The sequence below is a fragment of the Streptomyces sp. NPDC004838 genome (assembly GCF_053600955.1).
Genome location: NZ_JBSGAW010000046.1, coordinates 1 through 43,187, shown reverse-complemented (window position 1 = coordinate 43,187; position 43,187 = coordinate 1). Strand labels below are relative to the sequence as shown.

The window sequence follows — 43,187 nt, the reverse complement described above, 5'->3', positions numbered from 1 at the left end:
CGTGAAGGGCGAGGTCATCAAGACCGTGCCGGAGTCGAAGATCGTGGAGACCCTGATCGAGGAGGCGATGAAGATCGCCGAACAGATGGAGAAGGCGGGAGTGGCATCGGGCCCGCCCGCCGTCACCGTCAGCTAGGAAAGGGGGACGACCGTGTCGATTCTGGAGAGCATCAAAGGCCCGCGCGATCTCACGGCGCTGACCGCTGCGGAAGTCGAAGAACTCGCCGGCGAGATCCGAGAGTTCCTGATCCACGCGGTGGCGAGGACCGGCGGGCATCTCGGCCCCAACCTCGGCGTGGTCGAGCTGACCATCGCCCTGCACCGGGTCTTCGAGTCCCCCAAGGACAAGGTCCTGTGGGACACCGGTCACCAGAGCTATGTGCACAAGCTGCTCACCGGCCGCCAGGACTTCTCCAAACTGCGCGGCAAGGGCGGCCTCTCCGGCTACCCCGCGCGCGCCGAGTCCGAGCACGATGTCATTGAGAACTCCCACGCCTCCACGGTCCTCGGCTGGGCCGACGGCCTCGCCAAGGCCAACGAGGTCCTCGGGAAGGACGACCACGTCGTCGCCGTCATCGGCGACGGCGCGCTGACCGGCGGCATGGCCTGGGAGGCGCTGAACAACATCGCCGCCGCCAAGGACCGCCCGCTGGTCATCGTCGTCAACGACAACGAGCGCTCGTACGCGCCCACCATCGGCGGCCTCGCCGACCACCTCGCCACCCTCCGTACCACCGACGGCTACGAACAGGTCCTCGCCTGGGGAAAGGACGTCCTCCACCGCACCCCCGTCGTCGGAAGGCCGCTGTACGAATCCCTCCACGGCGCGAAGAAGGGCTTCAAGGACGCCTTCGCCCCGCAGGGCATGTTCGAGGACCTCGGCCTCAAGTACGTCGGCCCCGTCGACGGCCACGACACGGCCGCCGTCGAGTCCGCGCTGCGCCGGGCGAAGAGGTTCCACGGCCCGGTGCTGGTCCACTGCCTGACCGAGAAGGGCCGCGGCTACCCGCCGGCCCTGGAGGACGACGCCGACCGCTTCCACGCCGTCGGAGCGATGGACCCCCTGACCTGCGCACCGCTCTCACCCCCCGGCGGCCCGTCCTGGACCGCCGTCTTCGGAGACGAGATCGCCGCCATCGGAGCCGAACGCCCCGACGTGGTGGCGATCACCGCCGCCATGCTCCACCCGGTCGGACTGACCCGGTTCGCCGAGCAGTTCCCGGACCGGGTGTGGGATGTCGGGATCGCCGAGCAGCACGCCGCCGTCTCCGCCGCGGGGCTCGCCACCGGAGGGCTCCACCCGGTCGTCGCCGTCTACGCCACCTTCCTCAACCGCGCCTTCGACCAGGTGCTCATGGATGTCGCCCTGCACGGATGCGGGGTGACGTTCGTCCTCGACCGGGCCGGCGTCACCGGCACCGACGGGCCCTCCCACAACGGCATGTGGGACATGTCGATCCTCCAGGTCGTACCCGGTCTGCGCATCGCCGCGCCGCGCGACGCCGAGCGGTTGCGCGAGGAGCTGCGGGAGGCCGTCGACGTGGACGACGCGCCGACCGTGCTCCGCTTCCCCAAGGAGGCCGTGGGGGAGCCGGTCCCGGCCGTCGCCCGCGTCGGCGGAATGGACGTACTGCACGCCACGGAAGAGCCGGACGTGCTGCTCGTGTCGGTCGGGGCCATGGCGGCCGTCTGCCTCCAGACCGCCGGACTGCTGGAAGGGCGGGGCATCCGCTGCACCGTCGTCGACCCGCGCTGGGTCAAACCCGTCGACGAACAGCTTCCCCCGCTCGCCGCGCACCACCGCATGGTGGCGGTCGTGGAGGACAACAGCCGCACCTCGGGCGTGGGGGCCGCCGTCGGGCAGGCGCTGCGCGACGCCGGTGTGGACGTGCCGCTGCGGACGTTCGGCATCCCCGAGCAGTTCCTCGCCCACGCCAAACGCGGCGAGGTGCTGGCCGACATCGGTCTCACCCCGGTGGAGATCGCGGGACGGATCAGTGCCGCCATGGCAGTCAAGGAGAGCTGAGCGATGACCGAGCCGACCGGGACCCCCTCGGGGGGCCCGTCCGGGACTCCGGAGCGACCGAAGGGTTTCGACCTGGCGAGACTGCTCGCCGAACGCGGAGCCGAGCGCTACGAACTGCACTCACGGCATCTGAACCACCAGCTGCCGCGGATGCTGCACACCATCGGCTTCGACAAGGTCTACGAGCGGGCCGAGGGCGCGTACTTCTGGGACGCCGACGGGAACGACTACCTCGACATGCTCGCCGGCTTCGGAGTGATGGGCCTCGGCCGGCACCATCCCGTCGTACGCAAGGCGCTCCACGACGTCCTCGACGCCTCGCCGGCCGATCTCACCCGTTTCGACTGCCAGCCGCTGCCCGGACTGCTCGCCGAGAAGCTCCTCGCCCACAGCCCCCATCTCGACCGGGTCTTCTTCGGCAACAGCGGCACAGAGGCGGTCGAGACCGCGCTGAAATTCGCCCGGTACGCCACCGGCAAGCCGAGGATCCTCTACTGCGACCACGCCTTCCACGGCCTGACCACCGGCTCGCTCTCGGTCAACGGGGAAGGGGGCTTCCGGGAAGGATTCGCGCCTCTGCTGCCCGACACCGCGATCACGCTCGGCGATCTGGGCGCGCTGGAGCGGGAGCTGAAGCGCGGCGATGTCGCCGCGCTGGTGGTGGAGCCGATCCAGGGCAAGGGCGTCCTCGCGGCGCCGCCCGGATTTCTCCGTGCCGCGCAGGAACTGCTCCACCGGCACAAGGCGCTCCTGATCGCCGACGAGGTGCAGACCGGCCTCGGACGGACGGGCGACTTCTACGCGTACCAGCACCAGGACGGCGCCGACGCCGTGGAGCCGGACCTGGTCTGTGTCGCGAAGGCCCTGTCCGGCGGATATGTGCCCGTGGGGGCGACCCTCGGCAAGGACTGGATCTTCAAGAAGGTCTACTCCTCGATGGACCGGGTCCTCGTCCACTCGGCGAGCTTCGGCTCCAACGCCCAGGCGATGGCCGCCGGACTGGCCGTGCTCAGTGTGATCGAGGATGAACGGATCGTCGCCAACGCACGCACGACCGGTGATCTTCTGCGCACCCGGCTGGCCGCTCTCGTCGACCGCTATGAGTTCCTGCACGAGGTACGCGGCCGGGGCCTCATGATCGGCATCGAGTTCGGGCGGCCCGACTCGCTCAGACTGCGCAGCCGCTGGAGCATGCTGCAAGCCGCCCGGAAGGGCCTGTTCGCGCAGATGGTCGTGGTGCCCCTGTTGCAGAAGCACCGGATCCTCACCCAGGTCTCCGGCGACCATCTGGAGGTGATCAAGCTGATCCCGCCGCTGACGATCGGCGAACCCGAGGTCGACCGGTTCGTCACGGCCTTCACCGCGGTGATGGACGACGCTCACACCGGCGGCGCACTGATGTGGGACTTCGGAAAGACCCTGGTCAAGCAGGCCGTCGCAACCCGCTGAACGGACGCTCGCACCGCCCGCGCCAGGGCCGTCGGGCGGGCCCGAAGGCCGAAATTTACCTCTGAGGCAAGAAACTTGCCTCGGAGGCATTTTCCTGGCGCAATGAAGGTATGCAGAGTCCTCCCGGGGGCCACCCCCCGGATCCCCGAACTCCTGCCGGCGAAACGCCCGTGGAGCTGCCCGACGTGGCGCCCCGGCTCCGCGATCTGCGCCGCCGCCGCGGTCTCACGCTGGAGGCCGCCGCCCAGCGCGCCGGTCTCTCGCCCGCGCATCTCTCCCGGCTGGAGACCGGCCGCAGACAGCCCTCGCTGCCGATGCTGCTCTCTCTCGCCAGGATCTACGGTACGACAGTCGCCGAGCTGCTCGGCGAGCTCGCGCCCGAGCACGACCCCGTCATCCGGGCCGGCCGCCGGGAACCCTCCGAGGCCGACGGCTGGACCTACCACCAGGTGGGCGGTCCCGGCCGGGCCATGCAGGCGCTGCGGCTGATCGTTCCGTACGGCGCCCAGGGCGATCTGGTGCGGGTCCACCCCGGAGAGGAGTGGCTGTACGTCCTCGACGGGCGGGTGCGGCTCAGTCTGGGGGACGCCGTGCACGAGCTGGGTCCCGGGGACAGCGCGCACTACGACTCGCTCACCCCGCACCGTATCGCCGCGGGCACCCGCGACGGCGCCGAGATGCTCTTCGTCCACACCCTGCTCCAGAGCCCCGAGATCCATCCGCACTTCTGAGACACCAGGCGCGACAAGCGCCGAGGCCCCGGGAGATCGTCCAGATCTGAAGAAACCCGAAGAATCCAGAAGAAAGAAGCCCACGAAATGTCCGAGACCCCCATCGTTCCCGAGGACGCCGCCGTGCCCCAGACGCCGGCCAAGCACGAGATGAAGGAAGAGGGGAAGTTCCCCAGGGGCCTGGTCGTCCGGCTCTTCGCGTATCTGATCGCGGGCCACCTGCTGGCCGGTTTCCTCTATCTCCTGTTCGAGGTCGGCGCCAAGTAGATCAGGTGGCCCGGACGGCTCACGCCGTCTCGGTCAGCCGCTCCCGCAGCCGCTCGCGCGTTCCGGGGCTCAGCTTCAGCCCGTCCGTGAGGTAGCGCTCGGTGGTGCCCCACGTCTCCTCGATCGCGTCGAAGGCCGTGTGCAGATACTCGGCGCGCGCGTCGAAGAGCGGGCTCAGCAGCTCCATCACCTCGGGTGACATCGCTGCGGGCGAGTCGTCCTTGCGGCGGATCAGGTAGCGGCGGTGCGGGTCGTTGGACTTGAGGTAGTCCGCCTCGATCGCGTCCCGCTCCACCCCGACCGCGAGCAGGGACACCGCGATGGAGAGACCGGCGCGGTCCTTGCCCGCCGCACAGTGCATCAGCGCCGGAACGCTGTCCTCGGCGAGCGCGTGGAGAATCCTGCTGTGATCGCCCGTGCGCTGCGTGATCATCATGCGGTACGACTCCGCCATCCGGCCGGCCGCCTTGCCGTCCGCCAGAATCGACCGCAGCTGGTTGATGCCGCCCTCGCGGACCATGCGCCAGAACTCGGCCCCGTCGGCCGGGTCGCTGAGGGGCAGATTCAGATTCCGCACACCGGGCAGCGGAACGTCCGGCCCCTCCAGTTGGATGTCGGCGTTGTTGCGGAAGTCGAAGATCGTGTGCAGCCCGAGGGTGGCCAGGAACGAGGCGTCGCTCTCGGTCGCGTGGGCGAGATGCCCGCTGCGGAAGAGCCGCCCGTACCGCACTGTCCCGCCGTCCACGGTCGGCAGTCCGCCCACGTCGCGGAAGTTGCGCACTCCGGTCAGCTCGGGCTCGTTCGAGGGGACCTGCGGCAACTGCTGCGTCACGAAGGCTCCAGGAGATCACAGCCGTCGGCATCGGTCGCCGACGGTGGCGTTTTATCGACGATACGACATCGGTACCTCGGGCAACCAGCGGAAACGGGCTGCCGCGTCCCGTCCGGCGCCATCACCCGGACGCCCGCGCGCTCTCGATGATGCGCGTACATATGGCGAGCCCGACCCGCACCGGGTTCCGCCATCACGGTTCGCGGCGAACCTCGCCCGGCGGGGTGTGCGGGCCTATGGGACAGCCTCTGTCTCCGTGAGTAGTCGGGCGCACTTCTGACCGGCGCTCCGATCGCATTTGCGGAAGGGGACCTCGACCGCTGTGTCATGGACGCGCCGATTCATGGACGCGGGTCTGTCCCGGTGGGGAGTATTCGCGGGAATGGCGGACCGGGCATGCCGACGTTGTTCTTCGGGCGCTGGTCGGCGTTCTTGAGGCACTGGTCGGCCGATTGCGGACCGTGCATCGGGAAGTGGCTTTCGAATCCTGTTTCCGGGAGCCCCGCCGTGTTGAGCGAGCAGGAACCCGGCCGAGACGCGGGGTCCGCGCCCGGGCGGGCTCGGGGCGAACCCGGGCGCCATGGTCATACGGCCGCGCCTTGTCGAGGTGGACGGGAATCGACGTACGGCTGTCGTTTCCGTGTGAAAGGTGAGGAGTTGGGAGCGGCAATCGCGGCGATCAACCCTTATGGGATCACATGTGCCTTATGTCCGAATCAGGAGGTTCGCCATAACGTGCCCTATAAGTGCGGGATATGGGATCCGCTCGTGAGCAGGATCATATCCGTGACGGTGTGTGGCCGCGCCCAGAAGTGGAATACGCCTGCGGGGCAGGAGTTTTGCGGACTTCGGTCCACGGAGTGTGACGGTGAATTCCCCCGGAGAATGACCCAGTTCACCGATCGGGATAATCCTCGGCTTGTTCCGCTCGGTACGGCCGGTCTACGGTCTCGGAATTCCGGGCGGCACGCCTCATCCTGCCGCCGCCCGAATTTCACCCACTCACATGTGGCAGGAGCGGGGGACCCAGGTAGTACGCCGATTCCGGGTATCCGGACGGCTTGGGGTGAAGTCGTGCTCATCGCGCGGCCGGGCATCTCCAGCCCGAACCCGACAGCTCACCTCGCAGGCGCCGGAGAGGAAAGCGTCATGCCCAAAAAGGGTAAGCATCGCCGTATCCAGGCAGGCCCCATCGCCCGCGGTTTCGTCGCCGCCGGTACCGGTGGCGCGGCCATCGCCATCCCGCTGATGGGCGCGACCGGCGCCCAGGCCGCGGAGCAGACCGCCCCCGCCGTACAGACGGTTCCCTCGGCCGTCGCCCCGGCGAAGGCGAGCGGCGCTCCGGCCGCCCCGGAGGTGCGGCAGCACGCCGCCGCCCCGGTCACCTACCGTGTCGTCGCGGGCGACTATCTCGCCAAGATCGCCGAGGAACAGCAGGTGAGGGGCGGCTGGCAGAAGCTCTACGCGGACAACCGCGAGGCCGTCGGCGAGAACCCCTCCCTGATCCACCCCGGCCTCAAGCTCACCATCGGCGCGAAGGCCGAGGGCAAGGCTCCGGCGAAGGCCGAGAAGCGCTCGGACGACCGCTCCTCCCGTGACCACTCCCGCGAGAGCGCTCCGGCCGCGCAGTCGCAGAAGTCCTCCGGCTCCTCGTCCGCCGAGTCTCCGTCGGCCAAGTCCTCGAACGCCAAGTCCTCAAACGCCAAGTCCTCGGCCTCCGGCTCCTCGGTCCGGGGATCGGCCCAGGCGTCCGACGACGCGCCGAGCACCACCCAGCGGAGCGGTGGCTACACCACCCCCACGCCGTCCGGCAACGTCAGCACCTCCTACCGTGCTTCGGGCTCCATGTGGTCCAGCGGGTACCACACCGGTGTCGACTTCACCGCCTCGACCGGCACCAGCATCAGGTCCGTCGGACCCGGCACCGTCGTCTCCGCCGGGTGGAGCGGCGCGTACGGCAACGAGGTCGTCATCAGGCACACCGACGGCAAGTACTCGCAGTACGCCCATCTCTCCTCCCTCTCCGTCTCGTCCGGCCAGAGTGTGAGCGGCGGCCAGCAGATCGGCCGCGCCGGCTCCACCGGCAACTCCACCGGTCCGCACCTGCACTTCGAGGTCCGCACCGGCCCCGGCTACGGCTCGGACGTCGACCCGGTGGCGTACCTGCGCCAGCACGGCGTCTCGCTCTGACGGATCCTGACGGATCCTGACGGATCCTGACGGATCCTGACGGATCCTGACGGATCCTGACGGATCCTGACGGATCCTGACGGCACCGGCGCGTTCCGGTCCCGTTGGTCCTCTGAACCTCTGAGCCCCGGCTCTTCCGGACTCCGGTTCCGCTGATCTCTTCGCCGAACGGCTCGCACCCGCGGGCCGAACGGCCCGGATCCCCTCGCACCGCCGCGGTGGCGCGAGGGGATCCGGCGTTTTCGCCCCCCTGGGCATCCCGGTGGGACCGATGCGCTCCCGTACCGCCGCCGCTATACGTCCCGTTCCTGGTCGGTGCCGGTGCCGGTGCCGTTGCCGAACGGCACCGGCACCGGAAACGGCAGGAGCACGGGCTCGGCGGCGGCGGTGGGTCCGGCGGCGGGGATCCGTTCCAGGACGCCGCCCGCGAACACGTCGTACAGCGGCAGCGACTCCAGATGCACATAGCCGATGTGACAGTCGCAGACGGGGAGCGGACACGCCCTCGGACGCAGCGCGCTCCGGTACGAGCCGTCGTAGAGGTTGCCCAGTTCCTCGCTGACGAAGTGACAGCGGCGGACCGTGCCGTCGCCGTCCACCGAGATGACCGACTCGCCCGTACGACAGGGGAGTCCGGCCGAGCGGTGCGGATGGCGGCTGTAGGGGAAGAGCGGATCGAGCCCCGTCCAGTCGGCGGCCTCCGCGTCCGTGTAACCGTGCCCCTCCGCCGCGTTCACCCAGAGGTAGACCCGCTCGGGCAGTTCGGCACGGAGACGGCGGGCCTGCTCCAGATGCTCGGGGAGACCGACGACGCCGACGCTGAAACGGACGCCCCGCGCCGCCAGGTCGCCGCATTTGGCGAGGAAGCGGTCGTAGGGGGTCTGCCCCGGATGGTAGGTGCACCAGAGCGCGAGCGTGTCGAGATCGGCTTCGGCGAGCCAGTCGGTGCGGCAGCTGAGATTGGTCTGGATCGCCACCCGTCGCACCTGCGGCAGCCGCGACAGTTCGACCAGGGTGCGGCGGTACCAGGAGCGCACCAGACCCTCGCCCCACGGGGTGAACAGAACCGAGAGCCGGTCGTCCGGCCGCGAGGACACCCAGGCGGCGAACCGTTCCAGCGCGGCCCGGTCCGCCCGCAGTCGCGCGGGGTTGTCGCGCCTTTTGGCGAAGGGGCAGTAAGGACAGTCGTAGTCGCAGGACGCGAGCGGTCCCCGGTAGAGGACGGTCAGATGATCCATGTCCGCCGTCTCACTTCGGCTCGTACGCGGCCATACGGGCCCGTACGACGGGGGAGAACAACTCCGGTCCCAGCCCGTCCGAGTACGCCAGCCCTTGGGCGCTCAGCCGCAGCAGTCCGGGCGGCGCGGACTCGTCCAGCCAGCCGAGCACGGTGAACCGTTCCAGCTCGGGACCGAAGTCGTCCTCGGGATCGCGGCCGAAGCGGTCGCGGTAGTCGCCTGTCTCCATGCCCTGGGCCTGGAGGAGCGACTGGAGGAGATGGCGTCGGCGGGCCTCGTCCTCGTCCATCTCGTATCCGACGCCGGCGCGGCCGAAGTCCTCGGCGCTCGTCTGCGTGTACGCGTCGATGATGCCGCGTATCTCCGTCATCCGGACCGCGTAGTCGAACGAGTAGTGCAGACGCGAGGTGTACGAGCGGGCTCCGCAGCCGAGGCCGATCATGCCGTCGGTCTGGCAGGCGTGGTCCGGGGAGTCCGAGGCCGGTGCGTCCGCCCGGCGGAACATCCGCATCGACACCTGCTCATAGCCGTGGGCCAGGAGATGATCACGACCCTGCCGGTACAGCCGCAGCCGCTGGGCGTCCCAGGAGTGATCACCGCCCGTCCCGAGCCTGCCGAGACCGGTCAGCGGCCTGACGTAGAGCGGGTAGAGATACAGTTCCTCGGGCCGCCAGGCCAGCGCGGAGTCCAGGGAGTATCGCCAGCTCCGCGAGGTCTGGCCGTCGATCCCGTAGATCAGATCGATGTTGAGGACGGGAACGCCCGCCTCCCGGATGCGGGCCAGTGCGGACTCGACCTCGGCACGCCGCTGCGGGCGTACGGCCGCCTTCGCCTCCTGGTCGACGAAGCTCTGGACACCGATGCTGAGGCGCGTGGCGCCGCGCTCGGCGAGTACGGCGAGCCGATCGGGGGTCGCCGTGGACGGTGAGGTCTCGACCGAGAGTGGGACGGAGGCGAGATCCGCGCCCATGCGCTTCTCGGCGATGTCGCAGAGCCGGTCCAGCTCATCGGCGGTGAGGAACGTCGGCGTGCCGCCGCCGAAGGCCGCGGCCGTGAAGCGCACCGGCCCGTCGTCGCCGAGCGCGTCCCGTACGGCGGTCGCCTGCCGGTCGAGCGCGTCGAGATAGCGGGTGGTCAGCTCGTCGGGAGCGCCGATCCGGGTGAAGAGATTGCAGAAGCCGCAGCGGACCTCGCAGAACGGTATGTGCAGATAGAGCGAGAGCGCGTCCTTGCGTTCCGCGGCCCACAGCTCGCCGAGGGAGTGCCGGTCGGCGAGCGGCCGGTACGCCGTCTTGTGGGGATAGGCGTAGACGTAACTTTGGTACGGGCGCGGATGGTCGGGCGGTGTGTTCGGTGGCGTGCTCATACGGCGGCCTCGGGTGGTTCGGATTGCGGAGGTGACACGGCCGGTTCAACCGGTTCGACCGGCTCAACTGGTTCGGCCGGCTCCGGCGGATCAATCGGCTGATCCGGCACGGTGGTTGGTTCGGTCGGCTCGGCCGCTTCGAGGAAGAAGTGCGCGTACGGCACGGTCCACACGGACTCATGGGCCAGCCGGTGACCCGTGTAGCCGTCGTCGCCGTACGCCGTGCCGTGGTCGGAGCAGACGATCGCGAAGCAGCGCCGACGGCTGCGCGTGGCGTCGAACAACCGGCCGATGTGCCGGTCGACGTACTCCAGCGCGGCGGCGTGCGTCTCACGGGAGTCGCCCGCTTCGCGGGTCGCGCCAGGACGATGGAACCAGTTCGGCTGATGCAGCGAGGGCACATTGACGAACAGGAAGAGCCGGCGGTCGTGGGGGAGTGCCGCGACGACCTCCTCGGCACGGGCGACCTGCGCCTCGAACGAGGTGGGCGAAGCGACGCCGAACTCGGGCTCCCAGTGGCTCTCCTGGAACATTCCCGGCAGTACGGATCCGAGCGGCCCCCGCTTGTTGAAGAAGCCGACTCCGCCGATGCAGACCGTGCGATACCCCGCCCGGGCGAGGCCCGTGACCAGATCGGGGGTGTCGAAGACGAAGGTCCGGCCGGCCGTCGTCTCACTGCCGTCGAAGCGCGCGGCGAACAGCCGGGGGTGAGGGCCCGGCGCGGCCGGAGTCGGCAGAAAGCCCGCGAACATCGCCTGGTGCGAGGCGTAGGTGAAACTGCCGGGCGCGTGCCGCTTCTGCCAGCGGCCCCCGGGAAGGCGGCGGGTGAGGTTCGGAATCCGCCCGGCCTCGGCGAGTTCGGCGGCGACATCGTGGCGGAGGGTGTCGAGCGTGACGAACAGCAGATCGTCGCGGCCGACGACCTCGTTCATGTCCGGGTTCATCTCCGGGTTCACGTCAGGATTCATGTCCGGGTTCATGGCGGGGTTCATGCCCAGGGCAGCGTGTTCCCGGCCGGGCCGGGTGACGGCGTCAGGCGTCGGCACGGTGGTTCCCCGTCCCTTCCGGTGCGCCCGCTCTCCCCGGCGCGAGGGCTTGGTGGGCCACGGGAGCGTGATGCGGTGCAGGGGTTCGGTGGGGTACGGGAGCCTGGTGGGGTACGGGGGTTCGGTGCGGGGCGACGGCTCCGCGCGGTGCACGGCCGTCGTCCCGTCGCGTCGCTCGTTCCCGTACGGCCGCGATCTGCGCCCCGTAGGTGTCCAGGCCCTCCACCCCGCTGCCCGGCAGGCCGGTGAGTCGCGGCAGCAGATCCCCGAAGGCGTTGACCTCGCCGACGGCGAAACGCCGCCATCCCGTGGTGGGCAGCAGATCGACGCCCACGCGCAAGGCCCCGGGGAAGCGGGCCGCCGCCCGCTCGCAGATCCCCAGCGCCTCGTCCCAGGCGGTGCCCGCGGCCTCGACGGCGGCGCGGGCCGCCGCCAGATCGCCGCGCGCCCCGCCGAGATGGAGATTGGTCATCGGTGACGAGCCCTTTCTGACGACCGCGTGGGTCGCCCGGCCGGCGGTGACGACGATCCGCAGATCCGCGGTCATCCCGTCCTGGGACGCCTTCGGCAGCCATCGCTCGATGTGGAGGCCGTCCGGCGCGAGGGCGTCCACGATCGCGGCGACCTCCCTCTCGACCGTGTACCGGCGGACCCGCAGCGAGTTGAAGAGCCGGCCGCGCCCGTCCCGCTCCACCGACGTGGTGGCCCGCACCCGCCCGCCGCTCGCCGTCTCGACGGCGAGGACCCCGGAACCGGACGACCCGTGGGCGAGCTTGACGAACATCCTGCGCAACCCCGTCGCCTCCCCGATGGCGCGGACGTCGTCCCAGCCGCGTACCGCCCGCGCCCCGGCACCGGACGTGGGCGAATCGGGCACCGGGACGCCGGCCCGGCGCAGCACACCGTGGCAGAGCCGCTTGTCGAACAGCACCGCCAGTTCGTCTGGATCATCCAGCGGTACGGCCCCGGCGGCGACCGCGGCCCCCGTCACCCGGCGCGCAGCCGCCGTGAACCGCTCGTACCAGAGCGCGGTCCCCTCGACGCGCGCGGGGTCGCCCTCGCCCCGCAACTCCCGGTCCACTTCAGGGTCCTCGCCGGGCGAGTCGATGCGGACGTACTCACCCGGACGGAACAGCGCCCGGTCCCGCAGCACGTCGATCCAGGGCACCACGCGCACGGCGGGCAGACCGGCGGCGAGCGCCGCGTCCTGGAACAGCGTCACGCGGCGGTTGGCCGGATTGCCGACGACCGCGAGAGCGGGGGCGGGCAGGGGGCGTGTCCCGGTCACGGCGTCACTCGGCCACAGAGGTGTAGCGGTGGTCCCACTCGTCGTCCGGGTCGAGTTCGCCGAGCTGCTCGTCGCCGAGGTCCACCACCACACCGGAGCCCTCGAACGCGGCCTCGAAACGCTTCACCATCGGCTCGCTGACGAAATGGTGGTTGAGGTCCAGCTTCGTCAGATGGGTCAGTGGCTGCCCGTGCAGCAGGGCCTCGGCCCCGTCGTCGCCGAGCGTGCCCATCGACAGGTCCAGGGTGTCGAGACGGCCGACCACGGGCGCACCGGCCACCGCGACGGCGATCTGGTCCTGGATGTCGCTGTTGCAGAGGCCCAGATACCGCAGGCTCGGCAGCCGGGTGCCGGCGAGGATCGGCTCCAGATCGGACACGGCGACATCCGCGCCGTACTCGGACGCGCCGATCCAGAGGTCCAGATGCTCCAGCGCGGGAAGATCGCTGGCCGCGACGGCGCGTACGACGTCCGCGCCCAGCCCTCCCGTCTCGATGACGAGGGCCCGCAGCTTCTCGTGCCGCAGGGCGTCGAAGCGCAGGCCCTGGCCGCCGCGCGCCCCGAACCGCTCCAGTTCGGGGAAGGCGTCGATGAGCGGTGACACCAGACCTTGATTGATCCAGGAGATCTCGCACTCCTCGTAGGTGATGTCACCGACGAAGAGCGCCCGCAGTCCGGGGAGCCGCTCGCGGGCGTCGACGATCGCGGAGACCACGGGTTCGGGGCCGGTGTCGTACACGTCGCTCCACGCCCCGACGATCAGCGCCCGCACCTCGGAGGTGTCCACGGCCGCGAGGAAGCGGGCGAACGCCTCCTCCCACGCCTCGTCGCTCTCGTACGAATCGACGGCGATCCGCCAGGCCACCGAGTCCGCGGACGGCAGTTCGACCTTCTTGTCGGCATCGGGGAATGCGAACACGGGCAGGCCGTGAAACTCCTGCAGATGGCTCGATACGCTCATGAGGGGCTCCAGAGATACCGGACGTGGTTGATCGGCTGATGGGCAGAAGTTCTACCAAGCCGCACTGACAACGCTGATCGCGGGGGCCCTGCGGTGCTTCCGCGGCCCGGCGCGGTTCGAGTCTCGGTCCCAGGTCACGGCCGGTTCCGGGCCGGTGGGCAGGCGAGCGGTGCCCGGCCGTGGACCCCGTTGTCACACCCGGCCGTTAGCGTCGTTCTCAGCTCGGCGCACTCGGTGCCGCGCATCGAGGGGAGAGCCATGTACCGGCAGGGAGATGTCCTGATCGTGCCCGTCGCGGAGGAGGCCGTGCCCGCGCACATCGAGAACGCGCAGGCCGAACCGAGGGACGCGCGGGGGCGGATGGTGCTGGCGCTCGGGGAGGTCACGGGCCACGCCCACGCGGTGCCCGGCGCCGGCCGTCTGGTGCGCGAGCCGGGCCCGTTCGGCCCGATGGTGCTCCATCTGCCGACCGGCGGCCGGGTGGTCCACGAGGAGCACGCGGCGATCACGCTCCCCAGGGGCTGGTACCGCGTGGTGCGCCAGCGCGAGTACCTGCCGGGGGCGGTACGCGTCGTCGCCGACTGACCCGGCGGCCTCGCGCACGGGCTCACCGTTCACGGGCTCAGCGGCTCACGTGGCTCGCGCGACGGGAACGGCACCGGCACATCACCGCACAGGGCACAGAGCAGTGCGGGCACGGAGCAGTGCGGACACAGAGCAGTACAGGCACTGGGACAGAGCAGTACAGACACCGGGCAGCACGGGCACCGGGCAGGACACGCAGAGAACGACACCGGCCGACGACCGGCCGACAGGGGACGGGGAATCACATGGGTGACATGGACATGGGTCATGTGGACAAGTGGCGGGCCGTCGCGACGGCGACCGGACCCGCGGACCGGGCCGCGGCCGAAGAAGGCGTACGCATCGCCTACCGCAGTGCCGGGCTCGCCGAGCCCGAACGGATCATCTGGGCCGACTCGCCCCGCGCGGGCGCGACCGCCGTCCTGGCTCTGGACGCCGGGCCGTCGGTCCGTGAGCAGGTCCGCACCCGCCCCTGGGCGGAGGAACGCCGGCGCGTGCACGACGAACTGGGGCCCGCGGGCTGGACGGAACTGTGGAGCGCCACCGGCGCCCAGCTCTGGGACACCACGCGCGCCCTCGCCGAGCGGATCCGGAGCGGGCTTCTGGAACAGGCGTCGACAGGGCGCGCGATGGCCCCCGACGGGTTGGGAACGCGGGGCGCGGACCCGGCGGACGGTTCGGCGGGCGGCCCGGCGGAGCCCGGAGCGGACGTCCAGGCCGCGGATCTCCGCCTGCTGCTCCTCGACGCGGTTCTCGGACAGCACGACGCGGCCTGGCTCGCGGCCTTCGAAGGCCGCAGTGAACGGCTGGAAGGGCTCGCGCAAGTGGCCGCCAACGCCGGCTGGTGGTGGCCGTACGAGAAGGCCGCGGTGGTCTGCGAGCGCCCGGTCGAGCTGCACCGCGACGAGGCGGGCCGCCTCGACAGCGGTGAAGGACCGGCCCTCGCCTTCGCCGACGGCTTCGGGCTCTACGCCTGGCGCGGTATGCCGGTGCCCGCCGAGTTCCTGAGCGAACTGACCTCCCTGACCACCGATCGCATACGCGACGAGGAGAACGCCGAGCTCCGCCGGGTGATGCTGGAGCACTACGGCTACGACCGGTACCTCGCCGAATCGGGCGCCCAGCCGGTGCACAAGGACGAGACCGGCACGCTGTGGCGGATCCCGCTCCGGGGCGACGAGGACGTGGTCATGGTGGAGGTGCTCAACTCCACGGCGGAGCCGGACGGCACCTTCCGCACGTACTGGCTGCGGGTGCCGCCGGAGACCAGGACGGCGAAGGAGGGTGTCGCCTGGACCTTCGGTCTGGAAGCGGAGGCGTACGAGCCGCTCCGTCAGACCTGAGCCGCCGGGATCCCCCCCCCGGCCGACGAGCACCGTACCGCCCTCGCCCGTACAGCCTCGGGCACCGCGGCCCGGCGTGCCCCACCGGCGCGCTCTCTCCTCCGGGCCGGGCCCGGACCGCCTGCCGTGGGGGAGCCCGTGGACATGGCGTCGGCCGTGCCGTGGGTGTCGGCCAGGGAGGGGAGGGTGGGCAGCGACCGGGGCCGGGCGCGGGCGTTGAGCGGATGCCCGTCCCGCCCGCCGGAAGGTCCGGTGACGCTCGACGGGGCCGTTCAGCGGGTCGCGGCGGTGAGGGCTTCGCGATCCAGGCCGAGTTCGCGGGCGAGCGCGTCGTCGGTCCACTCCAGCATCGCGGCCCGTGACAGCGAACCCGCGTACGAGGTCATCTGTACGGCGAGCCCGTCCAGGAACGCGGTGAGTCGCCAGGCCGTCGCGGCGGGGTCCTGGCAGGGGAACTCGCCCTCGGCCGCTCCCTGGGCGATGACCTCCGTCAGGGCGGCCTTCCACTGCTGGTCGAGATCGCGGGCGACCTCCCGCAGCGCGGGCTCGCGCAGCGCGGCGGCCCATCCCTCGATCCACAGCCGCCAGCCCTTGGCGGTCCCCGTCGGGGCGTACCAGCGGACCGCGGCCCGCAGTCTGCGCACGGCCGTGGTCCGGCGGTTGAGCAGCTTCCGCAACTGGGCGAGGTCTTCGTCGGCGGCGTGGGTGAACGCGGCGGCGACCAGCTTCTCCTTGGTGGAGAAGTGGTACAGGACAAGGGCGTTGCTCACACCGAGAGCGGCGGCGACATCGGCGATCCGAACCGCCGCGACACCGCGCCGCTCGATCTGCTCGACGGCGGCTCCGAGCAACTCCTCGCGCCGCTCTGCCACGCTCAACCGGACTCTGGCCACGGCCTCACCCTACACAGCCGATCTTGGCGCGCGGGATGAATCCGCGCTCCCTCCGACGCCCGGCGGCACCTCGCGGTCCTCCGTACGTCGTCGGCACACCGAACGCGTTGTGCGTGCTCGGTGTGCCGACGACGGGGACACGCGGGCTGCCGCGTCACCCGCGGTCCGGAGGATCCGGACTGCTGTGAAGCGGACCGCGGGACCCCACGGACAGAGCGGGCTCCACGGCCTACGACCGCCACCGCCGGCCTACCCCACTGCCCAGGAGAAGGAGGCGCGTACCGGGGTCACGGCACGGGTACGGGAACGATCGGAGCGAGCACCGCCGGAGGAGTACCGCCGGGCGCCGTGTCCGTGAGCGACCCGGGGCGCACGGAGCCGATACCGGCCTCGGTGACCCGCCCGCACGGGAACCACCGTGCCCCGTCCGCCCGGGGATACGGGGCACGCTCTGACCCGCTCCCTCCAGGCGCTGCACCGATCGATCAACTGAACAACCATTCAGTATCTGGACCGTTCGGTATCCATGTCGACGCAACCGTCGACCGGCCCCGCCCGGAGCCGCGGCCGAAGGCGCGTGCGTTCGCGGGCGACTCGGGTGGCGGGGTCAGGAACATCGGTAACAGGACCGGTGTTGGGATGTTGATGGCGGAATCCGCTGCGTGGAGAACCGGTCCGGAGGCCGGAATGAGGCTCGGGCCGCCCGGCCTCCGGGCCGGCGGTCGTGCCCCCGCGATCGCCATCACCGTGCCGGCCGTCCCGCCACGGCGTGCGACCGGACGGACGAGGCCAATCGGGTGAAGGGGGTGATCGGAGCGGCTTCCCATGCGGCCGATCCGCACCCGGCACTGTCGTACCGCGCGCACATAATGAGAAGACCCCGATACCAGGAGGTGCCGTGACCGGAGTTGGCTCCCCCCGCTCACTGAGATCCCGGCTGCGCTCGCTTCGTACCGCGCCGTTCGGCGCCGACCCCGCCGGAGCGCGGCTGGAGCGGATTCTGCGCTCGCCGAACTTCTCGGACGGGTCCTTCCAGAACCCTGTGGGGGCCAGTACCAGGCCGTCCGGTGCGTCCATGGTCGAATTCGCCAAGATCTACTTTCACAAGGAGGCGAGGGCCCGCAGATCGCCGATCGGCCGGGTACCGCTGCATCCGACCACGCTCCGTGACCTGGCGAAACCCCCGGCGTCCGGGCTGCGCGTCACCTGGATGGGCCATTCCAGCGTGCTCACCGAGATCGACGGGAGGCGAGTGCTGTTCGACCCCGTCTGGGGCGAGCGCTGCTCCCCTTTCCCCTTCGCGGGGCCGAAGCGGCTCCATCCCGTGCCCGTACCCCTCGCCGAACTCGGCGCGGTCGATGTGGTCGCGATCTCCCACGACCACTACGACCATCTCGATCTGCCCACCATCAAGGCCCTGGCCTCCACCGACACCGTCTTCGCCGTTCCTCTCGGGGTCGGCGCCCATCTCGAACGGTGGGGTGTGCCCGCCGACCGGCTGCGCGAACTGGACTGGAACGAGTCGACGAAGGTGGCCGGAATCCGGCTCACCGCGACCCCGGCACGGCACTTCTGCGGCCGGGGCCTGCGCAATCAGCAGAACACCCTCTGGGCGTCCTGGACCGTCGCGGGCCCTGAGCACCGCGTCTACCACAGCGGCGACACGGGCTACTTCCCCGGTTTCCGGGACATCGGCGCGGAGCACGGGCCCTTCGACGCCACGATGATCCAGATCGGGGCGTACAGCGAGTACTGGCCCAAGAATCACACGGATTCTACGCCGTTGCCGGGCGCGTGGCCGGACATTCACATGAATCCTTCGCAGGGGGTCCAGGCCCACCTTGACCTGCGGCAAGGCCAGCCGGGCGGTGTCATGCTGCCGATCCACTGGGGAACATTCAACCTCGCGTTGCATCCCTGGGCCGAGCCGGGGGAGTGGACGCTGGCCGCGGCCGAGGCGGTCGGCCAGGCGGTGGCCTTGCCGATTCCGGGCCAGCCGTTCGAGCCCGCTGGTGAGATTCCCTCGCGTCCGTGGTGGCGGGATGTATCGCAGTCGGTCACCCGCAAGTGGCCGGTGCCGGAGCTTGCTCTGAAGACGACACGTGATCTTGATCTGGTGGGCGAGGACTGATTGCCGGTGGACGTGGAGGAGCTGAGGCGCGTCACGGATATGCTGGCGGCCATGTCGGAAACCGAGCGGGAGCAGTTCCTTCGGGCGATCGACGGGCCGCCGCGTCAACGGCAGCGGGAGCAGCCGTCCGGGTATCGGCCACTGCCTCGTACACGTGGTTCGGGCGTGAGCGTGCGAGTGAAGGTGAACGCGACGCCGCGTTGAACCGTGCACGGGGTCAGGTTGGTTGCGGTGAGGCAGCCGTCGATCAGATGGGGCCGGAGCTGGATTCTGCGTAACTCTCGGCGGAGTGTGCGGTCAAGGTCGTCTGGTGAGGCTTCCCCGGAGGCATCAACGCCGGGGCCCCGGCAAGCGGTCCTGCCGCGCCCGCGCCCACCAGGGCAGCTGCGGCGCGGTGGCCGCGTTCACAGCTCGGCTGAACGTCTCCAGTGCGGCTTCCAGACGGGCGGTGTTCTCCACATCTCCCATGGCGTGCAGCAGCTGTTCGGTGGCGGTGACGACAGCCGGATCGGAGCAGCGCATCAAGGGTGCGGTTGCCGTGGCGGCCCGGGTGAGCGGTTCCCGTACGGCGGCTGCGGTCTGCTTGGTGGCGATGCGCTCCTAGGCGGTGTTTCAGGTGGGTCTTCTGGTTGTCGTCCTGCACCGGGGTGATCGGCCATGTGGGGCGTGGGGATCTTTCCGATGAGCAGTGGTCAGTGCTGGAGGCGTTGTTGCCTGCGGTGGGGGTGAGCCGCAGGTCGCCGGGCCGGCGGCGACTCGTGGACGGCGTGCGGTGGCGTGTGCGGACCGGTGTTCCGTGGCGTGATCTGCCGCGTGAGTACGGGCCCTGGCAAACGGTGTATGGGCTGTTCCGGCGCTGGCAGTGGCAGGGAGTGTGGGCCCGGCTGCTGACGTTGCTGCAGGCACGGGCCGATGCGGCCGGGCTGATCATCTGGGAGGTGAATGTCGACTCCGCGGTCTGTCGGGCCCATCAGCATGCGGCCGGTGCCCGTCGCGGCGGCGCGGAGCAGCAGGAGCCGCCTGGTGGGGTGGCGAGCGAGCCGGATGACCATGGGCTGGGTAGGTCGCGGGGCGGCTTATCCACCAAGATCCATCTGGCGTGCGAGCGGGGCCAGAAGCCGCTGTTGCTCCTGGTCACCGCCGGGCACCGGGGCGACAGTCCTCAGTTCGAGCCGGTACTGGATGCGATCCGGGTACCCAGGCCCGGTGGCGGCCGGCCAAGGACTCGCCCGCTGCGGGTGCGGGGAGACAGGGCGTATTCCTCTCGCGCGAACCGCGCTTACCTGCGCAGGCGCGGGATCAGGTGCACCATCCCCGAGCCGGCCGGCCAGGTGCGCAACCGCAAGGGTCGTGGCCGTGCGGGTGGCCGCCCACCTGCCGTCGACTGGCAGGACGACAAGGCCCGTCACGCGGTCGAGCGCGGGATCAGTCGTCTGAAGCAGCGTCGGGCGGTCGCCACTTGTCGGCGTACAAGCTCTCGGTTCGGTTCGAGGCCACCGTCCACGTCGCGGCGATCCACCAGTGGCTGTGATGCGGTTCCCGGGCCTCTCCTCGTCCGACGCTCAGGGGTGAGACGGCCCGGGTGACCCGTCGCAGGCGGAATTCTGGCCGGTTCGAGCTGCACAACCGTGTCGGCTGCTGCACACGTCCGCGACGGCCGCTCACTTGTGCGGAAGGAACGGCCGTGTGCCGACTCCCATCCCCCCAGCGGCAGGCGGCCCCGCTGTCCGGCTCGCATCGCGGCCGCACCGGCCCTCCCCGTTCGGGTCATGAACGTTCTCGATCTCAGCAGCCGCCCCTTCTCGACACCCCCGCTGAGCAGGCGAGACGAGCCCGCGTGAAGAGGCTGGCCAAGATCGCCCGGTTGCGCTTCACCACCACTAGGCCATCGCGTTCCGCTTGTGAATGAATACCCAGCGTTACATCTCTCTCATTCCCTCTTCTCGTGGGCCCCGATGAAAGGGCACAGCCATGCCTTCGGCCATGCGCAAGACGACCACTCCCAGGGCGCGGCGGCTGGCCGCCGCCACGATCGCGCTCGGCAGCTGCCTGGCCCTCACCGTCCCGGCGGGAACCGCCGCCGCGGCGCCCGCCGACCCGGTGCCAACCGTCTTCTTCGGCGACTCCTACACCGCCAACTTCGGCATCGCTCCCGTGAACAACCAAGACAGCGAGAGGGGCTGGTGCTTCCAGGCCACGGAGAACTATCCCGCCGTCGCCACCCGGCGCCTGGCAGACAAGGACATCACGCTCGACGTCCAGTCGGACGTCTCCTGCGGAGGCGCACTCATCCACCACTTCTGGGAGAAGCAGGAGCTGCCCTTCGGCGCCGGGACGCTCCCGGCGCAACAGGACGCGCTCAAGCAGGACACCCGGCTGATCGTGGGCGGCATGGGCGGCAACACGCTGGGCTTCACCAGCGTGATCAAGCAGTGCTCCGACGAACTCCGCAAGCACCCTCTGCTGCCCGGAGATCCGGCGGACCCGGAAAAGCCGGCCGGCGAATGCCGGGACTTCTTCGAGTCGGAAGACGGAAAGGCATGGCTGGACAACCGGTTCCAGCAGGTCGAAGGGGACCTGGAGCAGATCCTCCTGCGCATGGAGTACTTCTCCCCGGACGCCAAGCGCGTCCTGGTCGGCTACCCCCGGCTCGTGCCCGAGGACACCACCAAGTGCCTGACCCCAGCCCCCGGCCAGACGCAACTGCCGTTCGCCGACATCCCCAAGGACGCGCTACCGGTCCTGGACCAGGTCCAGAAGCGGCTCGACGACGTCATGAAGAAGGCCGCCGCGGATGAGGGTGCCGACTTCGTAGACCTCTACGATCACACCGGGAACAACACGGCGTGCGACGGCGCCAACCGCGGCATCGGCGGCCTGCTGGAGAACTCCAAGCTCGAACTCTTCGGCCAGCCGATCCCGTGGTACGCACACCCCAACGAGAAGGGCCGCGACATCCAGGCCCAGCGCGTGGCCACCAAGATCGAGGAAGTCCTCAACCGCTGACCGGCCACACAACCGCGTTCCCCGCATGAACGAAGCCCCAGGACCCGCCATCGGCCTGGGGCTTCGCAGCACACAGGATTCCAGGGCACTTGTCCCAACTGGCCCTCACCACCGCATGGTGCGCCTGGCAACGCTCACCTCGAGTAGCCCCGCTCAGCGCCGTCCAAGCCAGCGGACCACCAGATGAACCGTCCCCGTCCGCTTCGATCGTGCCGCGTCGGCCGACGAGCGCGATCCACGACCGTCCACGCCGGTGAAGAGGGCGGGCTGAGGCCGACGGAGCCAGGTGGAAGGCCATCTCGTAGGCGACGGCCCGGTGCCAGTGGGGGTCGGGCGGGTCGGCGCCGGAGTGAGCTGCTCGTCGGCGTCCCATCACGACAGGTCTGTTTCCTTGGGGAAGTTGTGGTGGGGATCGGCCACAGCCGTTGTGCGCTGAGGTGCTTCGGCGAGGGTCCGGACGAGTGCGGGAGCCATCCCGAACCGGGAAGTGTCGTTCTGCTGAAGGGCCCGGGTCGGCCGGGGGCTGGTTGGGCCCAGTTCGTCGAGACCGTGGAGCAGTCCCACCGGGTCCTCGGTCGAGAGAGCCTGGACGGGCATGTCCAGACACACCGCGCGGCCTAGGGAGACGCAGGGTAGAGCGGCCGATCCCGTACGGCTCGGCCAGTGCCCCAGGGGCGGGTTCGTGCGCGGATAGCCAGGGCGAGCCCACGCGGCCGGTGAAGACCGGCTCCTGCCTCGGCCGGCGCCCACTGCCCACACGCGCTGGCGGCCACGCGGTTCGTGCGGCTCCGCTTCACGCAGCGCGCACCATGGCTCGGCCGACCCCTCGATCACATCGCCGAGACGCCGGTGCGAGACGCCGGTGAGGGCGGGATGGGACAAGGCCGCACGGGCCCACTTCCCGGTCGCACTCGAAGAACCCGTGCGGCCGTCTGCATGTCATGGCCGGAACGCCATCAGCTATCGCCGCCCGAGTCGTTGGTGAGAGTGGCCCTCAGACCTGCTCGCGGGCCGCTCGACGAGGCGGCGGTGTAGCGACGGGCGAGCCGTGCGAACGCGTCATTGAGTTCGGCTGGTCCGACGACTTGGATGTCGGTCCAGCCATGCGCGGCAGGCAGACGAGCCCACCTGCTACCGCCCGGGCCCGTACGGCGGGATCCGGCCCGTACGCACGCGGTCAGGACTGTTCTTCATGGCGGTTCAGCGCGTTCGCGGCAGACAGCCGAAGCCCCGCACGGGGGACGGGGCCGGTTGGACCCCGCCGGTCCACGGCCCGCAGCAGGAGCGAGAAGGGCGGTCCAGGCACGCGGGCTCCGTCCGGCACGCACTTCCCCGCCCCCGCCCCGCTCGACGGCTCGCCCTGATCCTGTGGCTGGGGGACACCGTGGGCCGAAGGCTGGCGGGCGGGGGCGCTACGTGATCGGGTGGAACCGCAGCACGCTTCAGTCGTCGTGGTCGTCGTGGTCGTCGTGGTCGTCGTGTGGAGGCGGGTGTTGGGGGTGGTGGCCCAGGTGAGTGCGCACAGGCCGGGGAGAGTGACACAGTCGCTGTCGTGACCTTGATGAACGTGCTCGTCGATTTCGCCCGGACCGGCCGTGTCGGTCCGCTTCGCTGCGGTATGCCCCTGGCCGAGGCCGAGGGCCTCCTCGGCCCGGGGCGGCCGCACCCCGCGATCCGCATGAAGGGGCCCGACATCGACGGCTACCCGTACTCCTGGGGCGGGCTCAAGCTGGACGTCACCCAGCGGGCGGTCAGCGGCATCCGGATCGACCTCTGGCCCGGTTCGGCAGCGAAGCTCCCCGCTCTCGTCCTGCCCGGGTCGGAGTCGTTCGAGGCCACGGTGCTCCGCGAGGAACTGGTCGCGGCCCTGGACGCCGCAGGCTGTGAGCATCACGTCAACGACGCCCTCACCTTCGGCCGGCAGTCCAGCATCCTCGCCCGGCCCGCTGACGTCTACGCGGTCTTCAGCCTCCCGGGCCGGGACAACCACGTGCCTCACCGAGATCGTCACTACCTCGACGTGATGCACAAGCGCACGGCTTGACATCGCTGATCCCGCAGAATTCCACGTGCCGGACTGTCAGCCACAGAGCACTGGGGAGGGATCATTTTCAGGCAGCCTTCGGGGGGTCTGCCCGCCCGACGGACGTCACTCGGCGTGGTGATCCACGGAAAGTGAGCCGGAACCCGGGAAATGACGGCGCTCAGGGCGTCCGGGGCATGATCGGGGCAGGACGCGGATCTGTGAAGGCGAGGGGGCACCGCGATGGTGATCAGAGGGTTGCGTCCGGAGAGAGCTGCCCGACTCGAGGCGCTTGTGGATGAGTGCCGACCCCTGCTTGCCCGTGCTGGTGGGATGGCCGCCGTGCAGAGGCTGCTCAGCGAGCGCCGAGTCGAGGTACTCGACGCGGTGGTGATCACGCGCGAGCTGCTGGGGGCCGGCCCCACGGCACTCGGGGAGGCGAAGACCATCGTCCTGACGAGTCCGGGCAGAGGCCGCGAGCTTCACGTGCACGCGCAATTCGTGGACGACCTGGAGCGAAGCGGCGGTCTCGACCGGTGCTGAGCGTTCCCGTCCGGGGGTGCCGCCCGCTGGGCGGCCCCGGATGCGGGATTCGCTGAAGAAGGACGCGCATGCCCTGGTCCGCCGTCCCCGAACTCCCTCCCTTTGTGGCAGAACAGGCCAGGGTACGGGGCCCGGGGAGAGTACGAGGAAGAGTGTCACAAGCGCGATTTGCGGATAAGCAAGGTCGGCTTCGGCAAGATCGAGAATCTTCGCATCGCGCCATGCCGCAGGAGGGGGCGGCGGCATCCCGCCATGGTGCGAAACCGCCGCCCGCCCTCCGGTCCCGTTGCTTCACCTATCGAGATTCGATAGATTCCCATCGTAGCTCGATGGAAGGATGGGCATGGGAAAGCTGACCGTGCGCGCGCTGCGCGCCGTGCTCGTCGTGGTGCTCACCGGCACCGTGTTCGTACAGGCGCTGATGGTGTGGGCGTTGGTCAGCGGGAGCGACCCGGAGGACGGGTCGCTCCCGCTGACCCCGCTGCGCGTGATCACGATCCTGGGCATCGGGACGGCTCAGGTCGCCCTGGTCTGCGTATGGCGACTGGTAACGATGGTGCGACGCGGAACCGTGTTCTCCCACGCCGCCTTCCGGTACGTGGACGTCATCATCGGTGCGATCGTTGCGGCTGCTCTCGTGTGGTTCGCGGTCACGGCCCTGAATGCGCCCGGCCAGCGGGACGACCCGGGCGTCACCCTCATCATGGGCGGGATCGGCGTGGCCATCCTGGGAGTCGCGCTCGTCGTGCTCGTGCTGCGGACGCTGCTCGCCCAGGCCGTCGCCCGCGACGTCGAAGCGGCGCAGATGCAGGCCGAGTTGGACGAGGTGATCTGATGCCGATCGCCGTCGACATCGACGTGATGCTGGCCAGGCGGAAGATGTCCGTGGGCGAACTCGCAGACCGCGTAGGGATCACGCCCGCCAACCTGGCGGTACTCAAGAACGGCCGCGCCAAGGCGGTGCGCTTTGCGACGCTCGCCGCGCTCTGCGAGGTGCTCGAGTGCCAGCCAGGCGACCTGCTTCGCTGGGAGGCCGAGGACACCGCGGGCGAATGAACCGTGCCTGCCGACGCGTCATCGCCGACCCCTCCAGGCCGGTGATGGTCAAAACGCGCGAGACCAAGAAGTCGGCCGGCGGCGGTGTGAGCTGGAACGGGAAGATGGCGGCGGCCAAGGAGCACGCCACCGCCCTGAAGCTGCGCATTCCTGTCCAGGGCAAGCGCATCCTGCTCGTCGACGACGTCTTCACCACCGGAGCCACGTTCCACACCGTCGGGAAATACCTGATGCAGGAGGTCGGCGCCGCGGAGGTCCGTGGCCTGGACCTCGCTCGAGTTCCCCGCTGACAGATACCCGATTGTTCGTGAGCTGGCTCAGGGACGGTTGACGGGTTCTCGTCCGATCTTCTGAGCGGACGGGATTTCGTCGTTTCCGGGGGCTGTCCGAGGCGTTTCGTCACCGCGCTGTCATCCATCCCGCATCCATGGGCCCGCACGTGGGGCGGACGGACGATGTCATCGGAGCTGGACGGTGGCGCAGCAGAACGTCGTGTCCTGGAGCAGTGCCGGAGTGACGGCGATACCGGTCAGGTGCTCCGCCAGAGCGAACGCTGCCGGTGAGGACAGGTCCGTTTCCGGAGCCTCCTCCTTGAGGCGGAAGCCCCGGGCCTTGCCACGCCCCCGCGCTGGGCCAGCCGAGCGCCTCGCACAGCTCGCCGAGCGCCCGCCGCTTCTCCCGGTCCAGATGGGGAGAGAGCCCGACTCCGAAGTCGCAACTGCGTCGAGATCGCCACCAGCCGCACTGGCCCGGTAGGGGTGCGGGACAGCAAGCTGACCGGCGGGCCCGTCCTCCGGTTCTCCCGCCATCCGTTCGCCACGTACCTCGAATCCGTAGAGGCGGACTGAATGCAGCCATCCGCGTCACCAATCCTCGCCCGCCCCAGCCTGGACAAGCACACGGGCCTCGAGCCAGGCCGCGAAGGACCGTAAGGCGCGGCCACACAGTTCCGGTGGCCTTCCTGGACGACGCTGGATCAGCGAAGTGGGGATCTACGAAGTGGCGCGCGTCGAAGCGGTCGGTAAACGCTGGCGCGTACTGCCAGAAGACTTGATCGGCCACGAAGTCGCGGTCGAGATAGAGTGTCGTGGCCGTGATCCGGCCCTCGGGTTCCACTCCGCGGAGGGTGCGAGGAGCCGGCAGGATCACGTCGCCGACGTTGAGATACCGGTGCCCGAACTCCCCAAACAAGATCGCAGCACCCGAACGGATGACCGTGACCTCAGCGCAGTCGGACGCTCGCGGTTCTGTCGGCGTGTGAGCGGTGCTGGTGCGAGCAACTACCGCCGAGAAACCCTGATCGCCGGCCCCCGGCATCTCGACTGGCTCGATGGCCGGCCGTCACGTGGTGCACTACCCCGCACATCCGCGCGAGCTCGGGAAGGTCCGGCGTCAGCCAGGCAGTTCCCAGATGAATATGAGGTTGGTGCCCTTTGCCGCGGCCGTGGCCTGGAATGAGTGAAGAATCCACCCGTTCGCCGTCCCGCCGTCGAGGACGGGCTGAATCGTCTCCTCGATCTTGTCCTCGGCGTTGTCGATGAAGCCGTGCTTGATGTACTGGTTCTCCACCTTGTAGCTGGCCATGGCGTCTCCCTGGGCTGCGGGTGTATCACCTATCATGTCAAGTGTGCTTGACTCGATGGGCTTGAGTCAAGTGTGCTTGACTCGGCGATGAAGGGAGGCGGCCCGGTGCAACAAGACGATGAGACCGCGAGCTATCGGGACTGGAACAAGGCAACCGCTCAGCTTGCACTCTGGACCGCCGCCTGGGCGGCGACACTTGCCGTGGCCAGGTTCGGCCCCGAGTTCGTGTGGGACTGGCAGCAGACGGCGAGCCGGGCCGCCGTCGCCGTCAACGTCCTCGCCGGCGTCGCCTGGATCATCGCCTTCATCCGCTTTGTCCGAGCGCTGGACGACCTTTGGCGCAAGATCATCCAGGATGCACTCGGGGTGGCCCTCGGAGTGGGCTGGGTTGTCGGGTTCGGCTACCTCGTCGCGGACGCCGCCGGGCTCGTCGCCTACGACCTCAACATCGCACTGTTCCCCGCGCTCCTGGGAGTCGCCTACCTGATCGCTCTCGTCGTCGGCTGGATCAGGTACCGATGAGAAACCGCATTGCGACTCTCCGGGCCGAACGCGCCTGGACGCAAGCCGACCTGGCTCAGCGCATCGGTGTGTCACGACAGTCGATCAACGCGATCGAGACGGGGAAGTTCGACCCGAGCCTGCCCGTCGCGTTCCGTCTCGCCAGGCTGTTCGACATGACGATCGAGGACATCTTCACCGACGACGAATGACGCCGGAGGCCGCCTCGGCTCTGCGGGTAGCGATGAGCACCCTCGATGCCGCTGCTCGACGGGGCATCTCACTGTCAGCGGCAGGCAGTCCTGGGCGGTCGCCGGGCCGTTGACGACCCCGAGTTGCAGCGGGTCGGTGAAGGTGCCGCTGCCTGGGAGAGTGCCGCAGTCCAGGGTCCCGGAACCCGTTGACCGGTCGGTGTCGCCGGTCGAGCCGCTCTCCAGGTCACCCCGGTCTTCACACCTTCGAGACCATCGATCCTCTTGAGGTGGCCGGTAGAAGAAGTGCCGAATACGGACGGTTGAAAGAGCTGGTGGATCGGGTCATTCCCACCGCCCGTCCGCAAGGGTGAAGGGTCTTGCTCGCCATCGCCGCCCGGTCCGCACCTTCGGTCCCGGGAAGTCCTCGAACTTCTCAATTCCCATGGAAATCGCGTGAGAGCCTCGGTGTTTCTCTGCGGAACGACTTGTCAGGTCTCTGAAGATCTCCTGTATGTGGCCACAACCCTTCTTGACCACCCCGCGGACGACACTTCAGATCTCTCCTCCGACAGGTGTTCTCCGCCCGGCGCGGCACCCCGGGCACGCACCGGCGGAACCGTCCGCCCGCGGGCCTCTCGGGCCGGGCCCCGTGGGTGGGGGACCGGCCGGGCGGAAGGCGGTTCAGGTGACCGGGACCACCATCGGTGTCCCGGTCACCGGGTCGGGGACGACGATGCTGGGCAGGCCCAGCACCGATTCGATCAGGGGCGCGTCGACGATCTCGCCGGGCGGGCCCTCCGCGTACACCCGGCCGTCCTTCATGGCCACGAGGTGGTCGGCGAACCGGCAGGCATGGTTGATGTCGTGGAGCACTGCGACGACGGTCCGCCCGCCGTCTCTCAACCGGGCGAGCAGGGAGAGAAGTTGGTACTGGTGGGCCAGGTCCAGGAAGGTGGTCGGCTCGTCCAGCAGCAGGTACGGGGTCTCCTGGGCCAGCACCATCGCGATCCACACCCGCTGCCGCTGGCCGCCGGAGAGCTGGGCGACCGGTCGCTGTGCCAGGTCCGCGATCCCGGCCGCCGCCATCGCCTCCCCGATCGCGTGTTCGTCGGCCGCCGTGGTGACGGAGAGGGCGGAGCGGTGCGGGAAGCGCCCCCGGGCGACGAGCTGGCGCACCAGCAGGTTATCCGGGGTGGAGAGCTCCTGCGGCAGGAAGCCGATGTGGCGGGCGATCGCCTTGGGCCGGTACGCGTCCACCGGCCGGCCGTCGAGGACCACGGAGCCCGCCGCCGGCTTGAGCAGCCGGACGAAGGCCCGCAGCAGGGTCGACTTCCCGGAGGCGTTGGCGCCGACGATCGCGGTGAAGGCGCCGTCGGGCACGCCGAGCGAGAGAGAGACGGCGATGGTCCGTTCGCCGTAGGCGAGGGTGATGTCCCGGGCGGCCAGGCGCACGGCTGCCCCCTCGCGGGCGGCGCCCGAGTCGGCACCGGTCGTGGCGGGGTCCGTCGTACGGGGGGCGATGTCGGTCACGGTCGGTTGACTTCCTTGATGAGCAGCCGGATCAGATACAGACCGCCGATCGCGGTCGTCACCGCGCCGACCGGCAGCGCGATGGGGGCCGCCAAGGTCTGCGCGAGAAGATCGGCGGCAAGCAGCAGGACCGCGCCCGTCAGCGCGGCGGGCAGCAGCGGCACGCCGGGTGCCGCCGTGACCCGGCGGCCGATCTGCGGCGCGGCCAGCGCGATGAACGCGATCGGCCCGGTGACGGCGGTGACCGTGGCCGTGCAGCCGACACCGGCCCCGACCATCAGCAGCCGGTGGCGGGTCAGGCCCACGCCCGAGGCGACCGCGATCTCGTCGCCGAGCGCGCTCTGGTGCATCGCGCGCGCCAAGAGCGCGAGCAGTACGGCGAGACCCGAGGCTACGGCCAGCGGCAGTGCGAGATCGTCCCAGCCGATGCCGTTGAGGGAGCCCGCGCTCCAGCCCGACGCGGCGAACGCCACGTCCAGATCGGCCCGCAGCACGATCCACGAGTTCAGGGCGATCAGCATGGCGTTGACGGCGATGCCGACGACGATCAGCCGCATCCCGTCGAGCCCGGCCCGTACCGAGAGGAGGAAGACGGCGCCCGCGGCCAGCAGTCCGCCCGCGATCGAGCCCAGGGCGAGCTGCGTCGCCGTTCCGCCGAGGACGGTGATGGAGAACAACGCTCCGGTGTAGGCGCCCGCGTCCAGCCCGATGACGTCGGGGCTGCCGAGCGCGTTGCGGGTGAGGTTCTGGAAGACCGCGCCGGCGCCGCCGAGCAGCGCGCCGAAGACCACCGCGCCGGCGACCCGGGGCAGCCGCCACTCCCGTACGACGACCGCCTCGTCGCCCCGGCCCGCCAGGGCGCTCAGCACCTGGCCCGGGGTGCTCCAGTCGTCGCCCCGGGCGAGGCCGGTGACGGCGAGGAGCAGCAGCAGGGCGAGGAGTACGGCGCAGCCGGCGGCGGTGCGCGGTTCGAGTCCGAGCGCCGTGAGCGCCCGGCGTGCGCGGCGTGTCCCGGAGCGCGGCGGGCGGGCCCGGCCGTCCGGGGGAGTGGACGCGCCGTCCGGGATTCCGGGGGGTGTGTCGGCCGAAGTGCCGGCGAGGGCGGTCATGGGCCGGCCTCCTTCACAGGGTCGAGGCACCGTAGCGGTGGATGGTCCAGATGAGCACCGGCGCTCCGGTGAAGGCCGTCACTACGGCGACCGGCACCTCCCCGGTCGTCAGCAGGAGCCGTGCCGCGATGTCGGAGACCAGCAGCAGCACCGGGCCCAGCACCATGGAGTACGCCAGCAGCCAGGGCACCGAGCCGCCGGCGGCCCGGCGGACCAGATGGGGAACCATCAGGCCCAGGAAGGCGATCGGCCCGGCGACGGCCGTCGCGGTGCCCGCGAGCAGGGTGATGACGGCGAGTACGGCGAGCCGGGACCGTACGACATGGATGCCGAGGGCGTGGGCGACGTCCTCGCCGAGCGCCAGCGCGTTCAGCACGCCCGCCAGCGCCAGCGCGCAGACCAGGGCGGCGGCGATGGCGAGCAGCGGCAGGGTGAGCGGGAGTTGTTCACGGCCCGCCAGGGAGCCGACCGACCAGAAGCGGAAGCGGTCGAAGGTGTCTGGCAGCGTGAGCCGCAGCCCGAGCGAGACTCCGCCGACCACCGCGCTGAAGGCGACGCCCGCCAGGACCAGCCGCAGCGGTGAGGTCCGCCCGACGGCGTGGACCAGGACGGCCGCGAGGAACGCGCCGAGCAGGGCGAGGACGAGCGTCGCCGCCTGGGAGCCCGCGAGGCCGAGGACCGTGCCGAGCGTGACGGCGAAACCCGCGCCCGAGGTGACGCCGAGCAGGCCGGGCTCGGCCAGCGGATTGCGGGTCAGCGTCTGCATCAGCGCGCCCGCGACGGCGAGTGCCGCGCCCGCGCAGACGCCGAGCACGGTCCGGGGCACCCGGATATCGCGCACGATGGTCTGGGCGTCGGTGCCGCCGTAGGAGGTGACGGCGCGCCAGACCTCGGCGGGCGCGATCATCCGGGAGCCGATACCGAGGCTCGCGACCACGACGGCCAGCAGCAGGACGGCGGCGGCGAGCAGCGGCGCGGCCCGCGACCGGCCGCCACGCGGACCGGGCGCGCGGTCGCCGGGAGCGTGCGCTGAACCGGCAGCCGGTTCAGTCGTCAAGGTCGGCGACCCCGCGCTTCCAGTACCCGGTGAACAGCGCGTCGGCCCGGCCCCGGGACCAGGCGCGCAGCGGCCGGATGTCGTCGGCCTCGCCCGCCGCGAAGAGGAACACCCCCGTCGCCGGGAGGTCGAGCGCCTGAACCGTTGCCGCCAGCAGGGAGCCGCGATCCTTGTCGCGCACCAGGCGGACGATCTGCACGCCCTCGCGTCCGGCCAGCGGGTAGCCGTGCTCTTCGGCGTGCCCGGTCTCGATCACCAGATGGGCGCGGACGTCGGGCGGCGACTCCTCCAGCCAGCGCGCGGCGGCCGGCAGGGCGGTCGCGTCGACCGCGAAGACGTAGTGGTCGTAGGTGAGGGCGAAAGCCTTGGCGCCGGGTGGTCCGGCGATGGCGACCGGATCGCCGGGGCGGGCCGTCAGGATCCATGCGGAGGCTGCCCCGCCCGGGTGAACCACGAAGTCGAGGTCGAGTTCCCGGGCCGCCGCGTCGAACCGGCGGACGGTGTACTTCCGCGACGTCGGCAGCGGTCGATGCCAGTCGAGGGTCAGCTCCGCGTTGGGGGTCGGCAGCACCATGGCGCCGTCCGGGCCGGGGAGGATGATCCTGACGTGGTCGTCCGCCTGGTAGGTGTGGAAGCCGTCGAGACCGGGGCCGCCGACGGTGAGGCGGATCATGCGCGCGGTCACGTACTCCTTGCGGAGCACCTCGACGGTGCGGATGCCGATCGGGTAGCCGATGCGTGCGACGCCGGTGCCGGTGCGGTGGTGGTCCGCGACCAGGCGTGGTGCGGCGAGCCGTTCGGCGGCCCGGTCGCTGTGCCCGGTGCGCGCGCCGCGTCGCCCGGCGGCGGTGTCCCCGCTCATCGGGCGAGCAGCGGCGCGAGCGCCTTGTCGACGGCGTCCAGCGTGAGCAGGGCCGAGGAGTACGTGGCCGCCTCCGTGTACCGGAGGGGGAAGACCTTGCCCGCCTTGACCGCGGGCAGCTTCTTCCACAGTGCGGAGTCGAGGACGTACTGGACCATGTCGCTCACCGTGCCGTCGTCCTCGACGGTGTAGGTGATGGCGTCCGCCTCGCCGAGGCTCGCGGGCAGTTGCTCGATGGAGGGGTACTCCTGGACGGCGAGCGCGCCCTTGCCCTTCTCCTTCACCTCGCCGTAGTAGTCCACGCCGATGTCCTGGGCGATGTTGGTGCCCCAGGAGGAGGCGAACTCGCGCTGGAAGTTGCCCTTGGAGGCTTCGCCGTAGGCGCCGACGTGACCGAAGTCGACTCCCTTGAGGGCGTCGGCGTACTTGGCGCGCAGCTCGCCCGCCTTCTTCTCGTATGTCTGGCGGGCCTTCTCGAAGTCGCCGAGCCGGCCGGCCGCGTCCGCCTGCTTGCGGGAGAGTTCGCGCCAGGCGGAGGGGACGGTCGGGCCGACGGCTACGACGGGGGCGATGGACTCAAGCCGCTTGAGGTCGATGTCGGCGAGTACGGGCTTCGGTACGCCGATGACGATCAGATCCGGCTTGGCGGAAGCGATGGCCTCGTAGTTGGTCTCCGCGGCCATGGCGCCGGCGACCTTCTTCAGTCCCTTGTAGGTGGCGAGGTCGTCCTTGTCCATCATGGCCAGACCGCGCTCCCAGGTGGAGATGCCGACGAGCGGGGCGCCGGCCTCGATCAGGACGGGGACGGCGTACCCGGTGGCGACGACCCGCTCGGGCGCGACCGGGATCCTCACCTCGCCGTTGTCGGCGGCGAACACCCGGGTCCCGCTCCCGCCGCCGGACTTCCCGGAACCCGAAGCCGAACCGGAACCGGGGGACTGTTCGGACGTGCCGCAGCCTGTGAGCAGGGCGAGGGCGAAGGTCAGCGCGGCAGCGGCCGATCTGCGGGAAGGCCGGGGACCGTGGGACGCACGGGAAACCCGGGAAGTACGAGGGGACATGGGGGATTTCCTTAGGGTGCACAAGGGTGGGCGCCCGAAGCGGCGGGCGACTTGATTAGGTTAGCCTTACTTCACTTCCCTGTGATGTCGATGAGAGGTCACTTCATGTCGTTCAGCGGACACCCCTCACCGGATCGTCGGCCGCCGGAGCCCCGTTCGCCCGGTACCCGCACCCGAGGCCGGCGGTGAACGGCCTCCCGCCGCCGGGGCGGACGGGAGGCGCCCCGACCGCGCCGGTTCCGCCGGTGGCCGGCTCCTCGGTCAGCGCACCCGGCGGCGCGGACCCGGTCCGGTGCGACGAATACGGCTACGGCCTCGGCCACCCGTCCGGAATCCTGGTCCTGCGCTACCGCTCGGCCGCCCCGCTGGACTTCGGCGCGATCCGCCAGGACTTCGTCCACCAGCTCTACTGGTCCCCCGACGGGGTGATGTCGACCGTGTACGGCGGCCGGAGTGCTTTCGTCGGCCCGCAGGAGGCGTTCTGGTCGGAGCGCGCCGTGCACCACGAGGTCCGCGTCGGCGACCGGCAGACCGTCTACCGCATCTGCCTGCGCCAGGTGCCGCGGAACCTGGCGGAGCTGCGGATCGGCCCGGTGTCCGTCGGCGCGGAGGCCGCCCGGCTCATCCGGGCCGTCGCCGCGCCCGGGTACCCGGAGGACGACGCGCTGCTCGCTCGGGAGGAGATCCTGCGGGACCTGCGTCCTTCTCCCGAGGAGCCCACCGCCCCGGGGACGCCGGGACGGGGGTACGCGCTGAGCGTGGCGCGGCTGATGGCGCACGATCCCGGCTCCGCCACCCGGCTCGACGAGTGGGCCGCACGGCTGCACATCGGCCCCAAGACCCTCCAGCGCGATTTCCGGCGCGAATTCGGGATGCCGTACACCCGCTGGCGCACGCGGCTGCGGCTGCGGGCCGCCCGAGTACTGCTGGGGACCGAGCCGGTGACCACGGTCGCCCACCGGGTCGGGTACGCGAGCCCCTCCGCCTTCGTGATGGCGTTCGCCAAGGAGTACGGCATGACCCCCGGCCGGTACATCCGGGCACCGCACAGCGAGAAGGGCCGGGTCGGCGACCTGACCCCGGATTCCCCCGCAGTGGTTCAGCCGGAGGCGCGCTCACCCGCGAACACCGCGAAGCCGCTCCCTGACGCGGTCGGCACAACGAGGGCGGGACCCCTCTCGTCCTAGGAGTCGTCGATGCCGACTCCGTGCGCCAGCGCGGCGACCTCGACACAGCTGTTTCCGGGCCTTCGCATGCCGCCCGAGCGGTGGCCAACGCACCACTCCGTCCCGTCGAGCGGTACAGACCGAGCTGGTAGGGGCGAGACGCTCCCACGCGTCGACACTGGCACCGCGAAGGCGGGCGGAGCAGGCACGCACCGTGCGTAAGCCTGGGCTGCTCATCCGGGCCGGCGCCCGGGCCGAGGCCGTAGGGAGTCTGGCGCGGGCCGAGCACCCTACGACAGCACCTCGACCTCGGCGGCGACGTCACCCGGAGCGGCGGCCGCCGCGCGCCCCAGGCTCCCGGGCTCGCCCGTCACCGCGGCTGCGGTGAGCAGGATGAACGTCCCGCCGCAGGCAGGAAGGGTGAGGACGTCGGGGAGCCGTTGCACGGCGAGGTCGATCAGCGCCAGTGCGACCCCGCAGGCGGCCACGCAGTACTGAGCGGCGGCGAACCAGCCACCCGCCCCGCCCACCGCGACGGCGGCGAACGCGAACGCGGCCGCCGCCTCCGGCACGAGCGGGCTCGGACCGATCGCCTCTGAGCACGCCGGACAGCGCCCGGAGTAGGGCAGGACCGGCACTGACGGCCAGGGAAAAGCCACTGCGAGCTCCTGCTGCTGGCGTAGGGCAGGTGCTGACGGGACTGGATGTAGGCCCGCATCAGATCGGCGACGGGCTCCGGCAGCGGGGACGGCGGGTCTCCCAACTGGACGGTGAAAGACCCAAAGCCTGACCAACTCGGCCGTCTTCAACCGCATCAAACACGGCAACCGGGCGCCCGATGGCGGGCAGGCAGTGAATGTTGCGCGACTGTGGGTGGAGGGTGCGCCCGGCCTGGCACCGGGAGAAAGCGCTGCGGTCCGTTTGGCACCCCTCAGCCCCGAACGGTGTCGCCATGTCCAGCCTGGCGACGTGATCACCATGTACGAGGGCAGGCCGGTTGTCGGCACGGCCGTGATCATCGAGGTCGGCCCGCTGACATCGGTACTTCCTATGGCCTTGACTCGACGGGTGGGGTCGACGGGTACGACCTTGCGGGATCGAGCGAAGCGGAAGTACTGCCGCAGCACGGTCGGCCGGCGCTTGCGGGTTTTGGGTATGGCCGCCAGGAATGCCTCGATGTTGTGGACATCGGTCAGAGACCGGTCCTGCTTCTCGCGGGTGCTGGTCAGGAAGCGGGCGGGGGCGCGGACGATGGCCAGGGCCGCGTCGATGGTGCTGTCGATGCGAGGCAGCGTGCCGGCCCTCCGGGCCCGCTCATGTGCTCGCAGCAGGGACTCGGCGAACGCCTGTACTCGGGGTCGAAGTCCGGGCACGTCTCGTGCGCCCGGACACCGCCCGCTGCCTTCTTCCGTGGATTACCCGGCAGGCTTGACCGGTGTGATGGTCTTGACGGCCTGCTCGTAGGTGACCGGCTTCTTGATCAGCTTGTTCTCCAGCATGAAGGCGGAGAGGGCGTCGAAGCCGGACTTCTCGATCCCCAGGCCGAACTGGCCGATCTGATTGCCCTGGTCCGGCGCGAAGATCTGGCTGACGATCTTCGCCGTGTCCTTGTCCTTGAATCCGAACGCCTTGGCGACGTCGGCCGCGAACGCCTGCTGGTTGGCGGGGTCCTTGGACCAGGCGATGGCCTCCTCGATCGCCCCCAGGTACTTCGCGAGGTCGGCCCGCTTCTCGTCCGAGAGGCCGCGCTTGGTCACGTAGACGGCCTCCGGGAAGTTCTTGATGGAGGGGACGTCCCGGGTCCTCACCAGGAGTTCGGCCTTGCCGGAGTTGACCAGGGAGGTGGTGACGATGGGGTTGGCGATGGTGACGTCGACCTGGCCCGAGGACAGGGCACCCATCTGGGTCTGCCCCCCGCCGACGCCGATGAACTTGACCTTGGCGGGGTCGACCCCGGCCTCGCGGTACATCTGCTCGGTCAGGATCTGGAAGTATCCGCCGATCGCCGCCACGCCGACCTTGGCGCCCGCCATGCCCGCCAGGTTCTGCGGATACGGCTTCTCGGCGGCGGCGTCCTCGTACCCCTTGCGTCGGACCAGCTCACTGCCGATGTTCTTCGCCTGGCCCGCCACGATCTCGACGCGGTCGATGGCCGGCAGAACGGTCGAGGTGACGGTCGGGGTGATGTCGACGTCTCCTGCGATCAGCAGGGTCGTGGCCTCCGGTCCGCTTTTGATGTTCACGGTCTCGACCTTGAGGCCGGCCTTTTTGAACATGCCCTGCGACTCGGCGATGATCTCCGTGATGGCCTGGCTGCTGCCCGGGAGCATGGCGACGCGGATCGTCGTCCGGCCGTCCGACGAGCCCGAGTCCGAGCTGCAAGCGGTGGTCAGGAGCAGGGTGGCCGCGGCGGCGGCTCCCGCCCAGCTGCGAATGGCTTTCATGAGTGTGCCCTTTGCGTGGTGGTCGAGCAGGTCGAGATGATGCCCTGCGGATCGGTCCCGGCCGGGAACCCCGGCCCCGGGGACGGAGGCTTCCGCGGTCGCGAGAACGGTGTTCGCGGTGCAGCGCCGGATTCAGCCGTTGCCCTGCTGCTGCCAGGCGAGGAGGCGGCGCTCCGCGAAGTTCATGATCATGGTGAGGACGGTCGCGAGCGAGGCGAGGATGATCAGCGCGCCGAAGACCCCGGGCAGGTCGAAGGTGTTGCTGTGGAAGACGATGAGCTGGCCGAGACCGTCCTCGGAGGCGACCATCTCGCCGACGACGACGCCGAGGAGCGCGTACACGGCGGCGAGCTTGAGCCCGGCGAAGATGGCGGGGACCGCCGCGGGGAAGGAGACCTTCCAGAACGCCTGCCGGGCCGGGACCCGCAGCAGCTTGGCGAGTTTGACGAGGTCGGCGTCGACGGCGCGGAGTCCGGCGAGGGTGTTGAGGAGAAGGACGAAGAAGATGATGCTGACACCGACGGCGACCCGCGACCAGATGGAGATGCCGAGGTAGAGCACGAACAGCGGGGCGAGGGCGACGCGCGGGATCGCGTTCAGGAACAGCACCAGCGGGCTGACCAGGGCGGAGAGCTTCTCGTACCGGCCGAAGAGTCCGCCGACCACAATGCCCGCGCCCGAGCCGATGACGAAGGCGATCGCCATGGCGAGGCTCGTGGAGGCCAGATGCGGCCAGATCGAGCCGTCGCCGAAGACATCCCCCAGCCAGGAGGCGATGTCGGTGGGGGCCGGCAGGAAGTCCGGGTCCACGAGCTTGGTCTTGGAGGCCGTCTGCCACAGTCCGAGCACCACCGCCACCAGGAGGGTCTGGTACGCCAGCATGCGGGGGCCGCTCCAGGGCGCCTGCCGCTTCCTGCCGGCGGTGCGGGTCTTGGTGCGGGCGGGGGAGGTCGTGCCGGGCGTCTCTTTCACGGGTGCGGGCGCGGTGGTCTGCTTCATCGGGCTTCCCTATTGCTGCGAGGGGGCTGGGCGGTTGAGGGCGGGTGAGAGTTCTGCGGGGTCGGGCGGTGATACGGGGTGCCCTCGGGCGTGGGTGACCGTGCCGTGCCGTTCGCAGTGCCGGGTGAGGCACGTCCGGCGGGGCGGTGCCGTTCCGCTTGCCCCGGGGGTGCCCGGGGCGCGAGCGGATCAGTTGGTGGTGAGGCTCTGGAGCTCGTCGCGGATCGAGCTCCACAGCTGGGCGTGGATGGCCTGGAACTCCGGGGTGGTCTGGAGTTCCTCGACGTCGCGGGGGCGTTCGAAGGGGACGGTGATGTCCTCCTTGATGCGGCCGGGCCGCGCGGACATCACGACGACGCGGTCGGAGAGCGTGATGCCCTCCACCAGGTCGTGGGTGACCATGACGACCGTGGAGCCGGTCTTCTCCCACAGGCTCAGGAACTGCTCGTGCACCAGTACCCGGGTCTGGGCGTCCAGCGCCGCGAACGGCTCGTCCATCAGGATCAACTGCGGCTCGGCCACCAGCGTCCGCGCGATCGCGACCCGCTGCCGCATGCCCTGGGACAACTGGGACGGATAGTGGTCCTCGAATCCCGACAGTCCCACCCGGGCCAGCGCGTCCCGCGACCTGGAGGCGCGCTCGGCACGCGAGGACACCTTGGTCTCCAGAGCGAATGCGACGTTGCCCTGCGCCGTCCGCCACGGCAGCAGGGCGTCGCGGGCCATCATGAATCCCAGTCCCTCGGGAACCTCGGTCACGTCTGTTCCTTCGAGACGAACCGTTCCGTCCGAGGGCTGGACGAGCCCCGCCACCATGTTGAGCAGCGTGGTCTTGCCGCACCCGGAAGGGCCGACCAGGGCCACGAACTCACCGGGCCTGATGCTCAGATGGACGTCGTCCGTGGCCAGCACATCGCTGTTCCCGCCGTAACGGTGGGACACGGCGTCGAAGGAGATCTTGGGCTGCACAGTCATGGAACTCTCCGGAAACTCATGTGCTGGAGGGAAGCGGCCCGCCGTCCGGCCGGTGTGCCGAAGGCCGGCGCTCGAAAGGTCACCCAGACCGGTCCGCGACCTTGAGCCGCAGGTGAAGTGAAGCACTCCAGATCCTCGGATACAAGCCTTAAGTAAATATTCTCTTCCTTATTGGAAAGAATGTGATGTCCATTGACTCTTTCCGGGGAGTGGCGGCCGGTATCCGGCCCGGATGGCGCGGTGTGTCGCCGGACGGAGAAGGTCGCTCCGTCAGGTGCCTGACGTTGCCTCATAGGCACAGGTCAATGGCGTCTCGATGAGGTGCGGTCGACGGGAGCCCGGCCCTGCCCCGGTGGTGTGAGCCTGCGGGAAAGCCGATCTGCGGGCGGCTCTGCCCGTCATCGCCTTGTGTAGATTTCACTTCCTGAAGGACTGTCAGGAAGCCTGTGCGGCCGGGCGGGACCAGCGCCCGGCCGTGACGGTCGCCGCACCGGGTCGGCGGTCAGGGGGTCGCGGCGGGCCCGGCGGCGCCCGGAAGCAGCGCCCCGAGGGCCAGTTCCACCGTGGTCACCGTATGGACGGCCCGCCTCCCCCGGGGGACCAGGGTCAGGTTTCTGATCAGAGTGAACGCGGACAGGACGGTGACGCGGGCGTCCACGTCCTTCAGGTCGGGCCGGGCCGCCTTGAGCAGGGTGGTCCACTCGGCCACGTACTCCTGCTGGGCCCGGCGCAGTTCGTGCGCCTGCTCGCCCGCGAGTTCGGAGGAGCCGGTCACCGAGAGCCCCATGGACCCGCGGAGCATCCCGAGGACGGTGACGAACGTCCGCACCAGCCGCTCCAGGGCCTCCTCCGGGGTGGAACTGTGAATGATGGACCAGGTCAGCGCCAAGTGCAGCACTTCGCTCTCACGGTGCAGCACGGCGGCCAGCAGATCCGACTTCCGGGCGAAGTGCTTGTAGATGCTGGGGCCCGCGATGCCCGCGGCGGCGCCGATCTGCTCCATGTTCACGGACTGGTAGCCGCGTTCGGAGAACAGCCGGGCGCCCGCCATGAGCAGAGCCTCCCGGCGTGAGAGCGGCGTCATCCCGTGGCCGTCCGGCAGCGGGATGCCGCTGTCCGGCAGCAGGAGGGCGGCGCCGTCCGGGCCCTGTGTGACGGGCGTCCGGCACACCGACAGACCCTGTTCGTACAGCAGGGCCTCCATCCGCGGCCGGGGCAGCCTGGTGTGGTGGTACGACGGACTGGCCAGGACGGACAGGGCCGCCCGCGCCACGACGCGGCTGTCCCGTTCGGACAGCTCCGGACGGGACAGCCGCAGCCGGGCCGCCACCATGCAGGTCACCGCGCGCGCCTGTTCCCGTACGAGGTCCTGCTGTTCCTCCGGTAGCAGTGAGATCTCCCGGTCCCACAGCAGGGGGAGGCCCTCGTGGTCGAGGAAGAAGCCCCCCGAGGCACGCAGCGCCCCCTCAAGACCCTCGGAGCGTTCCACGACGTGCCCGAGTTGCTCCAGTCCCTTCAGCAGCGCCCTGAGCAGCAGTTCGTTCTTGTTGCGGAAGTGCCGGTACAGGGCTCCGGGTGTGATGCCCACGGCCCGGGCGATGTCCTCCATGCTCGTCGCGCCGTATCCGAACTCGTGGAACCGGGTGACGGCCGCGGCCAGGATCTGCGCTTTGCGATCGGCCGGACGGCGGGCCGGGCGGGCGCTCTTCGTGGTCATCCGCGCCATCCTACGGGCCTTGTGCCCGGCACCGCTCCCGCTCCGCGGCCCCGCTCAGGACCGCACTGCATCGAGCACCTCGAAGGCGAGGTCCGCGTCGGGCTCGTACGGCAGAACGACGTTGACCCGGCTCAGCAGTCCCGTGTACCGCTTCCTGATCTCGCGTCCGGCCGCGGCCGGGTCCTCGGACACCACGCTGAAGGCGTTGAGCACGTCGTCGTCGATCAGGTTCCCCATCTCCTTCCAGCGTCCCTGCTTGGACAGGGCGTTCAGCTCGGGCTGGAGGCCGCCCCAGCCGTGCTGCTCCAGCACCCCCGCATAGGCGGGGGTCGAGCCGTAGAAGGCGAGGCGCTCACGCATCGCGGCCAGCGCCTTCGCGTACTCCTCCTCGGTGCGCCCCGTGGCGACCATGGCCGTCCCCGACAACGTGAAGGGGGTGTCCGTCCACCGCTCGCCGGCGGCCTCGGCCCTGGCCCGCCCCTCGCGCACCGCGGGCAGGGTGACCTCGCGGAGGTAGTCGGGCGAGGACATCGGGTGGCAGATCATCCCGTCGGCCACCTCTCCCGCGGTCGCGGTCATCAGGGGTCCGACACCCGCGATCCACACCGGAGGCGCTCCCTTCGGGAGCGGACCGGGATCGAAGATGGGCGTCATCAGGTCGTGGGTGTAGAAGTCGCCGGAGAACGCGAGTGCGTCTCCCGTCTGCCAGCTGTGCCAGATGGCCCGCGTGGCCAGCACGAACTCCCGCATCCGGGCCGCCGGAGCGGACCACGGCATGCTGTAGCGGCGGGTGATGTGCGGCTTGATCTGCGAGCCCAGGCCGATGGCCGCGCGGCCCTCCGACAGTCGCTGGATGTCGAACGCGCTCTGCGCCAGAGTCATCGGTGTGCGGGCGAAGGCGATCGCCACGGAGGTCCCGAGAGTGACACGGGTGGTCGCGCCGGCGGCCAGCGCGAGGCCGATGAAGACGTCGTGGGCGGTCTCGGTGAAGAACACTCCGTCCGCACCACCCTTCTCCGCCCGCGCGGCCGCCGCGGCCGCGCCCTCGGGAGGTCCGCTGTAGACGATGTCGGTCCTCAGTTCCGTCGGCTGGACGGACGGTGCGGGTGTCATGAGGAGAACCTTCCTGTGGATGAAGCCCACGGGTCGCGGCGGGGCGCGAGGGGCGGGCCCCCGCGACCCGGCTCAGCCGGGTCGCACCCGAGGTGAAGTGAATATTTCCTTGCCTGAATCTGGACTGCAAGCCTTGGATCATATGCTCTGCAACATGACAGTGAACAGAAGCTAGCTTCATATGGCTCCTCTGTTCGTCATCGCAAGGACGTGGACGGCCCGCGCCCCCTGGAGATTCAAGCCCGTGGTCAGGGGCGGTCGCGCCGGTGGCGGATTGAGGCCCTCGCCCGCGGTCTGCGCCACGCGGCGGACACCGCCGTGCTCAGCACCGCGTTCACCTCCGTCGGGCTCTCCGGCGGTCTCGGGCCGACCGGTCCACCGGCCGGGCGTCCTCGCGCCGCGGCAGGACCATCGCGGTGCGCCGGCCTTCTCCCGCGACCGGTGACGGCCGGGAAGGAGGCCGGCAGGACCGCGAGGACGGCCCCCGTCCTCGCGGCTTGAGCCGGTGAGGCCCGCCGGGACGGGACGGGCCGCCGGTCCGCGCGGGACCGGCCGCCTTCTCCCCTCGGGCCGCGGATCCGCGCCGGGGTCACCCTCGCCGTGTCCCGTCAGTCCCGGAGTTCGGCCAGGACCTGGGCGGTGTGCTCCCCCGCGGCGGGGATGCGGCCGGAGGCGGCGCCCCGGTCCCAGGTTTCGCTGCGGAACGGCAGCGCCGGGACCTGGAAGGCTTCGCCGGTTTCGGTGACGGCCTCGGCGAAGAGGGCGTTCGCCGTCACGTCGGCTGCGGCGACGACCTGCTCGTAGCCGCGGATGGCTCCCGCGACGAGCCCGGCGGCGACCAGTTCGGCGACGCATTCCTCGGTGCTCTTGCCCGAGAGGGCGTCGGAGAGTTCCTTGAGCAGGGCGGAGCGGTTGGCGACCCGGGCCGTGTTGTCGGCGAAGCGGGGGTCGGTGGCGAGGTCGGGGCGGCCGATGAGGTCGCACAGGCGGGTGAAGTGGTCGGGCTGGTAGGCGGAGAGCACGATGGAGCCGTCGGCGGTGGTGATGACCTCGGCCGCGGGGCAGACCATGGGCTGGCCGTTGCCCTTGCGGACGGGGGGCACGCCGGAGACGCCGTACTCGGTCCAGCTGGAACTCTGGAGGTGGACGGCTACGGCGAGGAGGGAGACGTCGATGCGGTCGCCCTCGCCTGTGCGTTCGCGGCGGAACAGAGCGGCGAGGATGGCCTGGGCGACAAAGGTGGCGGTGGCGTGGTCGACGACGGGAAAGCCGACGCGCTGGGGTTCGCCGTCGGCCTCGCCGGTCACGGACATCATCCCGCTCTCGGCCTGTGCGGCGATGTCGAGTCCGGCCCTGCGGGCGGAGGGACCGCGATCGCCGAAGCCGGTGACGGATGCGTAGATCACACGGGGGTTGGCGCGTCGGATGTCGTCGGGGCCGAGGCCGAGTCCCTCCATCGCGCCGGGGCGGGAGTTCTGGCAGACGACGTCGGCGCTCAGCGCGAGCCTGCGGGCCGCTTCCGCGCCCTCGGGGGTCTTCAGGTCGAGGACGACCGAGCGCTTGCCCCGGTTGTAGGCGCGGAGGATGGCGGCGCCGTAGCTGCCGCCCGCCGCGCGGGACTTCTCACCCTGCGGCGGTTCGACCTTGATCACGTCGGCGCCGAGTTCGGCGAGCTGCTGGGTGGCGCCGGGGATGGCGATGAGCTGTCCGAAGTCGACGATCCGGATGCCCGTCAGCGGGAGCTGGCTCTGCATGTCGATCACTCTTTCGCGAAGGTGCGCGCCACGGGTGGGGAAGAGCGCCGCCGTCGACGGGCGCCGCGTCACCGGCGACGAAGACCCTGCCCTTGCGGTACCACCTGGCGAGACCGGTTCTGTTGCTGAAGCGGGAAAGCCAGGTGG

Annotated in this window: 41 protein-coding genes, 2 pseudogenes and 1 riboswitch; of the genes and pseudogenes, 20 read left to right on the top strand and 23 right to left on the bottom strand. The window is 70.4% G+C overall.

Annotation, left to right across the window (positions count from 1 at the left end):
- The 5 genes and pseudogenes from ACWEFL_RS34220 to ACWEFL_RS34200 form a co-directional block, all read left to right on the top strand.
- Positions 1-136: pseudogene (locus ACWEFL_RS34220) on the top strand (flavodoxin-dependent (E)-4-hydroxy-3-methylbut-2-enyl-diphosphate synthase); the annotation flags it as partial.
- A gap of 15 nt (positions 137-151) precedes the next feature.
- Positions 152-2,026, top strand: a complete 1,875-nt coding sequence (gene dxs, locus ACWEFL_RS34215) for a 1-deoxy-D-xylulose-5-phosphate synthase (protein WP_451720601.1) — start codon at positions 152-154, stop codon at positions 2,024-2,026.
- A gap of 3 nt (positions 2,027-2,029) precedes the next feature.
- Complete coding sequence (locus ACWEFL_RS34210; RefSeq protein ID WP_451720598.1) at positions 2,030-3,475, top strand: aspartate aminotransferase family protein; 1,446 nt, start codon at positions 2,030-2,032, stop codon at positions 3,473-3,475.
- Between the two features lie 110 nt (positions 3,476-3,585).
- Positions 3,586-4,206, top strand: a complete 621-nt coding sequence (locus tag ACWEFL_RS34205) for an XRE family transcriptional regulator (RefSeq protein ID WP_451720595.1) — start codon at positions 3,586-3,588, stop codon at positions 4,204-4,206.
- An 87-nt stretch (positions 4,207-4,293) separates the two neighbouring features.
- Entirely contained in the window at positions 4,294-4,473 is a 180-nt protein-coding gene (locus tag ACWEFL_RS34200) for a DUF6126 family protein (RefSeq protein WP_451720592.1), read from the top strand.
- Between the two features lie 19 nt (positions 4,474-4,492).
- Here ACWEFL_RS34200 and ACWEFL_RS34195 read toward each other — a convergent pair whose 3' ends face one another.
- Positions 4,493-5,305: a tyrosine-protein phosphatase gene (locus ACWEFL_RS34195; protein WP_451720589.1), complete on the bottom strand. Its 813-nt coding sequence runs from the start codon at positions 5,303-5,305 to the stop codon at positions 4,493-4,495.
- A gap of 985 nt (positions 5,306-6,290) precedes the next feature.
- Positions 6,291-6,452: riboswitch (cyclic di-AMP (ydaO/yuaA leader) on the top strand.
- A gap of 2 nt (positions 6,453-6,454) precedes the next feature.
- Here ACWEFL_RS34195 and ACWEFL_RS34190 point away from each other — a divergent pair.
- Positions 6,455-7,495, top strand: a complete 1,041-nt coding sequence (locus tag ACWEFL_RS34190) for a M23 family metallopeptidase (RefSeq protein ID WP_451720586.1) — start codon at positions 6,455-6,457, stop codon at positions 7,493-7,495.
- 293 nt (positions 7,496-7,788) lie between these two features.
- On the opposite strand, the gene ACWEFL_RS34185 is transcribed toward ACWEFL_RS34190, so the two are convergent.
- The 5 genes from ACWEFL_RS34185 to ACWEFL_RS34165 form a co-directional block, all read right to left on the bottom strand.
- A complete protein-coding gene (locus ACWEFL_RS34185; protein WP_451720583.1) occupies positions 7,789-8,733 on the bottom strand; it encodes an STM4011 family radical SAM protein in 945 nt (314 codons plus the stop codon).
- A 10-nt stretch (positions 8,734-8,743) separates the two neighbouring features.
- The gene (locus tag ACWEFL_RS34180) at positions 8,744-10,099 is read right to left on the bottom strand and encodes an STM4012 family radical SAM protein (RefSeq protein ID WP_451720580.1); all 1,356 of its coding nucleotides are present in this window, start codon (positions 10,097-10,099) and stop codon (positions 8,744-8,746) included.
- Positions 10,096-11,031, bottom strand: a complete 936-nt coding sequence (locus ACWEFL_RS34175) for an STM4013/SEN3800 family hydrolase (protein WP_451720616.1) — start codon at positions 11,029-11,031, stop codon at positions 10,096-10,098. The genes ACWEFL_RS34180 and ACWEFL_RS34175 overlap by 4 nt, the downstream gene beginning before the upstream one ends.
- A gap of 100 nt (positions 11,032-11,131) precedes the next feature.
- The gene (locus tag ACWEFL_RS34170) at positions 11,132-12,433 is read right to left on the bottom strand and encodes an STM4014 family protein (RefSeq protein WP_451720578.1); all 1,302 of its coding nucleotides are present in this window, start codon (positions 12,431-12,433) and stop codon (positions 11,132-11,134) included.
- A gap of 4 nt (positions 12,434-12,437) precedes the next feature.
- Positions 12,438-13,394, bottom strand: coding sequence for an STM4015 family protein (locus ACWEFL_RS34165; RefSeq protein ID WP_451720575.1), 957 nt, complete (start codon positions 13,392-13,394; stop codon positions 12,438-12,440).
- 258 nt (positions 13,395-13,652) lie between these two features.
- Between ACWEFL_RS34165 and ACWEFL_RS34160 the strand changes: the two genes are divergently transcribed.
- Positions 13,653-13,979: a hypothetical protein gene (locus ACWEFL_RS34160; RefSeq protein ID WP_451720572.1), complete on the top strand. Its 327-nt coding sequence runs from the start codon at positions 13,653-13,655 to the stop codon at positions 13,977-13,979.
- A gap of 260 nt (positions 13,980-14,239) precedes the next feature.
- Positions 14,240-15,322, top strand: coding sequence for a DUF6745 domain-containing protein (locus ACWEFL_RS34155; RefSeq protein ID WP_451720613.1), 1,083 nt, complete (start codon positions 14,240-14,242; stop codon positions 15,320-15,322).
- A gap of 272 nt (positions 15,323-15,594) precedes the next feature.
- Here the strand turns inward: ACWEFL_RS34155 and ACWEFL_RS34150 are convergent, their stop codons facing one another.
- Entirely contained in the window at positions 15,595-16,215 is a 621-nt protein-coding gene (locus ACWEFL_RS34150; protein ID WP_451720569.1) for a TetR/AcrR family transcriptional regulator, read from the bottom strand.
- A gap of 898 nt (positions 16,216-17,113) precedes the next feature.
- On the opposite strand from ACWEFL_RS34150, the gene ACWEFL_RS34145 reads away from it, so the two are divergent.
- On the top strand, positions 17,114-18,346 hold the full coding sequence (locus tag ACWEFL_RS34145; RefSeq protein WP_451720566.1) for an MBL fold metallo-hydrolase: 1,233 nt from the start codon (positions 17,114-17,116) through the stop codon (positions 18,344-18,346).
- A gap of 330 nt (positions 18,347-18,676) precedes the next feature.
- On the opposite strand, the gene ACWEFL_RS34140 is transcribed toward ACWEFL_RS34145, so the two are convergent.
- Positions 18,677-18,868 (bottom strand): hypothetical protein, encoded by a 192-nt coding sequence (locus ACWEFL_RS34140; RefSeq protein WP_451720563.1) that lies wholly within the window; start codon positions 18,866-18,868, stop codon positions 18,677-18,679.
- Between the two features lie 137 nt (positions 18,869-19,005).
- Between ACWEFL_RS34140 and ACWEFL_RS34135 the strand changes: the two genes are divergently transcribed.
- A protein-coding gene (locus tag ACWEFL_RS34135; RefSeq protein ID WP_451720610.1) for an IS5 family transposase occupies positions 19,006-19,877 on the top strand; the annotation gives its coding sequence in 2 pieces (ribosomal slippage) (positions 19,006-19,806 and positions 19,809-19,877; 870 coding nt in all).
- Between the two features lie 440 nt (positions 19,878-20,317).
- Positions 20,318-21,352: an SGNH/GDSL hydrolase family protein gene (locus ACWEFL_RS34130; protein WP_451720561.1), complete on the top strand. Its 1,035-nt coding sequence runs from the start codon at positions 20,318-20,320 to the stop codon at positions 21,350-21,352.
- Positions 21,353-21,724: 372 nt separating this feature from the next.
- On the opposite strand, the gene ACWEFL_RS34125 is transcribed toward ACWEFL_RS34130, so the two are convergent.
- A complete protein-coding gene (locus ACWEFL_RS34125; protein WP_451720558.1) occupies positions 21,725-21,949 on the bottom strand; it encodes a hypothetical protein in 225 nt (74 codons plus the stop codon).
- Between the two features lie 955 nt (positions 21,950-22,904).
- Between ACWEFL_RS34125 and ACWEFL_RS34120 the strand changes: the two genes are divergently transcribed.
- The 5 genes from ACWEFL_RS34120 (at position 22,905) to ACWEFL_RS34100 (ending at position 25,264) form a co-directional block, all read left to right on the top strand.
- Positions 22,905-23,396: a hypothetical protein gene (locus ACWEFL_RS34120; protein WP_451720555.1), complete on the top strand. Its 492-nt coding sequence runs from the start codon at positions 22,905-22,907 to the stop codon at positions 23,394-23,396.
- 312 nt (positions 23,397-23,708) lie between these two features.
- Positions 23,709-23,918 carry a hypothetical protein gene (locus ACWEFL_RS34115; RefSeq protein WP_451720552.1) on the top strand — a complete coding sequence of 70 codons (210 nt, stop codon included), beginning with the start codon at positions 23,709-23,711 and terminating at the stop codon, positions 23,916-23,918.
- Positions 23,919-24,261: 343 nt separating this feature from the next.
- On the top strand, positions 24,262-24,753 hold the full coding sequence (locus tag ACWEFL_RS34110) for a DUF2975 domain-containing protein (RefSeq protein WP_451720550.1): 492 nt from the start codon (positions 24,262-24,264) through the stop codon (positions 24,751-24,753).
- The gene (locus ACWEFL_RS34105) at positions 24,753-24,974 is read left to right on the top strand and encodes a helix-turn-helix domain-containing protein (protein WP_133024831.1); all 222 of its coding nucleotides are present in this window, start codon (positions 24,753-24,755) and stop codon (positions 24,972-24,974) included. The genes ACWEFL_RS34110 and ACWEFL_RS34105 overlap by 1 nt, the downstream gene beginning before the upstream one ends.
- Entirely contained in the window at positions 24,971-25,264 is a 294-nt protein-coding gene (locus ACWEFL_RS34100; protein WP_451720547.1) for a ComF family protein, read from the top strand. The genes ACWEFL_RS34105 and ACWEFL_RS34100 overlap by 4 nt, the downstream gene beginning before the upstream one ends.
- A 168-nt stretch (positions 25,265-25,432) precedes the next feature.
- On the opposite strand, the gene ACWEFL_RS34095 is transcribed toward ACWEFL_RS34100, so the two are convergent.
- Entirely contained in the window at positions 25,433-25,663 is a 231-nt protein-coding gene (locus tag ACWEFL_RS34095; RefSeq protein ID WP_451720607.1) for a DUF6461 domain-containing protein, read from the bottom strand.
- 36 nt (positions 25,664-25,699) lie between these two features.
- On the opposite strand from ACWEFL_RS34095, the pseudogene ACWEFL_RS34090 reads away from it, so the two are divergent.
- Positions 25,700-25,822, top strand: a pseudogene (locus tag ACWEFL_RS34090) (DUF397 domain-containing protein); the annotation flags it as partial.
- Between the two features lie 544 nt (positions 25,823-26,366).
- Here the strand turns inward: ACWEFL_RS34090 and ACWEFL_RS34085 are convergent.
- Positions 26,367-26,558, bottom strand: a complete 192-nt coding sequence (locus ACWEFL_RS34085) for a hypothetical protein (RefSeq protein ID WP_451720544.1) — start codon at positions 26,556-26,558, stop codon at positions 26,367-26,369.
- A gap of 105 nt (positions 26,559-26,663) precedes the next feature.
- Here ACWEFL_RS34085 and ACWEFL_RS34080 point away from each other — a divergent pair, with 105 nt between their 5' ends.
- Both ACWEFL_RS34080 and ACWEFL_RS34075 read left to right on the top strand, forming a co-directional pair.
- Positions 26,664-27,080: a hypothetical protein gene (locus ACWEFL_RS34080; protein ID WP_451720541.1), complete on the top strand. Its 417-nt coding sequence runs from the start codon at positions 26,664-26,666 to the stop codon at positions 27,078-27,080.
- Positions 27,077-27,271: a helix-turn-helix transcriptional regulator gene (locus ACWEFL_RS34075; RefSeq protein ID WP_451720538.1), complete on the top strand. Its 195-nt coding sequence runs from the start codon at positions 27,077-27,079 to the stop codon at positions 27,269-27,271. The genes ACWEFL_RS34080 and ACWEFL_RS34075 overlap by 4 nt, the downstream gene beginning before the upstream one ends.
- A 663-nt stretch (positions 27,272-27,934) precedes the next feature.
- Here ACWEFL_RS34075 and ACWEFL_RS34070 read toward each other — a convergent pair.
- From ACWEFL_RS34070 to ACWEFL_RS34050, 5 genes are all read right to left on the bottom strand, one after another.
- Positions 27,935-28,705 (bottom strand): ABC transporter ATP-binding protein, encoded by a 771-nt coding sequence (locus ACWEFL_RS34070; RefSeq protein ID WP_451720604.1) that lies wholly within the window; start codon positions 28,703-28,705, stop codon positions 27,935-27,937.
- 74 nt (positions 28,706-28,779) lie between these two features.
- Positions 28,780-29,892: a FecCD family ABC transporter permease gene (locus ACWEFL_RS34065; protein ID WP_451720535.1), complete on the bottom strand. Its 1,113-nt coding sequence runs from the start codon at positions 29,890-29,892 to the stop codon at positions 28,780-28,782.
- Positions 29,893-29,905: 13 nt separating this feature from the next.
- Positions 29,906-30,949, bottom strand: coding sequence for a FecCD family ABC transporter permease (locus ACWEFL_RS34060; RefSeq protein WP_451720532.1), 1,044 nt, complete (start codon positions 30,947-30,949; stop codon positions 29,906-29,908).
- Positions 30,939-31,811, bottom strand: a complete 873-nt coding sequence (locus ACWEFL_RS34055) for a siderophore-interacting protein (protein WP_451720529.1) — start codon at positions 31,809-31,811, stop codon at positions 30,939-30,941. Before ACWEFL_RS34055 ends, ACWEFL_RS34060 begins: the two co-directional genes overlap by 11 nt.
- Entirely contained in the window at positions 31,808-32,872 is a 1,065-nt protein-coding gene (locus ACWEFL_RS34050) for an ABC transporter substrate-binding protein (protein ID WP_451720526.1), read from the bottom strand. Before ACWEFL_RS34050 ends, ACWEFL_RS34055 begins: the two co-directional genes overlap by 4 nt.
- A gap of 245 nt (positions 32,873-33,117) precedes the next feature.
- Between ACWEFL_RS34050 and ACWEFL_RS34045 the strand changes: the two genes are divergently transcribed.
- Positions 33,118-34,059: a helix-turn-helix domain-containing protein gene (locus tag ACWEFL_RS34045; RefSeq protein ID WP_451720523.1), complete on the top strand. Its 942-nt coding sequence runs from the start codon at positions 33,118-33,120 to the stop codon at positions 34,057-34,059.
- Between the two features lie 269 nt (positions 34,060-34,328).
- Here the strand turns inward: ACWEFL_RS34045 and ACWEFL_RS34040 are convergent, their stop codons facing one another.
- The 7 genes from ACWEFL_RS34040 to ACWEFL_RS34010 form a co-directional block, all read right to left on the bottom strand.
- Positions 34,329-34,697 (bottom strand): hypothetical protein, encoded by a 369-nt coding sequence (locus ACWEFL_RS34040; protein ID WP_451720520.1) that lies wholly within the window; start codon positions 34,695-34,697, stop codon positions 34,329-34,331.
- A 756-nt stretch (positions 34,698-35,453) separates the two neighbouring features.
- Positions 35,454-36,482, bottom strand: coding sequence for an ABC transporter substrate-binding protein (locus tag ACWEFL_RS34035; protein WP_451720517.1), 1,029 nt, complete (start codon positions 36,480-36,482; stop codon positions 35,454-35,456).
- Between the two features lie 132 nt (positions 36,483-36,614).
- Positions 36,615-37,481, bottom strand: a complete 867-nt coding sequence (locus tag ACWEFL_RS34030) for an ABC transporter permease (protein WP_451720514.1) — start codon at positions 37,479-37,481, stop codon at positions 36,615-36,617.
- A gap of 189 nt (positions 37,482-37,670) precedes the next feature.
- The gene (locus ACWEFL_RS34025) at positions 37,671-38,456 is read right to left on the bottom strand and encodes an ABC transporter ATP-binding protein (protein ID WP_451720511.1); all 786 of its coding nucleotides are present in this window, start codon (positions 38,454-38,456) and stop codon (positions 37,671-37,673) included.
- Between the two features lie 502 nt (positions 38,457-38,958).
- Positions 38,959-40,173, bottom strand: coding sequence for a TetR/AcrR family transcriptional regulator (locus tag ACWEFL_RS34020; protein ID WP_451720509.1), 1,215 nt, complete (start codon positions 40,171-40,173; stop codon positions 38,959-38,961).
- Between the two features lie 54 nt (positions 40,174-40,227).
- Positions 40,228-41,286 carry a TIGR03617 family F420-dependent LLM class oxidoreductase gene (locus ACWEFL_RS34015; protein WP_451720506.1) on the bottom strand — a complete coding sequence of 353 codons (1,059 nt, stop codon included), beginning with the start codon at positions 41,284-41,286 and terminating at the stop codon, positions 40,228-40,230.
- Between the two features lie 608 nt (positions 41,287-41,894).
- Positions 41,895-43,040 carry a CaiB/BaiF CoA transferase family protein gene (locus ACWEFL_RS34010; RefSeq protein WP_451720504.1) on the bottom strand — a complete coding sequence of 382 codons (1,146 nt, stop codon included), beginning with the start codon at positions 43,038-43,040 and terminating at the stop codon, positions 41,895-41,897.
- Between the last annotated feature and the right edge of the window lie 147 nt (positions 43,041-43,187).

Bases quoted from the DNA above. Each gene is read 5' to 3' on its own strand.
- ACWEFL_RS34065 (WP_451720535.1), bottom strand. From the start codon at position 29,892: ATGACCGCCCTCGCCGGCACTTCGGCCGACACACCCCCCGGAATCCCG.
- ACWEFL_RS34075 (WP_451720538.1), top strand. From the start codon at position 27,077: ATGAGAAACCGCATTGCGACTCTCCGGGCCGAACGCGCCTGGACGCAA.
- ACWEFL_RS34105 (WP_133024831.1), top strand. From the start codon at position 24,753: ATGCCGATCGCCGTCGACATCGACGTGATGCTGGCCAGGCGGAAGATG.
- ACWEFL_RS34200 (WP_451720592.1), top strand. From the start codon at position 4,294: ATGTCCGAGACCCCCATCGTTCCCGAGGACGCCGCCGTGCCCCAGACG.
- ACWEFL_RS34160 (WP_451720572.1), top strand. From the start codon at position 13,653: ATGTACCGGCAGGGAGATGTCCTGATCGTGCCCGTCGCGGAGGAGGCC.
- ACWEFL_RS34025 (WP_451720511.1), bottom strand. From the start codon at position 38,456: ATGACTGTGCAGCCCAAGATCTCCTTCGACGCCGTGTCCCACCGTTAC.
- ACWEFL_RS34125 (WP_451720558.1), bottom strand. From the start codon at position 21,949: ATGCCCGTCCAGGCTCTCTCGACCGAGGACCCGGTGGGACTGCTCCAC.
- ACWEFL_RS34210 (WP_451720598.1), top strand. From the start codon at position 2,030: ATGACCGAGCCGACCGGGACCCCCTCGGGGGGCCCGTCCGGGACTCCG.
- ACWEFL_RS34180 (WP_451720580.1), bottom strand. From the start codon at position 10,099: ATGAGCACGCCACCGAACACACCGCCCGACCATCCGCGCCCGTACCAA.
- ACWEFL_RS34155 (WP_451720613.1), top strand. From the start codon at position 14,240: ATGGGTCATGTGGACAAGTGGCGGGCCGTCGCGACGGCGACCGGACCC.
- ACWEFL_RS34050 (WP_451720526.1), bottom strand. From the start codon at position 32,872: ATGTCCCCTCGTACTTCCCGGGTTTCCCGTGCGTCCCACGGTCCCCGG.
- ACWEFL_RS34165 (WP_451720575.1), bottom strand. From the start codon at position 13,394: ATGAGCGTATCGAGCCATCTGCAGGAGTTTCACGGCCTGCCCGTGTTC.
- ACWEFL_RS34185 (WP_451720583.1), bottom strand. From the start codon at position 8,733: ATGGATCATCTGACCGTCCTCTACCGGGGACCGCTCGCGTCCTGCGAC.
- ACWEFL_RS34020 (WP_451720509.1), bottom strand. From the start codon at position 40,173: ATGACCACGAAGAGCGCCCGCCCGGCCCGCCGTCCGGCCGATCGCAAA.
- ACWEFL_RS34100 (WP_451720547.1), top strand. From the start codon at position 24,971: ATGAACCGTGCCTGCCGACGCGTCATCGCCGACCCCTCCAGGCCGGTG.
- ACWEFL_RS34190 (WP_451720586.1), top strand. From the start codon at position 6,455: ATGCCCAAAAAGGGTAAGCATCGCCGTATCCAGGCAGGCCCCATCGCC.
- ACWEFL_RS34030 (WP_451720514.1), bottom strand. From the start codon at position 37,481: ATGAAGCAGACCACCGCGCCCGCACCCGTGAAAGAGACGCCCGGCACG.
- ACWEFL_RS34085 (WP_451720544.1), bottom strand. From the start codon at position 26,558: ATGGCCAGCTACAAGGTGGAGAACCAGTACATCAAGCACGGCTTCATC.
- ACWEFL_RS34205 (WP_451720595.1), top strand. From the start codon at position 3,586: ATGCAGAGTCCTCCCGGGGGCCACCCCCCGGATCCCCGAACTCCTGCC.
- ACWEFL_RS34140 (WP_451720563.1), bottom strand. From the start codon at position 18,868: ATGCGCTGCTCCGATCCGGCTGTCGTCACCGCCACCGAACAGCTGCTG.
- ACWEFL_RS34110 (WP_451720550.1), top strand. From the start codon at position 24,262: ATGGGAAAGCTGACCGTGCGCGCGCTGCGCGCCGTGCTCGTCGTGGTG.
- ACWEFL_RS34010 (WP_451720504.1), bottom strand. From the start codon at position 43,040: ATGCAGAGCCAGCTCCCGCTGACGGGCATCCGGATCGTCGACTTCGGA.
- ACWEFL_RS34130 (WP_451720561.1), top strand. From the start codon at position 20,318: ATGCCTTCGGCCATGCGCAAGACGACCACTCCCAGGGCGCGGCGGCTG.
- ACWEFL_RS34035 (WP_451720517.1), bottom strand. From the start codon at position 36,482: ATGAAAGCCATTCGCAGCTGGGCGGGAGCCGCCGCCGCGGCCACCCTG.
- ACWEFL_RS34175 (WP_451720616.1), bottom strand. From the start codon at position 11,031: ATGAACGAGGTCGTCGGCCGCGACGATCTGCTGTTCGTCACGCTCGAC.
- ACWEFL_RS34055 (WP_451720529.1), bottom strand. From the start codon at position 31,811: ATGAGCGGGGACACCGCCGCCGGGCGACGCGGCGCGCGCACCGGGCAC.
- ACWEFL_RS34015 (WP_451720506.1), bottom strand. From the start codon at position 41,286: ATGACACCCGCACCGTCCGTCCAGCCGACGGAACTGAGGACCGACATC.
- ACWEFL_RS34115 (WP_451720552.1), top strand. From the start codon at position 23,709: ATGGCCGCCGTGCAGAGGCTGCTCAGCGAGCGCCGAGTCGAGGTACTC.